The following is a 55023-nucleotide window of genomic DNA, read 5'->3' on the forward strand; positions in this document are numbered from 1 at the left end:
TCCCTGCAATTTGTAATGCGGAACTTGATTACTAGCGCTCAATGTTAACGCTGCAACCGAATGAAAGGGTTTGCGGCTTGTGCGCTTTGCTACAAAAGTTTGTGACAAATTACGCTATCCGGTGGCACGAATTGCATATCGGAAGGCTGGCGCAGAGGAGGGCTGGCGAACAGAATGAGTGTGTTCAGAAGCAAGGTCGCGGCCCCGGATGAGCGGATGCGCCGCTGGCATTCCACCGAAAGACTGATAGCGTCGGTCGGAGAGCAATCGATCCTGCTGCGGACGTAAAATGCGGGCCCTGATCATGACGAGGCCGACCGCGGAGCCTGATTCAACAGCCGCTCAAGGCCGGTTGCTTGTCGACCCGCGCCAGGGCGATATCGAGGACGATGCCTCCAGTCCCGGACAGAGATCGCTGCTGGCGATCGCCGGCAGCCTGCTGGTTGAAATCAGCCTGCCGAAACTGCTGTTTGCCTGGACCGTCTCGCTGCTGTTGCCGGCGGTGCTGCTCGGGCTCGCGCCGCTGATCGCGACGGCCTGGTTCTCATCCTTGTCCGAACATGTTCTGGAACTGACCGGGATCGGCGCGGCGCTGCTCCTGGTCACGGTCATCGCGCTTGGATGGTTCGGATGGCGACCATTGTTTCGGGCCGCTGAGACAAATTTCTGGTCGCTCAATGCGCTCGCCGTCCAGCCCGGCTACGCGTTTGGCCGCGAGGCGCTGCGGCACCTGGCGGAGCTGGTGTTCGGCAGGAACGCTGACGCGGCAGGGCGGGCACGGCTGCGTGCGATGAGCTCCGCTGGCGCCGGCATTGTGCTCTGCCTGTGTGCGGCGGCAGTCGCGATTCTCGTTTGGCCCTTCTCGCGGTGGATCGGTTCGGTGTCGGACCTCGTGCTTCTGCACCGGCTGATCGTTCCGACATTGGCCAATGCGGTCATACTGGTATCGGGTTATCTCGCGTTCGCGTCGCTGGTCTGGGGCTTTGCGGATGCCAGAATGGATCAGCCGCTCGATCTTCCCGGATTCGACGACGCGCCGTCCGGTTGCCGGACCTGGCGTGTCGCGCATCTGTCGGACCTTCACGTGATCGGCGAGCGATATGGTTTCCGCATCGAGAGCGGACGTGGCGGCCCGCGCGGAAACCAGCGCTTTACGCGCCTCATGGCGCGTCTTGCGGCGATCCACGCCGCTGACCCGCTCGATCTCATCCTTGTGACCGGCGACATGACCGATGCCGGCCGCGCGACGGAATGGGCCGAATTCCTCGACGTCGTGGCGCTGCATCGTGATCTCGCGGCTCTCACGGTCATGTTGCCCGGCAATCACGATCTGAACATCGTCGACCGTGCCAATCCGGCCCGGCTCGATTTGCCGTTCAGCCCCGGCAAGCGGCTGCGGCAGATGCGGACGTTGTCGGCCATCGCAACCGTGCAGGGGGAACGTGTGTATGTCGTCGACGACGCGGGAAAGCCGGCAGCGACGCTCAACGAGGCGCTGGCGCCGTATCGCCAGCGGATCGCGGCATTCGCCGAACGCGGCGGCTTGCGCCGCGCCGCCGGACTGGTCGGGCTGTTCGACGACCTGTTTCCGATGCTGTTGCCACCCGATCGGGAAGACGGATTAGGCGTCCTGATCCTGAATTCCAACGCCGATACGCATTTTTCCTTCACCAACGCGCTCGGATTGGTTTCCGTTGAACAGATGCGACGGCTCGCGGCGGCGCTGGGTCGTTTCCCGAAAGCGCAATGGATCGTCGCGTTGCATCATCATCTGATAGAATATCCAATGCCGGTTGCGAATTTTTCCGAACGGATTGGAACCGCGCTTGTCAACGGCAGCTGGTTTGTCCGCAAACTCAGGCCTTTCGCGAAGCGGGCCGTGGTCATGCACGGCCATCGCCACATCGACTGGATCGGCGCCTGCGGTGCGCTGAAGATCATCTCTGCTCCGTCGCCTGTCATGGGCGGCCCTGACGGCGAACCGACGCATTTTCTGATCCATACGCTGGCCGCCGGTTCGAACGGGCGACTCTGTTTGCTCCCGCCGCAGTGCGTGGAGATCGCCGGCGAGAGCGGTAGCTAGCGTTTGTCACCCCCTATTGCTTCGACCCGCCGAGCAGATCGGCTATCCAGCGGCTCGACGGATGCTGGGCACAGAAGGTGAGGATCGCGAGCGCGATCGGTACGCCGATGAAAGTTCCGAACAAGCCCCATTGAAAAGTCCAGAAAAAGATCGCGAACAACACAACCAGAGGCGATATCGAAAGCATGCTGCCGGCAACGCGCGGCTCGACATAGCTGCCGACCACGAACTGGATGATGTTGAGACACGCGAAGAGGGCAATAACCGCTTGCCAGCTCTCAAATTGCGTCATCGCCAGCAAGGTGGGAAACAGCGTTGCGATGAAGGGCCCGATGAAGGGGATGTAATTGAGCGCAAAGGCGATCACGCCCCACTCGAGCGCGAACGGCAGTCCGGTGATCCAGGCGAACAGACCGACGAGCAGGCCGGTGATGGCGCTCATCTGCGTCCGAACCAGGAGGTATTTCCGGAATTTGGCCGCGGTCGCCGCACTGCCGTCCAGCAGCACGCGCGCAACCTCAGGCTTGCCGAGCGTCTCGATCCTTTGTCTGGCGTCCTCTACCTCCAGAAGTCCCAGCACAACATAGACAAGTGCGATCACCCAGAAGCTGAGTGTGGTGTTGACTCGGCCGGTGACGAACTGCGTTGTGCGCATCAGCCACGTGACGTTGAAATGCTCGGCCCACAAGCCGGCGACGGAGACGCCATGGCCGTCGAGCCACGTCACCATGGCGCCATAAAGCGCCTGATAGCGCACCGTATCGGCCATCAGTGATCGTCCGACCCGCCCGAAGCCCCAGGCCGCGAGCGAGGCGAAAGCGAGACAGACCACGATCGTGACGACGATGGTGACGGCCAATGCCAGCAGTTTCGGCATTCTCGCCTGCAGCCGGCTCTGCAGAGGCCAGACGATTGCGATGATAAAGAGCGCCAGCGCCAGCGGCGCGAACACCGCGCTTGCTTCCTTGGCAGCGGCCGCCAACAGAACCGCTGCGATGATCCCGACCGCGATCTTCATGCGACGCCAGCTACCTTACTCTGGGATAATCACCCGCGTAACGTTGCGCTCGACCGGTGGTAGTTCTATAGAAAAACAAAATCTTTTGGGAGGCCAAAGTGCGCGCCAACCGGTTGTCCGTCAGATGGAAATTCGCTCCCCTGGCACTGCTTTGCATCGCGCTGTGCGCTGCAAGCCCCGCAATCGCCCAGAAGAAGGGCGGCACGCTGCGGCTCTATCACAACGACAATCCGCCCTCGACGTCACTCCTGGAAGAAGCGACCATCGCCTCGGTGCTGCCGTTTGCGGCGGTGTTCAATAATCTCGTGGTGTTCGATCCGGCCAAACCGCATGAGAGCATGGAGACCGTGATCCCTGATCTGGCCGAAAGCTGGTCCTGGGACGCGACCAACACCAAGCTGACGTTCAAGCTGCGGCAGGGCGTGAAGTGGCACGACGGCCAACCCTTCACGGCGAAAGACGTGCAGTGCACCTGGCGAATGCTGATCGGCAAGACCGAAACGCAGGATTTCAGGCGCAACCCGCGCAAGGTCTGGTACACCAAGCTGCAGGACGTTGGCGTCAATGGCGACCATGAGGCGACGTTCGAACTGAGCGAGCCGCAGCCGAGCCTGCCGGTGCTGCTGGCGAGCGCGTTTTCAGCCGTCTATCCCTGTCACGTGCCGCAGGCTGTGATGCGGAGCAAGCCGATCGGCACCGGGCCATTCAAGTTCGTCGAATTCAAGCGCGGCGAATCCATGCACGTTGTGCGCAATCCGGATTACTTCAAGAAGGACCGGCCCTATCTCGACGAGATCACGGTGCGCACGATCGACAACCGCGCCACGCGGATGCTGGCATTCTCGACCGGCGACTACGACATCACCTTTCCCTCCGATGTCAGCGTTCCCCTGCTGAAGGACATCAAGGCGCGGGCACCGAACGCGATCTGCGAGATGACCGGCACCGGAACCCAGATCAATTTGCTGGTCAATCGCGTCAACCCGCCGTTCGACAATCCCGACATCCGCAAGGCGATGTCGCTGGCGCTCGATCGCAAGGCCTTCAACACCATCCTGATGGAAGGCAACGCGCGGCTGGGCGGGGCGATGCTGGCAAAGCCCGAGGGCGAATGGGGCATGTCTCCGGAAATGGTGTCATCGCTCATGGGCTATGGCCCTGACATCGCCAGGAACGTCGCGGAAGCGCAGGCGATCATGCAGAAGCTCGGCTACAGCGACGCCAAACCGCTGCCGATCAAGATCCAGACCCGGAACCTGCCAACCTACCGCGATCCCGCGGTGATCCTGGCCGACCAGCTCAAGAAGATTTACATCGTCGGCGAACTCGACATCCTCGATACGCCGCGATGGTATGCGCGGCTGGCGAAGAAGGATTTTACGATCGGATTGAACGTCACCGGCGTCAGCGTCGACGATCCCGACGGCAACATCGTCGAGAACTATTCATGCAAGTCCGAGCGCAACTATACCCAATACTGCAATGCCGAGGTCGACAAGCTGCTGGCGGCACAGTCGCGCGAACTCGACAAGGAAAAGCGCAGGAAGATCGTCTGGGATATCGAGCGCATCCTGGTCGACGACGCCGCGCGCCCGATCATCCTGCACTCATCGGCCGGCAATTGCTGGCAGCCCCATGTGAAGAACTTCAAGCCGCACGACAATAGTCAGTATAATAATCTGCGGTTCGAGGATGTGTGGCTGGACAGATAAATATCCGAGGCGGGGACTATCCACGTCATTGCGAGCGAAGCGAAGCAATCCATCGTGCGGCAAAGCAAGTATGGATTGCTTCGTCGCAAGCGCTCCTCGCAATGACGGTGAGGGCGTTGTTCCCTACGACTGGCTCTGCCACTGCCCCGACCGGCCGCCGGCCTGTTCTACCTTGACCGCAACCGTCAGCGTCTCGTTGCCGCCGCCATAGCGGGTGCCGCGGACAGGGGCCGCGCCGAGATAATCCAGCCCGATGGCGATGCGGGCGTGGGCGTCCGTCGTGCAGATGCCGTTGGCGGCGTCGAAACCGACCCAGCCGAGATCAGGCACGAAGGCTTCGGCCCAGGCGTGGCCGGCCTGCTGGTTGACGGTGCCGTCGGAGCGCAGGAAATGCCCGGAGACGAAGCGCGCCGGCACGCCGCCCGAGCGCGCGCAGGCGATGAAGATATGCGCGTAGTCCTGGCACACGCCGCGCTTCAAAGCGAAGGCTTCCGCCGCCGAGGTGCCGCTGTTGGTCGGATCCTCGTCGAACGTCATGTGCTCGTTGATCTGCACCATCAGCGCATGCAGGAAGCCGAGCACGTCGTCGCCCGATTCGGAGCGCATCTCGCGGGCAAAGGTCGCCATCGCCGGATTGACTTCGGTGAGCGCGGTGGAGCGCAGGAACAGGCTCGGCGGGAAACGCTCGTCGGTGCCGCGCAGCACGCCGCCGGTGTCGTGGGTCTCGATCAGGCCCTCGACATTGATGGTGAGGTCGGCGAGCGGCCCGTGAGTCAGCACATGCGTGACATTGCCGAACGCGTCCTGGTGCATGTCGAGCCGGGAATCGGTAGAGACGTCGATCTGCCACTCGGCGACATACTGCCCGTCATGGCTGCCGGGCGTCATCCGCAGGATCTGGATCACGCCAGAGGCGGGCGGCTCGTAGCGATAGCTGGTGGTATGGGCAATTCGCAGGCGCATGGCAGACCGTTACTTTTCTGCGTTGTCATCCCGGGGCGATGCGCAGCATCGAACCCGGAATCTCGAGATTCCGGGTCTGGTCCTTCGGACCATCCCGGAATGACGTACATCATATCAGATATTGCTTGGTGATGATCTCACCCAGCCGTGCGTTGTCCGCAATGAATTCCTGGATGAACTCATGGACGCCATGCTGGAAGATATCGTCCATATGGCTGTGTTCAAGTCGGTTGCGGACGCCGCGGGCGTGGCGCTGGGAGGCGCCCTGGCGGCCATAGGCGACGCCGATCTGGTCGAGGTTCCGCACCAGATTGCTGTAGCAGCTCGCCAGCGAGCGCGGCAGCGTATCGTTGAGGATCAGCAAATCAGCGATCAGCCAGGGTTTCAGCGTCTCGCGGTAGACCCAGTGATAGGCCGTCAGCGCCGACACCGAGCGCAGGATCGAGGTCCACTGGTAATAATCCAGCGGCCCGCCGACATGTTCCTCCTCGGGCAGCAGCACGTGATATTTCACGTCGAGAATGCGGGCGGTGTTGTCGGCGCGCTCCAGATGCAGCCCGAGGCGGGAGAACCAGTAGGCGTCGTTGCGCAGCATGGTCCGGTAAGCGGAACCGTCGAAGCGCAGCGAGGTCTCCTGCACGAAGCGCAGGAATCTCGCCAGCTCTTCTCGGCTCGACGTGCCTTTACCCCAGACCTCCTGCAGCTCGATCCAGGCCGAGTTGATGGTGTCCCACATCTCACTCGTCAGTGCCGTGCGCACGGAGCGGGAATTGAGCCGGGCGGCCTCGATGCAATTCTTGATCGAGGAGGGGTTGGACGGCGAGAACGCCAGGTACTCGACGACGTTCTGTTCGTTGGCTTCCTGATAGGCCTCATAGAAGCTGGCGCTCACGCCGGCGGTCAACAGCGCGGAATCCCATTCATTGGTCTTGCCGATATAGGCGGCGGGAAGGGCGGTCACGCGCAAGGTCGCGTCGATGGTGCGCGCGAGATATTCCGCGCGCTCGACATAGCGGGCCAGCCAGTACAGGTTTTCGGCGGTGCGCGACAGCATCTCTATTCGTCCAGAATCCAGGTGTCCTTGGTGCCGCCGCCCTGGCTCGAATTGACCACCAGGGAGCCTTCCTTCAGCGCCACGCGGGTCAGCCCGCCCGGCACGATGGTGACGTGATCGCGCCCGGTCAGCACAAACGGCCGGAGGTCGACATGGCGCGGCGCGAGGCCCGATGCGGTGCAGGTCGGGCAGGTCGACAGCGCCAGCGTCGGCTGCGCGATAAACCCTTCGGGCTCGCGCTTGAGCTTGTCGCGGAACGCTTCAATGGTCGCCTTGGTGGCGGCGGGGCCGATCAGCATGCCGTAGCCGCCCGAGCCGTGCACTTCCTTGACCACGAGATCGCCGAGGTTGTCGAGCACGTAGGCGAGGTCCTTCGACTCGCGGCAGCGCCAGGTTGGCACGTTCTTCAGGATCGGCTCTTCGCCGAGATAGAATTTCACGATGTCCGGCATGTAGGAATAGACCGCCTTGTCGTCGGCGATGCCGGTGCCGACGGCGTTGGCCAGCGTGACGTTGCCGGCCGCATAGGCCGACATCAGCCCGGGCACGCCGAGCGCGGAATCGGGGCGGAAGGTCAGGGGATCCAGGAAGTCGTCGTCGACGCGGCGGTAGATCACATCGACGCGTTTGAGGCCCTCGGTGGTGCGCATGAACACCTCGTCGTTCTTGACGATGAGGTCGCGGCCCTCGACCAGCTCGATGCCGAGCTTGTCGGCCAGGAACGAGTGCTCGTAATAGGCTGAATTGTAGACGCCCGGCGTCATCAGCGCGACCGTCGGCTCGGCGGAAGCGGAGAGCGGCGCCACCGAGCGCAGCGCCGACAGCAGTTCGTCGGGGTATTTCTCCACCGGTGCGACGCGGTGGCGGGCGAACAGGTCCGGAAACAGCCGCATCATGATTTCGCGGTTTTCCAGCATGTAGGACACGCCGGACGGGGTCCGCGCATTATCCTCCAGCACGATGAAATTGTCGGCGTCGACCCGGACGATATCGATCCCGGCGATATGGACGTAGACGTCGTGGGGGACGTCCTGGCCGTTCATCTCGGGGCGGAATACCGGATTCTGGAAGATCAGATCGTCGGGGATGATATTGGCGCGCAGGATGTCGCGGCCGTGATAGATGTCGCGCAGGAACATGTTGAGGGCGCGGACCCGCTGCTTCAGGCCCTTTTCCAGCAGCGTCCATTCCTTGGCCGACATGATCCGGGGGATCACGTCAAAGGGGATCAGCCGTTCCTGCGCTTCGGCGTCGCCATAGACGGCGAAGGTGATACCGATCCTGCGGAACAACAGCTCCGCTTCCTGGCGGCGATATTCAAGGGCGTCCGGAGGCGTCTCCTTCAACCAGCGGGAGAGTTCCTGGTAGGCGGGCCGGAGGTCCCCGCCGGGGCCATTCATTTCATCAAACGCGACTGCCATAAATCCTGACTATCTTTCGAAGCCATGCGACACAGTGCATGACTTCACGGGATGGTAGCAAGGGCCGGGCCAGCGCGATATGCATGGGCTGGGGCATTTGGTATGGGGTTGTTTCCCCGTGCTGCCTCAAAAACCGGCTGCCGGGTGCTTATTTCGGCAGCAAAGCCCCGTGACTTCAATGCGTTGGATGCGCAAGGTCAGGGGATAAGACGAGGATTGGAAATGAGTGAGATCGTCACAGCGGGTATTCTGGTCATTGGTGACGAGATCCTGTCCGGCCGGACCAAGGACAAGAACATCGGCTTCATCGCCGAGTACCTGACCAATATCGGGATCGACCTCAAGGAAGTCCGCGTCGTTGCCGACGAGGAGGCCGACATCATCGCCGCCCTTGATGCACTGCGAAAGCGCTACGATTACGTCTTTACCACCGGTGGCATCGGGCCGACACATGACGACATCACCGCCGACAGCGTCGCCAAGGCGTTCGGCGTCGGCATTGATCATCACCCCGAGGTGGTGGCCCGATTCCGCGAACGCTGGACCGAGCAGGATCTGAACGAGGCGCGCTTGCGCATGGCCCGCGTCCCTGACGGTGCCGAACTGATCCAGAGCGCGACTATCCTGGCGCCCGGGTTCAAGCTCGGCAACGTTATCGTGATGGCCGGCATTCCCACGATCATGCAGGCGATGATGGACATCGTCGCGCCGAAGCTGAAATCGGGCGTGCGGATGCTGTCGGATTCAGTCCGGGCGAATGCGCGGGAAGGCGACATCGGTGGCCCCTTGCGCGCGATCGCGAGCGCCCATCCCGACACCATCATCGGCAGCTATCCGTTCCAGGACGAAGACAAGAAGCCGAACACCAATCTCGTGGTCCGCTCGCGCGATCCCGACAAGCTCGCCGCCGCGATGGCTGCGGTGAAGGAGATGCTGGCGGGTTTGAACACGCCGCGATAGCACCGATGATTTCGACCAGGCCAATCCGCGCCGACGATCTCGAACTGGTGTGCCGGCACCGCGAACAGATGTTCCGCGAATCCGACGCGCCGGGCAGAACCGAAGAGATCCTGGAGACTCAGACCGCGCATTTTCGACCCTGGCTGGCCAAACACCTCGGTGACGGATCGTATTTCGGCTATATCGTCGAGGAACACGGCAGGCCCATCGCGGGAATCGGGCTGATGACCATCGAGTGGCCGCCGGGCCCCTCCCATCCGACGCAGGACAGGCGCGGCTACGTGCTCAACGTGTTTGTCGAGCCGTCGCATCGCAAACGGGGAATTGCCAAAGCGCTGATGGACCGGGCGGACCAGGAATTCGCCAGGCGAGGCGTGGCTTTCGCGATACTGCATGCCACCAAGGTGGGACGGCCGCTGTACGCGCAACTGGGCTGGTCGGCGACCAGCGAGATGGCAAAGTCGCTATAGTTGAGGAGATCAAAGGTGGCCAATCGTTTTGGAGCGAAGTCATGACGAGTGAAAAAGTCACTCCGCCGGAGAAGGCCTTTCCCGTGTCGTGGGATCAATTTCACCGGGATTGCCGGGCGCTGACCTGGCGACTCAACGAGGTCGGGCCGTTTCATGCCATCATTGCGATTACCCGTGGTGGGCTGGTGCCGGCCGCCATCGTTGCGCGCGAACTCGGCATTCGCATCATCGATACCGTCTGCATTGCGAGCTATGACCACACCAGACAGGGCGACCTGAAGGCTCTGAAGGGCGTTTCGGCGGACGTGGCAAAACTCGGCGGCGGTACCGGCAAGGGGCTGTTGATCGTCGACGACCTCGTCGATACCGGCAAGACCGGGCGGCTGGTGCGATCGATGATGCCGGAGGCGCATTTCGCAGCTGTTTACGCCAAGCCGCAGGGCAAGCCGCTGGTCGATACTTTCATTACCGAAGTGTCGCAGGACACCTGGATTCACTTTCCCTGGGACACCGCCCTGTCGTTCCAGCCGCCGATCCGGGATGGTGCGGGGTAGGTCTTGCCGTCATTCCGGGATGGTCCGAAGGACCAGACCCGGAATCTCGAGATTCCGGGTTCGATGCTTCGCATCGCCCCGGAATGACGATTGGACTTTCCATGCCGCTGCAAAACCGCGTCACGCCCTCAGGCGACATCGTCGCCGACCCGCACCGCGGCCTGTACACCGGCAATCGCGGCATCATCCATGATCCCCTCACGAAAACGCTGCTGAAAAAGCACTGGGCGAGCCCGGCGTGGATCACCTGTGTCTGCGAGTTCAGGGGATGGCGGCGCCAGGTGATGGGCACGCGCAGCTGGACCGAACTGTTCTTCCTCGATGAAGCGACCGCGTTCGCGGCTGGCCATCGCCCCTGTTTCTTCTGCCGCCGCGACGACGCCAACCGTTTTCGCGCGGCGTGGGAAGAGGGCAATGGCGTCGCCGATGTCCTCGCGCGAGATATTGACGCTGTGCTGCATCGGGAGCGGCTGGATAAGGGCAAGAAGCGGCTGCATTCGCTGCCGCTGCCGGTGGAGAGGCTGCCCGATGGCGCGATGGTGCAGGCGGGAGCGGAAAGTTTTCTGATCGTGGCGGGCAGGCCGCTGCAATGGTCGATGGCGGGTTATCGTGAGGTCAATGAAGCGATCGAGGATGCGATGCTGCTGACGCCGCCGTCGACGCTGCGTGCAATGGGCGCGGGGTATCGGCCGGTGTTGCATCCCAGTGCGGGTGAATTGACGGATTGAGCCGGACTCTATCCTTCGTCATGCCCGGCCTTGTGCCGGGCATCCACGTCTTTCTGTGCTCATCGAAGAAAGACGTGGATGGCCGGGCATAGGCGAGCGGAAGCGGCGCCGTCCTTCAGACGGCTATGCCCGGCCATGACGGTGGTTGGGAGCGCTGCTCACCCCAACTGCTGCCGCGCCAGCTTCGCGCCGGCACCCAGCGCCGCCAGCTTCGCCTCGGCAATATCCCGGCGCATCGGCGCCATGCCGCAATTGGTGGTCGCGACGATGTTGGCCTTCGGCACGAATTTCGACACCGCGTCGATCACCTTGACGACGTCTTCTGCGGTCTCGACCGTGTCGCTGGCGACGTCGATCACGCCGGCCTGGACGATCTTGCCGGTCAACAGCGCCAGCAAGTCCAGCGGCACCTTGGAATTGCGGCACTCGATCGCGACCTGCTGGATCGAGCTCTTGGCGATCGCCGGGAAAATTTCCTCGTACTGCCGCCACTCGCTGCCCAGGGTTTCCTTCCAGTCGGTGTTGGCCTTGATGCCGTAGCCGTAGCAGATGTGCACGGCGGTGGCGCAGGTCAGCCCCTGCGCGGCGCGCTCCAGCGCCTTGATGCCCCAGTCCGAAACCTCGTCCATGAACACGTTGAAGGCGGGCTCGTCGAACTGGATGATATCGACGCCGTCGGCCTGCAGCGCCCGAGCTTCCTCGTTCAACAGTTCGGCAAAGGCGAACGCCATCTTGACGCGGTCGCCATAATGGCCGTCCGCCACGGTGTCGATGATGGTCATCGGGCCGGGCAAAGTGAATTTGAGCTTGCGTCCGGTATGGGCTCGGGCAACGCGGGCCTCATCGGCATGGACGCGGCCTTTCAGCGTCAACGGCGCCACCACCTGCGGCACCATCGCCTTGTAGCGATCCTTGCGGATACCCATCTCGACCTTGTGGGCGAAGTCGATGCCGTCGACCTTTTCCAGAAAGCCGTGGACGAAATGCTGGCGGGCCTGCTCGCCCTCGGTGAGGATATCGATGCCGGAATCCTCCTGCAGTTTTACGGCCAGCATGGTGGCGTCGCGCTTGGCGCGGGCGAGTTCATCGCCCTTGGATTTCCAGGGCGCCCATAGCGTGTTCGGCTCGGCCAGCCATTCCGGCTTCGGAAGTGAGCCTGCGATCGTCGTTGGAAACAGCATGGGAGCCTCCCGGGTGGTTCTGATTGAGCGCCTGTCTGCCATGTCTTATGATCGCCGTACAGAACAACAAAAGTCGCCATTACCGGGAATAATTCGAAAATCCCGGACGCTGGGGGAGCCATGATCGACCTGCATTACGCGCCGACGCCCAATGGCTGGAAAATCTCGATCATGCTGGAGGAACTCGGGCTTCCCTATACCGTGATCCCGGTCAACATCCGCGCCGGCGAGCAATTCAAGCCGGAATTCCTTAGCCTCAGTCCCAACAACCGCATTCCGGCCATCGTCGACCATGCGCCGGCCGACGGCGGCGCGCCGTTCTCGGTGTTCGAGACCGGTGCGATCCTGATTTATCTCGCGGAGAAGACCGGCCGCTTTTTGCCCACAGACATGCGCGGCCGTTCCCATGCGGTGCAATGGGTGATGTGGCAGATGAGTGGGCTCGGGCCCATGCTCGGCCAGCACGGCCATTTCGCGCTCTATGCGCAGGAAAAGATCCCATACGCGATCGAGCGCTACCGCGACGAGGCCGCGCGGCTCTACCGGGTGCTCGACACGCAGCTCGGCAAGACCGGGGCCTATATCGCGGGCGAGTATTCGATCGCCGACATCGCCTGCTTCCCCTGGACCATGACCCACAAGGCACAGGGCTTTACGCTCGACGATTATCCCAACATCAAGCGCTGGTACGCCGTCGTGCGCGCCCGGCCGCAGGTGCAGGCGGGATTGGCGATCGGCAAGTTCGTGAAAGAACCGTTCGACGAGGAAGCGCGCAGGAACATGTTTGGCGCGAAGGCGAAGGAAATGGCCGGACGGAAGTAAATGTCACCACAGCGTCATTGCGAGGAGCGAAGCGACGAAGCAATCCATTCTTGCTTTTTGCGGTGACATGGATTGCTTCGCTTCGCTCGCAATGACGAACTAGAAACACAAAAGGAGTCCCCATGATCGAATTCTTCTTCGACTGTTCCAGTCCCTGGACCTATCTCGCCTTCCACAACATCCAGCCGCTTGCAAAAGAGCTCGGCGTCGAGATTTCGTGGCGGCCGATCCTGGTCGGCGGCATCTTCAACACGGTCAATCCCAGCGTTTACGCCCAGCGCGAAACGCCGGTGCCGCTGAAGGCGCGCTACATGAAAAAGGACCTTGCCGACTGGGCGCGCTCCGCGGGGCTTGCGATCAAGATGCCGCCGACGGTGTTTCCGGTGAACAGCGTCAAGGCGATGCGCGGCTGCATCTGGCTGGGCAGAGAATCTGAAAAGCACATGGTGCCGTTCGCGCGCGCCGTGTTCGAGACCTATTGGGGCGGCGACAAGGACATTTCGCAGGACTCGGTATTGACGGAAGTCTGCAAGAGCGTCGGCGTCGATCACGTCAAGTTCTTTGCCGGCATTGGCGAGCAGGCGATCAAGGACCAGCTCAAGGCCAACACCGATGAGGTGATGGCGCGGGGCGGCTTTGGATCGCCGACCATCTTCGTCGGCAAGACCGACATGTACTTTGGCAACGACCGGATGCCGCTGATCCGCGAAGCCGTGCTGCGTCTCCAAGAGAAAGCCGCCTGATGCCGAAAGCCGTCGTCTGCCGCGAGTTGGGTCCGCCCGAGAGCCTGCGTCTCGAAACGTTCGACTCGGCGCCGCTGGTGCCGGGGCAGGTGCGTGTTGCGATCCGCGCCGCCGGGATCAATTTCCCCGACGTTCTGATGGCGGCCGGTCAGTATCAACTCAAACCGCCATTGCCGTTCACGCCGGGCGTTGAAGCCGCAGGCGATGTCGTCGAGGTGAACGACGCAACGGGTGTCATGGTGGGTGACAAGGTGATCGTCAAGATGCGCCATGGCGCTTATTGCGACGAGGCCGTGGCCACGCCGTCGCAACTCGTGCGGCTGCCCTCGACCTTCGACTATGCGGAGGGCGCGACGTTCCTGGCCGGTCACGGTACTGCCTATCATGCGCTGATCGATCGCGGGCAGGTGCAGCCGGGCGAAGTGTTGCTGGTGCATGGCGCCGGTGGCGGGGTCGGGCTTGCCGCTGTCGAGATCGGCAAGTTGCTTGGCGCCACCGTGATTGCGACCGCATCGAGCGACGAAAAGCTTGCGATCGCCAAGGCGAGGGGCGCCGATCATCTGGTGCGCTATGACCAGGAGCCGTTTCGCGACGCGGTCAAACGCATCACCGACGGGCGCGGCGCGGATGTCGTGTTTGACCCCGTCGGCGGCGAGGTGTTCGAGAACTCTATGCGCTGCATCAACTGGGGCGCGCGGCTCTTGATCATCGGATTCACCGGCGGCATCGGGCTCGCCAAAACCAATCTCCTGATGATCAAGGGCGCCAGCGTACTCGGCGTGCGCGCCGGCGAAGCGGTGCGGAAAAATCCCGCGCTCGGCGAGGTCAGGATCAAGGCGCTGACGGAGTGGGCGGAAGCCGGAAAAATCCGTCCCAACATCTCGCACCGCCTGCCGCTGCAAGACTACGCCCGCGCGATGCGGCTGTTGATCGACCGCAAGGCAATCGGCCGTGTGGCGCTGATGATGGGGTAACTGCCACATCCGTCATTGCGAGCGAAGCGAAGCAATCCATCTCACGGCGACTTCGGTGATGAGAGATGGATTGCTTCGTCGCTGCGCTCCTCGCAATGACGGATTTTACATTCGGCTAAACCTTCCATCCCTCAGAAACGCAATCGTCTGCGCAATCGCCACACGATTCCCCGGCAGCCAGGGATGCGCCGTGCCGATCACAACATGATCCGCCATCCCGTCGAGTTTGGTATTCTCCACCGATACCCTGCCGTCATGCGGCTTCGGCAGGAACAATGAGGATGTCGGATCGATCGACTTGTTTCCCGCGATGATGCCGACGGGATAATCGACCGGTGGAAACAGCGCGCCGGTTGCCGCATCGCGCCGGGTCACGAGCTGCTCGCCGGCGGGGCCGAACCAGGCGCGGTAGAGCGAAACCTTCTTCAGGCGATCGGCGATCTCGCTGCCGATGCCATGCAGCAGGACGACGCCGTCGTTACTTTCGGGTACTTCCATTGTCGGTCATTCCGGGGCGATGCGGAGCATCGAACCCGGAATCTCGAGATCCCGGGTTCGCTTCGCGCCCCGGGATGACCGCTGCGCGGTCACTTGTACTCCCGCTCGTCCCACCACGGGTAATAGTCGGGCATATCTGACGAAACCTTGTTCTTGAATTGCGCCGGGCGCTTTTCCAGGAACGACACCACGCCTTCCTTGACGTCGTCGGAGCGTCCGCGCGCATAGATGCCGCGGCTGTCGACCTTGTGGGCTTCCATCGGATCGTCGGCGCCCATCATGCGCCACATCATCTGGCGGATCAGCGCGACAGAAACCGGCGCGGTCTTGGCGGCGATTTCCTTGGCGAGTGCGCGGGCGGTCGGCAGCAAATCATCCGGCGGCACCACCTTGCTGACGAGGCGGCCGGCCAAAGCTTCCTGCGCCGGGAATACACGGCCGGTGTAGCACCACTCCAGCGCCTGGGCGATGCCGACGAGGCGCGGCAGGAACCAGCTCGAGGCGGCCTCGGGCACGATGCCGCGCTGGGAGAACACAAAACCGAAGCGCGCGGCTTCGCTCGCGATGCGTATGTCCATCGCGAGCTGCATGGTGACGCCGATGCCGACCGCCGGGCCGTTCACCGCCGCGATCACGGGTTTTAAGCATTTGAAGATGCGCAGCGTCACCTGTCCGCCGCCGTCGCGCACCTGCGGATCGCTGTAGTCGACAGTGCCATCCGCAAGCCGCTTCACCGGCCCACGCCGCGCGTCGCGATCGAACGTGTTGGCGCCGGAGGAGAGGTCGGCGCCGGCGCAAAAGCCGCGGCCGGCGCCGGTGACGATGATGGCCCTGACATTGTCGTCCTTGTCGGCCGCGTCGAAGGCGTCGATCAATTCCTGCTGCATGGTGCCGTTGAAGGCGTTGAGCTTGTCGGGCCGGTTCAGGGTGATGGTGAGAATCTGCTCGGCGACCTCGTACTTGATGGTCTCATACGCCATGGGGTTTCCTCTGCTGTATCTTTGTTTGGTGATTTGTACCCGTCATTCCGGGGCGTCGCAAAGCGGCGAAGCCGGAATCTCGAGATTCCGGGCTCGTTGCTGCGCAACGCCCCGGAATGACGGAGAAAACTACTTCTTCGGCGGGGCCGGCCACGGCTTTTGCGGGCCGCGCAGGCCCTCGAACGCCTTGGCCATGCCTAGCACGCCGAGATCGTCGAAACGCCGTCCGACGATCTGCACTCCGATCGGAAAGCCCTTCTTGTCGTAGCCGCCATTGATCGAGACCGCCGGGTTCTCCGACATATTCCACGGCACGGTATAGGCGATGTGCTCGAACGGTTTCGTGGGATCGTTGACCGGGGAGGCGAACTCGGCCGGGAAGTTCACCACCGGCGACACCGGAGAAACTACGTAATCGAGATCGCAGAACAGCTTTGCCGCGGCGGTGCGGATCGCCATGGTGGCGTTGAAGCCCCTGATGACATCAAGGCCTGAGAGCTTCGCGCCGGCCTCTGCCCATTGAAGGATGTAAGGCAACGTCTTGGCGCGCTCCTCCGGCGTCAGCCTGGAAATATCGTCCCAGCTTCGCGCGCGAAAGAAATTATCGATCCCGTCGAGCATCTCACGCGTCAATATGCCGTCGATTTCGGTAACGACCGCGCCGGCGGATTCGAACGCCTTGGCGGCTTTGACTGCGACCTCGCGCACTTCCTTCTCCAGCGGCTGGCCGGTGCCGGCATCGAGCATCAACCCGATCCGCACTTTGCGCGGCGATTTGTCGAGCCCCTTCCAGTTGATCTCATGCGCGGGCAGGCTCATGCCGTCGCGCCGGTCCGGCCGCGACAGCACGCTCATCATCAGCGCTGCATCGTCGACGGTGCGGGTCATCGGCCCCGCGACGCGGCCGACATAGAACGGCTCCATCGGAACGCGCCCGAGGCTGGGCTTCAGCCCGACCAGGCCGCACCAGCAGGCCGGCAGCCGCACAGAGCCGCCGATATCCGTTCCGAGATGCAGCGGACCGTAACCGGCCGCGCCGGTGGCGCCGGCGCCGGAAGAGGATCCGCCGGGGTTCTTGCTGAGGTCCCAGGGATTGCGGGTGAGGGGATGGAAGCTCGAAAGGCCCGACGACAGCATGCCGTAATCCGGCATCGTCGTTTTGGAGAAGATGATGGAGCCGGCTTCGCGCAGCCGGGCGGCCGGCGGCGCGTCCTTCGGTGAGGGCACCAGCTTGACGCTGGCAGCGCCGAGCGGCACCGGCTGGTCCTTGGTGGCGATATTGTCCTTGATCGTCACCGGCACGCCGTCGAGCGTGCCGACCGGCTCGCCCTTCTGCCAGCGGTCGGTCGAGGCTTTGGCGACGGCGCGCGCGCCTTCGGGATCGAGCAGATAGAGCGCCTTGATGTGCGGCTCCCACGCCGCGACATGCGCCAGGACTTCCTCCAGCACTTCCGACGGCGAGAACTGCTTGGCGCGATAGCCGGCGAGAAGGTCGACGGCGCTGAGATCGTGCAGCGACGTGACCTCTTCTTCTTTTTTGGTTTTATGCATGGGCACCTAACCTACTGGCATACGGGTCTCGATGATGCGCGCGAACATGCTGGCGCCGATCGGCAGTATCTTGTCGTCGAGGACGTAACCGGGATTGTGCACCGGCACCGAGCCTTCATGGCCGACCCAGAAATAGGCGCCGGGCACCGCCTGCATCATGTCGGCGAAATCCTCGCTGCCCATTTTCGGCTCGGTGCGGGTGATCACCTTGTCCGGATCGACCACCGTACGCGCCACCGCCTCAACGATCCGCGACTGCTCTTCCTGGTTCACCAGCACGCTGAAGGTGTCGCGGATGTCGGCGGTGATCTCGCACTGAAACGCCGCGGCAATGCCGGCGCAGATCGCGCGCATGCGCTCGCGGATCAGCGCGCGCACGCCGTCATCGAAGGCGCGGACCGTGCCGCACAGCTTGGCCTGGCCGGGAATGACGTTGTAGGCCGAGCCGGCATGGATCTGCGTGATCGACAGCACCGCCGGGTGATGTGGAGGGACGTTGCGGCTGACGACGGTCTGCAGCGCCTGCGCCAGCGTGGTCGCGATGATCACGGCATCCTTGGAGCGTTCCGGCATCGCGCCATGGGCGCCGTAGCCGTCGATCGTGATGTCGAAGAAGTCGGCGCCGGCCATCGCCGGGCCCGGCAGGATCGCGATCTCGCCGTGGTTCAGGTCAGGGGCGTTGTGCAGGCCGTAGACCTCGTCGCAGGGAAATTTCTGGAACAGGCCGTCCTTGATCATCGCGCGAGCGCCGCCGAGACCTTCTTCGGCGGGCTGGAAGATGAAATGCACGGTGCCGTCGAAATTTTTGGTCTCGGCGAGATAGCGCGCGGTGCCGAGCAGCATGGTGGTGTGGCCGTCATGGCCGCAGCCATGGAAGCGGCCGGGAATGGTCGAGCGCCAGCGCAGATTGGTGTTCTCTTCCATCGGCAGCGCATCCATGTCGGCGCGCAGGCCGATTTTCATGCCGCTGTTGCCCTTGCCCTTGAGCACGCCGACGACGCCGGTGCCGCCAAGGCCGCGATGCACCTCGATGCCCCATTGCGTCAGCTTGTCGGCGACGATGCCTGAGGTGCGGACCTCCTCGAAGCCGATCTCGGGATGCGCATGAAGATCGCGCCTGATAGCGGTGAGTTCTTCGGCAAAGCCGTCGATGCGTTCGATGGTGGGCATGTCTGTTTATCCGGTTACGGTTGAACGAGATTTGGCTGGAGTCGCAAAGGCAGGGCCGTTCGGCTTGATGCGGATACCCGGACGCAGCCGCGTCCAGGGCAGGGTGGCGGTGTCGGCCGGCATCGCGCCGGGCGCGGCGCAGATCAGCAGTTTTTCGGCGATCGGCTCAAAGTCGGCGCGGAAGTGCACCGAACTCTTGTTGACCAGGATCGCCTGTTCGGTCGGTTCGATCCCGACATAGCGGTACATCGCCTGGTCGGCGAGTTGCGCCTTGTAGGAACTCACGACCACACGGACATCGCCGATGCGCAGGCACGCCGACGGTCCCATCTCCATGTCGCGGCCGCCATAATAGGGGCCGGACGCCACGAACTTGCCGTCCGACAGTTTTTCGACGACGAACGTTTCCTGATACGGCGCGTCGCCCGGGATGCCGGACTTGCCGCCGAGCGAAAGCGTCACGGTCGCGCCGACGCCTGCGGCATGCGCGGCCTTGGCTGACTCCGGATCATAGATCACGCCGGTCGCCGCTCGCGTCGCCTTGTTGCGGACCAGCGCCCGCAGCATTCCTGTCGTGTCGGAATCGCCGCCGGCGCCGGGATTGTCCTGGGTGTCGGCGATGACGATAGGCTTGCTGGCATTCTTGGCCAATTCCATGGCGTGGCGCACGCCGTCGTCGGGCGAATAGATACGGCCGTCGAAATCGTCCTCATGGCTCTCGATCAGCGCTACCAGTTTGTCGGCGGCTGCATCCGCATCGGCCTGCGTCGCGCCGTAGGCGAATACGCTGGGGCCACAATCCCTGAAATCGGCGGCCGGAAATCCGGGCGCGAATGACAGCGTCGGAACTGAAGCGCTCTCCAGCGCCGCCAGTTTTTCGTAGATGCCTTTGGTCGGCTGGTCGTTGGTGCATTGCCAGCTGATCGGAATCAGGAACGGCAATTGCCGGAAGGCTTTTGCGTAACGCGCCTTTTTCTTGAGCATCAGCGCCAGATGCTTTGCACAGGCCCGGCCGGTGTCGGCCATGTCGACGTGAGGGTAGGTGCGGTAGGCGATGAGCGCATCCGCATGTTCCATCATCTCGGGCGAGACGTTGGCATGGAGGTCGAGGCTGACGACCAGCGGCAGGTCCTTGCCGATCACCTTGCGCACCCGGGCAAGCGTTTCGCCTTCGCCGTCGTCGTAATGTTCGGTGACCATGGCGCCGTGCAGGTCGAGATAGACGGCATCGATCGGCCCCGCGCCCGCGATGCCGTCGACCATTTCCTTCATGATGCGTTCGAAGGCATCCTTGGTGACATGGGCTGATGGAACAGCGGCCGCCGAGATCGTCGGCACCAGCTCCCAGCCATTGGCCTCGGCGGCTTCGACAAAGCCGGCAAGGCCGATATTGACCTTGCGCATCACCTTGAGCACGTCGGCGCCATGCGCCATCGACGGCCAGCCGCCACCATGAACGAAATCGTCATAGGTCGCCTTGGTCGGCGCGAACGTGTTGGTCTCGTGCAGAAAGGCACCAACGGCAATGCGGGTCATCAAGTTTTCTCACCGGTGCACTCGTTGGGGGACGTTAAGCGTGTCATTGCGCCAAGCGCAAGCCGTGGAGCAATTCCGTTTTGCATGCCGCCCCATGCGTCATTGCGAGCGAAGCGACCTGTCCGCCGTAGCTCAACGAGCGAAGGCGGAAGCAATCCATGCAGCGGCTTGCGCCGTTAGGCATTGCCTGGGAGCGTTGCTCCCATGCGCAAACGCTCTGCGTTTGCCGCAGGCAATGATGGGGAGAGATGCCTGGCACTCACGTCAATGTCGCCAGCAACCCCGCCATCAAGCGGCCGCGCTCGGCGAGACTGTCGACTTCGATATGTTCGTTGAGCGTATGCGCGTCGGCACCGCGAACGCCCAGGCCATCGAGGGTTGGGATACCCATCGCGCCAGTAAAGTTGCCGTCGGAGCCGCCGCCGGCGCTGGCGTGCGGCAGCTCGACGCCCAGGCTGCGGGCCACGTTGCGCGCCTGTTCGTAGAGCGCCATCGTGCCGGCGTCAGGCTCCCACACCGGCCGGGTCACGCCGCGGGTGACTTTGAACGTGACGTCATTGCTGGTCCCGGAAAGCACGAGCATGCGCTCGACGCCGCGATCGAGATCTGCCTGCCGCTTGGCCATGCTGAGCGCCTCGCCGGTGCAGGTGGTGGCGACGCAGTTCACCCACTGGCCGCCATGCACGATGCCGACCGAAAAAGTGCAATCTTCAGTCGTCATGGCATCGATGGCGATAATCTGGCGTGCCATCTCGCGGATCGCGGAACGGCCGGATGAGAGCGTGGCGCCGGCATGGCTCGGCTTGCCGATCGCTTCGAGATTGAACCGGGCAATCGCATATCGTCCGGTGACCACGCCGTTGTTGGCGCGACCCGGCTCCGGCACCAGCACATATTTGTTGCGGGCGGCTTCGGCCTCGATGATGTCGCGGGTCGACGGCGTGCCGACCTCTTCGTCCGGCGTGAACAATACTGTGATCGGCAGCGGCGTCGTGAACGATGCACGCGCCAGTTGCCGGATCGCCTCCAGGCTGAGGTAGTTGCCGCCCTTCATGTCGAAGATGCCCGGGCCGTAGCATTTGTTGCCCTCGCGCCGCCACGCCAGCTTTTCCAGCGTGCCGACGGGATGGACGGTGTCGAGATGGCCCGCGATCAGGATTCCAGGCTCACCCAGCTTCGGGTGAGGGAAGCGCGCGCGAACACAGCCTGCAAAACCCTGCCGCCCGGCGATGCGTTCGATGGTCGCACCCATGATCGCCATCTCCCGCGCTGCAAGATCGAGCATGCGGTCGACCGCGCCGGCGTCCCAGGTGGGGCTTTCGCATTCGACCCAGGTCCGTAGCCCCTGCAGCATGGTCTCGGAATCAAAGGGAAGGTTGGCAGGATTCATATGGGTCCTCCCGGTTGGGCCGGAATGTTTGGGTTCGGTGTGGGCCCTTTACGAGAAGGAGCGGCGGCGAATTTGTAAAGGGAAAACATGGCGCGCTCGGACCTTCCCGGTGCGAGGTAGGGGTAACGGTAATTCTGGCATCATTCTTGATTGTAGGTTTTTGAGAAGGCGTGTTGGCGGAGCTGATCCGGGGTTGCAATCCATCCGGTGGCGGGCGTAAGCCGGCCGCGAATGGACCTGTCCGGAGGGCTGTCCTGATTTCTGCCTGAGCGCCGGCGTCACCACTGTCGTCGGGTCAAAAGGGTGTTGTGAAGCTGAATATCGACCCTATAGTCCGCTTAGAAACCGGGCGGGGGCCCGAACATTAGGCGTTCGGGCGTCGAGACGACAACGGAGGTGAAGGAATGAACGCGTTCAGAAAAGCAATTCTTGCTGCGACTTGTGTCGGCAGCCTGGTGACTGTGGCAGCGCCCGCGCTTGCCCAGACCACGTTGCGCGCCGTCATGCACTCGGATCTGAAGATCCTGGATCCAATCTGGACCACGGCCTACATCGTCCGCAACCACGGCTACATGATCTATGACACGCTGCTCGCGCAGGATGAAAAGGGCGAGATCAAGCCGCAGATGGTCGAGAAGTACGACACCTCGGCCGACAAGAAGACCTACACTTTCACGTTGCGCGAAGGCCTGTTGTGGCACGATGGCAAGCCAGTGACGTCGGAAGACTGCATTGCCTCCATCAAACGCTGGGCGGTCAAGGACTCGCTCGGTCAGAAGATGATGACCTTCGTCGACTCCATCGACGCGGTCGATGCCAAAACTTTCACCATCAAGCTCAAGGAGCCGACCGGGCTCGTGCTGCTGGGTCTGTCGAAGCCGTCCTCCAACGTGCCGTTCATGATGCCCAAGCGCGTCGCCGACACCGATCCCAACAAGCAGATCGAGGATTTCACTGGTTCCGGCCCCTTCGTCTTCGTCAAGGATGAGTGGAAGCCGGGCGACAAGACCGTCTACATCAAGTTCGACAAGTACAAGCCGCGCGCCGAGCCGGCCTCGGGTCTTGCCGGCGGCAAGGTCGTCAAGGTGGACCGCGTCGAGTGGCGCGCCATTTCGGATGCGCAGCAAGCGGTCAACGCGCTCTCGAAGGGCGAGATCGACTTCATCGAGGCGCCCAGCCACGACCTGCTTCCAACCCTGAAGAAGGATCCGAACGTAGATATTGTCGTGTCGCCGCTGGCGAAGTTGCAATACGTCTTCCGGCCGAACACGCTGCACAAGCCGTTCGACAATCCGAAAGTCCGCCATGCGTTGTGGTACGCCTTCAACCAGGAAGATTTCCTGATGGCGACCATCGGTGACGAGAACTACATCAGGCCGTGCAAGGCGCTGTTCATCTGCGACACGACTTTCGCCAGCACCAAGGGAATGGACGGGCTGCTGACCTCCAACGCCAAAAAGGCCCAGGAGTTGCTGAAGGAGGCGGGCTACGACGGCACGCCGGTGGTGCTGATGCACTCCACCGACCTCAAGACCCTGACCAACCTTGCTCCGGTGGCGAAATCGCTGATGGAGAAGGCGGGCTTCAAGGTCGACATGCAGTCGATGGATTGGCAGACCCTGGTCGCCCGCCGTGCCAAGAAGGACCCGCCGGAAGCGGGCGGCTGGAACGCCTTCCTCACGGCCTGGGTCGCCGCCGACGTGATGAACCCGATCTCGACGGCCTACGTGAACGCGGCTTGCGAGAAGGCCTCGTTCGGCTGGCCCTGTGACGAGAAGCTGGAGAAGCTGCGCGACGACTTTGCCCGCGAGACCGACCCCGCCAAGCAGAAGGCAATTGCCGAAGCGGTACAGCAACGCGTCATCGAGTTTACGCCGGAGATTCCGGTCGGCGAGTACGTCCAGCCGGTTGCCATGCGCAAGAACGTCAAGGGGTACCTGATTTCACCGGTGCCGGTGCTCTGGAACATCGAAATCACCAAGTGATGAAACGACGACGGGCGGCGGTTCGCCGCCGCCCGTTCGGTTTATAGGATCGCGCCACCATGTCGATGTACGGCTACTTCTTCCGGCGTCTGATCGGCACGATCCCCGTGATGCTGGTGGTTGCGGTCTTCATCTTCCTGATGCTGCGGCTGACCCCCTCGGATCCGGCGGCGATCATCGCCGGCGACAATGCCACCACCGAACAGGTGGCGCAGATCCGCAGCCAACTCGGCCTCGACCGGCCGATGATCGAGCAGTTCGTGATCTGGTCGGGCAGAGTGCTGACGGGTAATTTCGGCGAAAGCTTCTTCTTCAAGAAGACGGTGGCCTCGCTGATCGGTGAGCGGATCGAGCCGACCCTGTCGCTCGCCGTGTTCACGATCCTGATTGCGATATTCGTCGCTGTTCCGCTCGGCGTGCTGGCCGCGCACCGGCACGGTTCGTGGATCGACCGCATCGTGATGGGCTTTTCGGTGCTCGGATTTTCCGTGCCCGTGTTCGTGATCGGCTATCTCCTGATCTATTTGTTCGCGGTCTATTTGAACTGGCTGCCGGTGCAGGGTTATCAGCGAATCTCGGAGGGGATTGGCGGCTGGGCGCAGCGGTTGATCCTGCCGTCGGTGACCTTGTCGGTGATTTATGTCGCGCTGATCGCTCGCATGACGCGCACCAGCTTGCTGGAAGTGCTGTCGGAAGATTATATCCGCACCGCGCGGGCCAAGGGACAGTCCGAGCGAAAGGTGCTGTTCCGTCACGCGCTGCGCAATGCCGCCGTTCCGATCGTCACAGTGATCGGACTTGGCGTGGCACTCCTGATTGGCGGCGTCGTCGTCACCGAGAGCGTGTTCACGATCCCAGGCCTTGGCAGGCTCACGGTGGACGCGGTGCTGGCGCGAGACTATCCGACGATCCAGGCCGTGATCCTGCTGTTTTCGTTCGTCTACGTCATGATCAACCTTGCGGTTGACATGATTTACACAATCCTCGATCCCAGGATCCGCTACTGATGGTCGACGCAACGATCCTTGAACCCGCTCTGCCGGCGAGCCCGGCCAAGCCCGCGGCGTATCGCAAATTGCTGCGCAACCCGGGCGTGGTGTTCGGCGCCGCCGTCATCACGATCGTATTGCTGATGGGGCTGTTCGCGCCCTGGCTCGGAACCATCGATCCGACGGCGATTAGCCCGATCGCGCGAAACAAGGTCCCCGGCGCGGAAATCACGATGCGGACGGACACCGGCGAACGCTTCAAGATGATCGCCAAGTTCGGCACCGACGGCCTGGGACGCGACGTCTACAGCCGCGTGGTCTATGGCGCGCGCGTCTCGCTCTTTGTCGGCATCACGGTGGCGCTGATCAGCGTCGCCTGTGGCCTGTTCATCGGTCTGCTCGCCGGCTTCTTCCGCATTCTCGACGCCGTCATTATGCGGATCATGGACGGGTTGATGGCGATTCCAGCCATCCTGCTGGCGATCGCCATGGTGTCGCTGTTCCGCTCCAGCGTGCTGACCGTCATCATCGCGATCACGGTTCCCCAGATTCCCGGCGTGGTCCGGCTCGTGCGCTCCATCGTGCTCAGCGTGCGCGAAGAGCCCTATGTCGAAGCCGCGGTGACGCTTGGCACGTCGACCCCGAAACTGCTGTGGCGGCATGTGTTGCCCAACACCATCGCGCCGATGATCGTGCAGGGCACCTTCATCTGCGCGTCCGCCATCCTGATCGAGGCCATCCTGTCCTTCCTCGGCATCGGCGTGCCGCCGGAAGTGCCGACCTGGGGCAACATCATGGCCGCGGGAAGAGAGGTGTTCAGCCTGTTCCCGCATAACATCATCTATCCCGGTGTCTGCCTTGCGTTCACGATCCTTGCCGTCAACACTCTCGGCGACGGCTTGCGCGATACGCTCGATCCCAAGATGGCGAAGCGGGTGTGATGTGAGCAATACCGTACTCGAAGTCTCCGATCTTTCCGTCTCCATCAGGGGAGGCGACCGGACGCACGCCGTGCAGGGTATCAACCTCACCGTCGGTACCGACGAGATCGTCTGCGTAGTCGGCGAATCCGGTTCCGGCAAGTCGGTGACGGCGCAGGCCGTGATGGGCCTGTTGCCGAAAGCTGCGATGCGGGTCGAGTCCGGCTCGATCCGGCTGCAGGGCGATGAACTGCTCACAAAATCCGATTCCGAGCTGCGCGCGATCCGCGGCACCCGCATGGCCATGGTGTTCCAGGAGCCGATGACGGCGCTCAATCCGGTCGAGCGGGTCGGCGACCAGATTCGTGAAGTGCTGGAAATCCACACCAGTCTTGACCAGAAGCAGCAGCGTGCGCGCGTGCTCGAAATCATGCGCGCGGTGCATCTGCCTGATCCCGAACAGATGATCGACGCCTATCCGCACCAGCTGTCCGGCGGCCAACGCCAGCGGATCATGATCGCGGCTGCGCTGGTGCTCGACCCCGCTCTGCTGATTGCCGACGAGCCGACCACGGCGCTCGACGTCACCACGCAGGCTCAGATCCTCAAGCTCGTACGGGAAATGCAGGGGCGCACGAAAACCGGCGTACTGTTCATCACCCACGATTTCGGCGTCGTTTCCGAGATCGCTGATCGTGTCGTGGTGATGCAGATGGGCCGGATCGTGGAGCAGGGCCCCTGTGAGGAAGTGCTGCGGGCCCCGCGTGAGGACTATACTAGGATGCTGTTGCGCGCGGTGCCGAGCATGACGCCGCCGAAGCGATCTCCGGTGACCGGTCCGGTGGTCCTGCAGACCGAGAATCTCTTCAAGACTTATGGCAAGCGATCGCTGTTCCAGCCGAAAGCGCGCGTCGTGGCCGCGGTCAAGGACGTCTCGCTGACGATCCGTCGCGGTGAAACGCTCGGCATTGTCGGCGAGTCCGGTTCAGGCAAGTCGACAGTGGCGCGTTGCGTCGCGCGGCTGGTCGACACCACAGGCGGCGGCATCAAGATCGACGGCATCGATATCGCGGCAATGCGGGAGGCTAAGTTTCGTCCGATGCGCCGGCGCGTTCAGTTCATCTTCCAGGATCCATATCGATCGCTCAATCCGCGCCGCACGGTCGGTGAGGCGATCATCGAGGGGCCGATGAATTTTGGCGTCAGCCGCAAGGAGGCGCTGCAGCGTGCGCGCGACCTGATGGCGATCGTGCATCTGCCTCCGGCCGCGATCGATCGCTTCCCGCACCAGTTCTCCGGCGGCCAGCGCCAAAGGATCTGCATTGCGCGGGCGCTGGCGATGGAGCCTGAATTGCTGATTGGCGACGAGCCGGTGTCGGCGCTCGACGTCTCCGTGCAGGATCAGGTGCTGAAGCTGCTGGACGAGGTGCGTCGAAAGTTTAATCTGGCGGTGCTGTTCATCACCCACGATTTACGGGTCGCAGCCCAGGTCTGTGACCGGATCGCGGTCATGCAGCGCGGGGTAATTGTCGAACAGGGCACCACGGCGGAGGTCTTCGCCGCGCCCCAGCACGAATATACCAGGGCATTGTTCGACGCCGCGCCTGGCAGGCATCAGGAATTCGCCGCCAGCGCTTGATGGCGCGGGACCGGATCAATCCGGGTGCGCTGCGATATGCGCCAGCAATAATTCGCTGACCCGTTCCGGCGCCTGATCGGCCGCGAAATGTCCGACGCCGGGCAGGACTTCGAATTGATAGGGCGCGGCGACGAAATCGCGGGTGCCTTCGGCGGCGATACGGCCGACGGTGTCGTCGGCGTCGCCCCAGATGTAGAGCGTGGGCACACGGATCGGACCGAGCGGCCCGCGGACCGCGCCGCGCGCGCGGTACCAGGCCAGCGCCGCTTCCATCGCGTCCTTGTTGCCGAGCACGGCCAGATGCCGTTCGATCGCCTCAGTGGGAACGCCGTTGGCAATGAGCCGATCGCGCAGCCATTTGGCGTCGTCGGCGAGCACTATGTCGGCGGCGTCGGGTTCGAGGAACGCCTTGTGGTGTCGCGAGCGACTAGCCTGTTCGCCGTCGGACATGTGCAGCGCGCGATTGAACGCGTTCGGATGGGGCCGCGAAAGAATGGTGAGCGAGGCCAGTCGCTCGTGGCAACGGTCGGCCAATCCCCAGGCGATGCTGCCGCCCCAGTCATGGCCGACCAGGTGAATGCGCGCGTCGCCATAGCCCGAGGCCGCGGCGATGGCCAGCGCATCGTCGATCAGGCGGTCGATCAGGTAGTGCGAGAACTCGCGGGGGTTAGGCCGCGCCTCCGGAGAGTAACCGCGCTGGCTCGGCGCAATCGCGCGGTAGCCCATATCGCCGAGCGCCGTGACCTGGGCGCGCCAGCAATGCATCGATTCGGCAAAGCCATGCAGCAGCAACACCAGCGGCGCGCCTGCCTCGCCCGCGACGAGGGCGTCGAAGGTGAGGCGGGGGGAGATGGTGATCTGTTCCAGGGCGGGCACGCGACAATCCTAAATAGACAATGCCGGCCGGTCCACGGCGAAACGATTTTTCTTTGGGGCAGGATGTCGTCTGAGCCCGTCCGAAATTATGCAAGGGCCGAAAAGTACTGTATTTGGGGCCGGCAAATCGCAGAAGCTGAGGGATATTATCGTTGCATTACCTGAGGTCGGTCGTATTCGATGCCGTTGTGGTGATCTGGACACTCTTCCTGTCGCCGACATTGCCTTTTTTGCGGCTCTTCAACGCCAGCAGCGCGCAGGTTCGCGCAGTTTCGCAATTGTGGGCAAACGGGATCGTGTTTCTCCTGAAGTACGTGGTGGGGCTGGATTACAGGGAGCAGGGGCGCCAAAACATCCCGAATGGTCCATGCATCATCGCCTGCAACCATCAATCGCTGTGGGAGACGGTTGCGCTATCCGCCATCTTTCCCGAGGCCAGTATCGTCGCCAAAAAGGAACTGATCGATCTGCCGATCGTCGGCTGGTATCTCTATAAGTATCCGATGATCCTGCTGGACAGGTCAGCAGGCCGGCAGGCACTCCGGCAGATGATCGACGAAGCCAAGCGCGCAGTCGGCGAAGGCCGCAAGGTGCTGATATTTCCTCAAGGTACGCGCCAGGCGGTCGGTGAGCCGGTGACATTCCATACGGCTGGCATCGCGGCGCTGTACTCCAGTCTCGACATCCCGGTTGTGCCGACGGCGCACAATTCCGGATTGTTCTGGGGCAAGAAGACCCTGATGATTCACAGCGGAAAGATCACAGTCTCCTATCTCCCGCTGATTCCGCCGGGACTCGATCGGAAAGAATTTCAGTCGAAGGTCGAGCAGGCGATTGTGGACGAGGCGGGCAGATTGCTCAAGGCAACCGGCGCCACCTAGAGCATTTTGGAACGAAGCATACCCTCGGACTTGATCGGGGGGTGGATCCGGTTCGCGTAAAGAAAACGGGTCAAAACAAGGGTCTGGAGCTTCGGTTCTGATTCAATCAGAACCAAGCTCTGGTCGGGATCGACAACTCGGCCTTCGGAGGTCGAAACCGGATTCTAATTCACCGCAGCGGGTTTCAGGCGCGGCGAGACAATTGATACTCATCGCGATGATTGCGACAGCCGGCCGGCTCCTCGAAGCAGTTAATATTCAAGAGATCGGCAGCTGCGAACGAAGAGAGAGCAAGCTAGTCGAGGCGTCGTCCGGCGAGCCAGCCTGCGACCGGCGAGAAAAAGGCCAGGCACCAGACGAACTGCGCCACCTTCGGGGAGAATGTGGCGATGGCTGTTCCGATCACGAATACCAAAATCGGAAATAATACCGTCACCCGTAATGGCATATCGCGGCGGCCCCAGAGCGCCAGAATCCACAACAGGCCGTTCAGCGTGGCAATCGTAGCGAGATGAATTCCGTAAATCACGGCGACCACGCCATCGAGCCGATAGCTGCCATAGAGGCCGTTCGTCACCGGCAGGATGATGATCGACAGTAGAAACAGCAGATTGAGGAATACCACGCCGCGGCTGGCTTCCGGCGCAACGGCTAGCCGCCGGTGATGGCTGAACCAGAACAGGCCGGCGACCACAAAGCTGATCGTCAGCGCGATGACCGGTTGCGCATAGACGCGAACGAGGTCGATCCAGGCCGGTGCGCTCGCAAAACTGGCGGCCTTCGGCAGGTCGTAGGCGAGCAGTGTCATGGCAACGCCGAATATCGTGTTGCTCAGCATCTCCAGCCGGCGCATTTCGAAAAGACTAGTCTGCTGCAACGTCGCTCCCCCGCCCACGCTTCGCCCCAATCGACGGGCTGATCCAGTTTTGGCCCGTTAGGCAGTCCGTCTCCGCTTTCGCTGCGCTTCAGCTACGCCGGACACGCTTCGCCCTGACGGCCTCCGCGTGGCCGTGCCACGCGTAGCCCGTCAGGGCGAAGCGTGGTGCGGGCGGTGGGACTCGAACCCACACGACGTTGCCATCGAGGGATTTTAAGTCCCTTGCGTCTACCAATTCCGCCACGTCCGCTTTAGTCAGAAGATCAGGTACTTAGCGCGTTTGCCGGCGAAGGGGAAATGGGATAATCCGCCCCCGAAACCGCGCCTTTCCTTAAGGGAACGCGGGGCCGGACGCAAAGCCTCAATGCGGACATCTGGTCCTGCTTTAGGCAATCTCAACGTTGTTGGCTTATGAAGGTCCGATGTCCGAATCCACGTCCCATCGCCGGCGAATTTCGCGTGCCGCAGGCGTGTTGGCGCTGCTCGCGGCAGGGGCAGGGCTCTCCAGCTGTGCCAGCGTGGGCGACAACATGTCGACGGCTTTCGCCGATCCCGCCAAATACGACCTCTATGAATGCAAGCAACTCGAGACGGAACGCGCCCGGATTGCCGGGCGCAAGGCGGAACTGCAGGGCCTGATGGCGAAGGCTGAAACCGGCGTCGGCGGCTCTGTCGTGTCGGAGCTGGCCTATCGCAACGACCTCATTGCGACGCAGGGACAATCGAAATTCGCCGAGGAGGCCTGGCGGCGCAACAAGTGCCAGGAATCGCCGCCGGAATCCAAACCTGCCGCGAGTGCGGCGGCGGCACCGCCTGCGCCATCTGGAGGCGTCAGGGGATCCCGTCCATCGTCGCGATGACGCGTCCTGCGGAAGTCCTCCCGCGCCATGGGCTCGCGTCGGATGTTCACGCCCGCCAGTCGTAAATCCAGTCCTGCCGCGCCAGCATTCGCCTTGGACCGAGCGACTTGATGGCGAGATCGCGCGCGAGCGCCAACGGTCCGGTCAGATGATAGATTTGTCCCGACCGCCGGGCGGCGCGCTGAACCCTTAACACGCGGGCGCGCCGCAGCCGTCCGTAGCGCTTCAAGGCCGCCGGGATGCCGGCGGTGTTGTCGCCGGCGCATTCGCTCAAGGCTTTCGCCAGTACCGCGGCGTCCTCGATCGCCATTCCCGCGCCTTGCGCGGCGAACGGCAGCATGGCGTGCGCGGCATCGCCGAGCAGCGCGACCGCGCCGTCACTCCATCCGCCAATATCGGGCACCGTGAACAGCGCCCATCGCCGCCATTCATCGACGGCGCCGATCAGCATTCGCGCGGTTGCCGGCCATTGCTGCGAGAACGCCGCCTTGATTTCGTTGGCCTCGCCCGGTGCGCTCCAGCCCGGCCTGTTCCACGTCCCCGGCACGATGGCGACGACATTGATGCGCCGCCCGCCCGAGATCGGATAGGCGACGAGATGCGCTCGTGGTCCCATCCAGAGTTGCACCCGGGGCGAAGTATATTCGCGCGGCAACGCCGTCGCATCGAGCGTGCCGCGCCAGGCGATCAGACCGGAGAATTGCGGCTGGACATCCGGGAATAAATGATGCCGGACTGCCGACCAGATGCCGTCGGCGCCGATCAGCGCCACCGCCAGTTCCTGTTGCCGCGCATTGCCGCGGCGCCCCACGACCGTCAGTCCCTTGGCGTGCGCGGTGACATCCTCGAACTGGCAGCCAAGCCGCAATTCGATGTCGGGATTGTGGTCGACCTGGGCCTGCAGCGCCGCCTGCAGATCGGCGCGATGCACCACCCAATAGGGTGCGCCGGCGCGAAAATTCGCGGCCTCACCGAGCGGCAGGCGGACGATCTCGCCGCCGCCCCGGGCGCTCATGATGTTGATGGATTCGGGCGTGACGGCGCGCGGCGCGAGGCGCGGCTGCAGACCGAGTTCAACCAGGATGCGGCTGGCGTTGGGCGAAAGCTGCAGGCCGGCGCCGGCTTCCTCCAGCCGCTCGACCTTTTCCAGAACGACGACGCGAAAGCCTTGCTTTGCGAGCGCCAGCGCCGCGGTCAGTCCTCCGATCCCGGCACCAGCGACAACGATGGTGCGCGTAACCGCCACGGCGGACCTGTCAGGCGACTTTGTCTTTCAGCACGCATTCCGGGGGGCGCGCTTCGCCGGCTTTGAGATCGGCTGCAAACCGGTACAGCGTCGAACAATACGGGCAGATGATCTCGTTGTCGTTGCCGAGGTCCAGGAAGACATGAGGATGGTCGAACGGCGGATTGGCGCCCACGCACATGAATTCCTGCGAGCCGATCTCGATTACCGAGACGCCGGCGTCGTTGTGAAAGTGCGGGACGACATGATCGGACATCTTGTTTCACCTTGGATAGCAATGACGGGCAGACGCAACCAACGCGATGCGGCGGCCCGAAATGCCGCGCACCATACTGACGGGTTCCGTTGATTCCTAGAGCCCAGATTCTTGAAGGTCGCCGCCGCACATTTGCTCATGCAAATTCGACACAATCTTGTCGTCCCAGAGAAGCCCTTCTTTCGTCGGGGACGTTGTGTCGCAAATGCGGCACATTATGTTGAGGGCAGCGAAAACCCAGGTTTTGCAGGATGAAGCGGGCAGGGCTCAGTTTGGCGGTGGCGGGCATGGCGGCAACTATCGCCGTGGGTGCGGCGCTATGGCCACACGCGCGCGACGCTTTTGCGATCCTGGCAGCGCAGGACGAACCGTCCGAATTGGCCGATCTGAGGATCAATTCTGTCCTGCGGAACAACCCGGCGCTGGTTGCAGAAAATATCGAGGCCGCGCTGGCGGCAGGCGATGCCGATCTTGCCGGCAGCTTTACCGAACTTGCGCGCGACAAGAACATCGCCATTAGCGAAGAGCTGTCGACGCGCGTGAACGACGCCGTCACGGACGCGAACTCAACCTCGCATTTTGCTAAACGTTTCGCGGTCGGTCTCGTCACCGGCAACGCCGAGGATGTCGCGAGCCTGTCGGGCACGGTGGCCGGCGATCTCTTCGTGTTCGGCGATATCCGCGACGTGGTGCGCGAGAGCAAGCATCTGGCGATGGGCGAGGATACCGATCATCTGATCCTGGGACTTGCGACGGTGGGCTTGGCGGTGACGGCGGCGACCTACGTGTCGGTCGGTGGCGCGCTACCGGTGCGTGCCGGGCTGACCATGGTGAAGGATGCCCGCAAGGTCGGGCGCCTGGGCGAGGGGCTGATGCTATGGGCCGGCCGCTCGGCGCGCGAGGTCGTCGATGGGCCGATGCTGCAGAAGGCCGTCGCCTCCGGCTCGGTGCTGCGGCCCGGCGCGACCGTCAGCGCGATCAAGGCGGCGTTCCGCGCCGAGAAGGCCGGTGCGCTGGTTCGGCTGGCCAAGGACGTCGGCCGCATCGGAGAGAAGGCCGGTACGCGCGGTGCGCTCGACACACTGCGCATCGCCGAGGGCCCGAAAGATATCGCGCGCGCCGCCCGGCTCGCGGAATCCAAGGGTGGCCAGACCCGGGCGATCCTGAAACTGTTCGGCCGCGGCGCACTGCTGCTGGCGGCCGGCGCATTCAATCTGTCGCTGTGGGTATTCAGTGCACTGCTGGCGCTGTTCGGCTTCCTGTCGTCGATCAAGGCAATCACCGAGCGCGCCACCATGGCGTATCTGCGCCGCAAGAAGGCGAGACGGCAGCGAGAGCAGGCGGCGGCGTTACTTCCCGGTCCGGCTCTAGCGGGCGCCGCCACCTGCGGCTAGAGTTGCGATCGTTTTTCGATCGCGCAATTTGAACTCCCCAAAAAATGGAATTAGCGATGCCGAGTTTTCACAACGGCGATGTCGAAATTGCCTATCTCGACGAAGGCGAGGGCGATCCGATCGTTCTCGTACACGGCTTTGCCTCGAGCAAGAACGTGAACTGGGTCTATCCGACCTGGGTGTCCGAACTGAAGAAAGCCGGGCGCCGCGTGATCGCGCTCGACAACCGCGGTCATGGCGATTCCGGCAAGCTTTACGACGCCGCGAGTTACGAGATCGCGATCATGGCCGGCGACGTCATCGCGCTGCTGGATCATTTGGCAATCGAGCGGGCCGACGTGATGGGCTATTCACTGGGATCGCGGATGACGGCGGTGATGGCGCTGGGCCAGCCGCAGCGGCTGCGCTCGGCCATCCTGGGCGGCATCGGGATCGGGATGATCACGGGCGGCGGCCCCGGCGAAAATGTAGCCCTCGCACTCGAGGCGCCGTCGCTGGAAGACGTCACCGATCCGGTCGGGCGGACGTTTCGCGCTTTTGCCGACCAGACCCGTTCCGACCGCCGCGCGCTGGCGGCCTGCCTGCGCGGCTCGCGGCGCCTGATGACGCGGGATGAAGCCGCCGCTATCCATGTGCCCGTGCTGATCGCGGTCGGCACGTCAGACGAAATCGCAGGCTCGGCGCAGGCGCTGGGCGAGATCATTCCGGACGCCGAGGTGCTGGATATTCCGAACCGCGATCACATGCGCGCGGTCGGCGACAAGGTCTACAAGGCCGGCGTCATCGATTTCCTGTCACGAAGAGAATGATCTTCTACGTAAGAGAATGATCTTCTACCTAAATCGGACTTTGGACTGCTTGAATTCCCAGAAATCTCGACCAATTGGATGTGACGTCTTTGGGAAGGGCTGGGTTTACTCTGCCGGCGCCCGCCCCGGGACAGCCATCCGTCCGCCGTGCTATAAGGCCGGGCGAAACAAGCCACGAGAACAAGCCGAGAGAAACCCATGGCAGTGCATCAGGTCAGTCCGCAGGGTTCGAAGCTGACCGCGCTCGATCCGATCTGGGATCGCGTGCGGAACGAGGCGGAAGACATCGTTCGCCGCGAGCCGGAACTGGCGTCCTTCATCTACTCGACCGTGCTGCATCACGAGCGGCTGGAAGATGCGGTGATCCACCGCCTGGCCGAGCGGCTCGATCATTCGGCGCTGTCGGGCGATCTGATCCGCCAGACCTATGACGAGGCGCTGCGCGACGAACCCGATCTCGGCAATGCGTTCCGCGCCGATCTGGTCGCGGTCTATGACCGCGATCCTGCGACGTCGCGCTTCATCGATCCCTTGCTTTACTTCAAGGGCTTCCACGCCCTGCAGACCCATCGGCTGGCGCACTGGCTGTACAAGAGAGGGCGCAAGGATTTCGCCTACTACCTGCAGAGCCGGGCGTCCGCGGTGTTCCAGACCGACATCAACCCGGCGGCGACCATCGGCCGCGGAATCTTCCTCGATCATGCGACCGGATTCGTCTGCGGTGAGACGGCTGTCATCGAGGACGACGTTTCGATCCTGCACGGTGTCACGCTCGGCGGCACCGGCAAGGAGAACGAGGATCGCCATCCCAAGATTCGCCACGGCGTGCTGATCGGGGCCGGCGCGAAAATTCTCGGCAATATCGAGATCGGTCACTGCGCGCGCATCGCCGCAGGCTCGGTGGTGGTCAAACCGGTGCCGCATAACGTCACCGTGGCGGGTGTTCCGGCCAAGATCGTTGGCGAAGCCGGCTGCGCCGAGCCATCGCGCACCATGGACCAGATGCTCAACGCGATCGGGATCTGACCCGATCGCTTTCCACCTGTCGATCTCGTGAAGATACGGCTGGCGGTCTGCGCCGTCTCGGCCTAAAACTCCCCGGAAACCCCATAATATCCGATTGGAGACCGCCGTGGACGTTCAGGAAGTCAGGAAGCTCGACGCCTATCTCAAGCGCGTATTCGGCAACCAGAAAATTCGCGTGGTGCCGCGCCCGAAAAAGGATGATTCCGCCGAGGTCTATATCGGTGAGGAGTTCATCGGCGTCCTGTTCGTCGACGACGAAGACGACGATCGTTCCTTTCAGTTCCAGATGGCGATCCTCGAGGAAGACCTGGTCGATCAGGGCTGAGGCGTAACGCGCGTCTGCGCCGCTATTTTTGCGGCCCGTGCAATTGAGCTGTCAAACGGTTCATCGCATTGGCTACGTCGCGCCATTGCGATAGCCAGCTCCGCGGAAATCTGAATGTCAGGTCGGCGCCGTCGACACGGCGCTCGCTCAGGCACATTCCGGGCGTCACCCCGTCGCGCGTGCAGCGCGCGTTGAGGCCCGGCGCGCCGGCGGTGAACAGATCTTCGTTGGCATAGGGCGAGCCGTCGCGAAACGCGCGCATCGCCAGCCCGTCGTCGATCGGCGTTGCGGCCTGCTCCAGATAGCGCGGATAGATGGTGCGGACCCGGGCGTCGGGCGCCAGCGTGTCGTGATGCGCCGAGATCGACAGGAAGATCCGGTCGATCGGCTGCACCTTTTCTTCGACCGTATCGGCGCTCATGTGCCGGGGCAACTCGGGCGCTTCGAGCGAAGGGAATGTGAAGTTGAGATCGACGCGTTCCTGTGGACCGGAATGGCGCTGGATTTTCCTGCGGATCGCCGACGTCGGCACGTTGAAGAGGGTGCCGCCCACGCTGACCGGTAATCGCGACGGCGCGTTGGCTGCACCATTGCCCCAGGTCGGCCACAGGAGATAGGCCACGAGCCCGATTGCGCCGGCGGTGATGGTCGCCGCCACCACGATCAGGACCATGTGCGAGCGCGGGTCTTTTCGCGTGTCGCGGGCGATGTGCTGGGCCGTCGAAAGCAATGTCATGAAAGAAGTATCGGTCGAGTTCGAGGCTGAGGCCGAATCACCCGGCGAATATGCCACGGGCGACGGGATTTCCGTATGATTTCACCGGCATCGGGCAAGCGCGAGTCATGCGCAAACGGGGCCGCGGCCGCCCGCTGTTAACCTTTTCTTAAGGATGCTGTGGCGGCGGGTCCCCGATTTTGCGAAAGCAGGGCGCGGTTTGCTCTGTAGCGGATGTGTTCCATGTCGCCCGATGCGTTGAATTCCCTGTTTTCCCTTTGCATCGGTTTTGCGCTCGCAGGCGCGTTGACCAGCGGCTACCAGGCCATGGCGGCGCGGCCCGCCGGTTTCGGGCTGCTCGGGAATGGCGTGGCGCCGAAGACGTTCGCCGCGGTTCCGTTCCTGGTTTTTGCCGCCCCCTTCATCATCATGCGCAATACGCTGCGCGGCGCCAGGATCGAGCGCCGCCGCTTCGAATTCGTGATGATGGCGACCGTGCTCGCCGGCTTCTGGAGCCTGATGTCGGGCACGTTCTTCCTGATGACGCTGCGGGCCGCAGGTCTGTTCGCTTAGCGCCCTGTTCGCCTAGAGCGTGTTCGCCTGAGACGTATCCGGCCCTTTGCTTGATCATGCGCTGGCGGCTGTGCCAAGGTCTCTACAAACGGAGACCTGATCATCATGGCGATCTACGAACTTGACGGGCAGGGGCCCGATCTTCCCGCGGACGGAAACTATTTCATCGCCGATACCGCCACCGTCATCGGCAAGGTGCGTCTGAAGAATGGGGCCAGCGTGTGGTTCGGCGCGGTGCTCCGCGGCGACAATGAGTGGATCGAGATCGGCGAAGGCTCCAACGTGCAGGACAATTCGACCTGCCACACCGACCCCGGCTTTCCGCTGACGATCGGGAAAAACTGCACCGTCGGCCACAACGTCATCCTGCACGGCTGCACGCTCGAGGACGGCGCCCTGGTCGGGATGGGCTCGATCGTGATGAACGGCGCGAAGATCGGCCGCGGCAGTGTCGTCGGCGCTGGGTCTATCATCACCGAGGGCAAGGAATTTCCCGAGCTCTCACTGATCATCGGCGCGCCGGCGCGCGTGATCCGCACGCTTTCGCCCGAGCAGGCGACGGCGATGGGACGTGCGGCGAAGTCCTACGCCATCAACGGGCCGCGGTTCAAAAACGGTTTGAAGAAAATCGGCTGAACACAGCGTCAGGTATCTTCGGACTCGTTGGCCTCGGCCGCGCCGGCAACCTGCTCGTGCCCGGCGGCCCAGAGCGCATGCTGCTCGCTGCCGTCCTGATAGGGATTGGCTTCAGTCGGGATATTCTCGCGCGCTGCGCGCTGGCCCTGCTCAAACGGATCGGGATCGGTCATGAGGCAGCCTTTCGGGCTTTTGACTTCTTCTGTTTTGCATTCTTTTCTGTCTTGGCGCTGGAAAGTCTTGCGCTCTTGCGAAGTGCGTCCTTGAGATCGATCGGGATGCCGTGCTTCTTCAAAACGTCAGCAAAGGCTTCATCGGCCAGTTCCTGAATCGTCGCCATCCGGTCGCGTCCAAGCTGGGTCAGCTTGTCGAACGTGTCGTCGTCGAAAGCGATCAGTTTGCGCAAGCGTCCTCGGCTCCGGCAACGTGGCGGATACGTTTGCATAATGGTCCGCGCCCGAAATCGTTCCGGCCGGAACAAGCCTGTTTCGCCGTCGTTGAACCAGGAAAGGAGTTCTCGATGACCAAACCAACCGCATTTGCAGCAATGATCGCGCTCACCATCCTGACGGTGCCGGCCATTTCGTTCGCGCAAAGCGCAGGCGGCGGCAGCGGAAGTGCTGGCGGCGGAAGTGCAGGCGGCGGCGCAAGCGGCTCGACATCAGGAAGCAGCAGCTCGGTGGGTACGCCCAATGCGGGATCGGCGGGCGCCGGCCCGACTTCCATCAATGGCGTGCCACCCGGCCCGGCAAACGCGGCCGGTCTGAACAATTCGGGCACCGATCCGAGCGGCACAGGCAACGCGGCCAGGCTTCCCGCTGCGCCCGGCACCAACAGCGCCGGCACCGCCCAATCGTCGGGCCCGCCTGCGAACACCGGGGCCGGGGTCACGACCGGCGCTGCGGGCACAGGGTCGACGGCGCAACCGCACGCGGATGTCGATGCCGCCATCCAACAGGAAAACAGGACCATCGACCGCAAGGTGAAGAGCATCTGCCGGGGCTGCTAGAACATTGCACGTTGCCAGTCGCGCAGAAGTGAGAAAACAGGCCGCGCGATTGCTGAGAACCCGTCCTAGATTTGTGGTGGGAAGCAGAATGTTTTCCACTCGCTTGCGGCGGGTTCTTGGCAGGAGAATGTGTGATGTTACGCAAAACGATGATCGCCTTGGTCGCGGCCGCATCGCTCGCCATGCTGGTGCCGGACACAGCTTCGGCCCGCGGCGGCTTCGGCGGCGGAGGGTTTCGCGGCGGCGGCTTCCATGGCGGTGGATTCCACGGCGGCGGCTTCCGGGGCGGCGGGATTGGCATCGGCGGCGGAGGGTTTCGCGCCGCAGCGATCGGCGGTGGTTTCCGTGCGGCGGCGCTTCCCGTAGCGGCCGGATTGCGCGGCGGCAACTTTGCCGGTTATCGCGGCGGCTACCATCACGGCTTCCGTCATCGTGGATTTCCCCTTGCCGCTGCAGCCGGCGCCGGCCTCGGCTACGGGCTCTACGGACCGTACGGCTATTACAACGGCTATGATGACGGTTACCCGTATTACGCCAATTACGGCTACGATTACGGCGATGGCGGCTGCTACGTCGTTCAGCAGCGCGTGCTGACCCCCTATGGCTGGCGCCTCCAGCCGGTTCAGGTTTGCAACTAATCCCGGCCTGGCGGGTTATCGGGATGATTTCGGCGGCCCCGGTGTTTAATCACCGAGGCCGCGTTTGGTTTGCTGGTACGTCGCTTGCATCACATCAGGGATGCTCAACATGCTCACAGTCCCGGCTTTGACGTTCGTGCTCCTGGGTGTCGTTGTCGGTCTGGGAGCGGCCATCGTCTGGATGCTCTGGGAAATCGAGCAGACGGTATCCAGGCCGCATCGCAACAGCGATCGCGCCGGATAGGCCGTCCCTTGAAATAGCGCGCAGCCGTTGGCTGCGCGCCATTTTTCACGCCTGTGGTTTGCCCGTAGCTATTCTTAGAGCTTTGGTTCAGGACCAAAGCTCTAGATTTTTGTTTTGACGCGTTTTCTTCACGCGAACCGGTGTCCACTTCGCTCGAAAACGCTCTAGCTCAGCACGCCGTATTTCTTGAACCAGGCCTGCATCTGCGCCCAAGCATCGTCGGCCGCTTCCTTGCGATAGCTGGCACGATAGTCGGCGTGGAAGCCATGCGGGGCGCCCGGATAGATCTTGAACTCGGCGGTCTTCTTGTTCGCCGCCAGGGCGGCCTTCAGGGCTTCCACGGCGGCGACGGGAATGCCGCTATCGGCTTCACCATAGAGGCCCAGCACCGGCGCCTTCATCTCGGGCGCGAGCTGCGTCGGGCTCTTCGGCCAGAGCGGGTTCGGCGGATCGACCGGCGGGCCGTAAAACGCGGCGCCTGCCTTCAGCGTGGGACTATGGGCGGCATATTCCCAGACCGTCCGCCCGCCGCGGCAGAACCCGATGATACCGAGCCGCGAAGTATCGCCGCCCTGCGACTTCGCCCACGCCACCGTGCTGTCGAGGTCGGACAGCAATTCGGCGTCCGGTTTCGAATTCACGATCGGCAGCAGTTGCGGGATGTCGGTGACCTTGGTGAGATCGGTGCCCTTGCGGAAATAATAATCCGGCGCCACCGCGAACACGCCGAGCTTGGCGAGGCGCCGCGTCACGTCCTTGATGTATTCATGCAGCCCGAAAATCTCCATCGCTACCAGCACGACCGGCGGATTGGCGGCGCCTTCGGGACGGGCGAAATAGCCGGGCATCTCGCCGTCGGTCACCTTGATCCGGGCATCGCCGGCGTTAAGGCCGTTGGTGTCGGTCTTGATAACGTCGGCCCGCACCGGGCCGGCGGCGAGTGTATAGCCGGCCGTGACGGCGGCCGTCGCGGTCATGAAGCGCGACGGGAAAACGGCGCGACTTTCGTCAGTCCGATGACATCAGCGGTCGGCAGGGGTTCGGCGCTCATTGGGGAGGCTCCTTGGATGGCGTCTTCCGGCGCGAGGGATCCCTCCGCATAGCGATCAAGTTTACGCAGATTGCGTAGACTTATCTGCGCCGAAAACGCATCAAAAACAAACGAGTAGAGTGCGGTCCTCATGTATCAGGATCGCACGGGCTCAAGAGAGCGGCATTCAGCAAACAATGCCGGCCAAAGGCAAATCACCTGCCTGCGAGTTAAATCTGATCGGGATTTCGGAAGCGCCGGGGCGAGGGATGAATGGGGGCCAAAAAACAAGGCCGTCGACGCAGTATACCGTCAACGACCTTGCCAGCCCCGGATATTGAAATCGGCTCACGCCATCCGGTGAACTGCAGCATGCAGGAGATTCCCGCGGCCATATGTGAAGCAGTTCACACTCGGAACACAAAATTGGCAGGAAGGCGGATTTTTAGTGGCATCTGGTGGAGAACTGCCGCCAGCCTGCAGCCCGCGCGGCGGACTGGCGCTGAACGCGTCACGATCAGCCGCGCAAAGGGTACTGATCGTGCGGGGATATCACCAAGGCGCTCAGTCCGTTCCTCTGGCCTTGAGGGACGGTCCCCGGACCGCGTCCGGGGCGGGCGTCAGCCGTTCGACCTGCCGCGCTTGAGTTTGGCGCTCTTGCTCGCGCGCGGCTTTGCCGCGCTGGCTTTCCTGACCGACCGTTTGCGGGCAGAGGGCGGGGCGGCGGGTTCGGCCGCCTGCGCGCTCGCGAACGATTGCCGCAAGCCGTCGATCGATTCGGTCAGGGTGCCGACCTGTTCGGAGAGCTTTCTGGTATCGGCCTGCTGCGCGGCGAGCAGGCGGCGCACCGTCAGTAATTGATCCTGGACCACTTGGAGCTGATCGATCGATTCCTGCTGGGTGGCTTCGATGCCCTTGGTTTTCTCGACCAGCTGTTCGGACGCCTGCGCGGTACGCGCCTGCAATTGCCTGACCGCGACGACGCGGTCGGTTTCGGGCGCGGTGCCGGTATAGGCCCGCCACAGCGTGATTGAACCTATTCCCAGCACGACAATGACGAGGGCCGCAGCGCCGATTGCGATCGGCTGGCCACTGATACGCGCAAGCGCACTGGTATTCCGGGGGGCGGGTTCGATCATGAGACTCTAAATCCGGACGTAATTTCAATGCCCTCGATTACCACAGGCTTGGCTGCGCCGAAACCAGGGATTCACCCAGTCGAGGCGGGATTCCGGGTAAAACATCAATAATCCCGGGCTTTTGCGCTGCAGAATGGCCTTGGGCGGCCTGCACACGCTCTACGACGGTTCTTGCAGATGCGCGCGGATAAATTGCCCCGCCTTCGCAAGGGCGCGGCGACCATCCGCCAATCTCGCATTCCAGACCGGCCAGGCGTGGATCATGTGCGGCCAGATTTCGAGGCTCACCTCGACGTTATCAGATCCGGCGGCGGCCGCCAGCCGTGTGGCGTCCGCCAGCAGCGTTTCGGCCGAGCCGACCTGGATCAGGAGCGGCGGAAAGCCGGCGAGATCCGCAAATAACGGCGAGATCAGCGGATCCCTGCGATCGATCGGCGACGGCGCATAGGCGTCCGCGAGTTCGGCGAGATAGGCCCGGTGGATCAGCGGGTCGGTCGCATCCTTGGTGTCGAGCGTGGTGCCCGACATCGTAAGGTCGGTCCAGGGCGAGACCAGCCAGGCGCAGCCGGGCAGCTGCTCGCCGGCCGTGCGCAACCGGCCGATCAGCCCGAGCGCGAGATTGCCGCCGGCACTGTCGCCGCCGACGGCGATGTTTGCCGCCGGCAGGCCTTGCTTGCGCAGGAAGCGCCACGCCGTCAGCGCGTCCTCATGGGCGGCCGGATAGGGGTGCTCGGGCGCGCGGCGGTAATCGATCGCGAGCGCGCGCGACTGTGCCGCGCGGCCCGCTTCCGTCACCATCCGGCGATGGCTCTGGATCGAACCGGAGCAATAACCACCGCCGTGAAAATACAGCAGCACGCGCGACGGGTCGCTGCCTGGCGCGAGCGACCACTCGCCGGGCACGCCGTCGCAGTCGACGGCGTCACATTTCACATCAGATGCGATCGGCCAGGTCGATCCGACTTCGTCCAAACGCTGGCGCCGTTCCGACCAGCCGACCGGTCGCGGTTTCGAGCCCAGCAATGCGCGGATGGCGTCGATCTCGTTGTGGGGCACGGTTGGTTCCTCCGAAGCGCGCCATCATCTCACAGCTGGCGCAGCACAAAAAGTTGCGGCATGCCTTGGGCGAGGGCGATCGTAGATCACTTGAAAAGCCGTTCCACGACGCGCAATCTTGCCGGCACCTCTCCTGGGTCCGACGTTGCCCGATGGCCGGCATCCATCATGATCAGGAATGGAATCTATCTGGCGACCACAAGGTTTCAGGACGGCGTGGACGCCTACAACCGACACGTGATGGTGCTGCGCGACGGCACGATGCGTGGGGGCGGTGGATTTTATTATACCGTCGGCAACTACACCTGCTCCGACGGAAGGTGGAAGGGTGAAATGACCAGCCGGGAGCATTCGCCGATTGCCGGTACGTTTCCCTGGGCAGGAAAGGAAATCAGCATCGGATTTTCCGGAACCTATTCCGAGGAAGGTGCTGAGTTCGACGCCACGGCATTGGCTGGCAAGCGAAGCTTTCGATTCAAATCGATCTACCGGCTGCTTCATGCCGATTGAACGCGAGCTACTTCCTGAAATCAAATGCGGGCGAAGCGTCCTTAATCCCCCAAAAAGTTGCGGCCAGCCTTTGGGGGAAGGCTGGCCGCGCGCGAACCGGTCTGGGACGGGGAGGGGTGGGGATGTGACCGGGTCGCGGGTTCGTAAATTCCTTTGTCGTTAGCGATCGCGCGAACTGGCGGTAGCGACCGCGGGGCGGTTGTCACCGAGCGACACCCACAGATTCGGATCGCTCTGCGACTGACGCTTGACGAAGCGGTAGCCGGTCTCCGTCCAGGCGAGGACGTTTTCGTTCTGGTTGTCGAGCACGAATTCGCCCTTGTCGGTCTTGACCGTCAGCACCGCGTGGCCTTCGCCCTTCTTGTCGCGCACCACTGTGATCAGCAGCGCCTCGCGCGGCCAGCCGGCGTCGATCAGCATCTTGCGCTTCAGCAGCACGTAGTCCTCGCAGTCGCCGTAGCCGTCCGTCGGCAACGACCATTTCTCGATCACACCCCAATGATCCATGTCGGTGATCGGCTTGATGGTCTCGTTGACCCACTTGTTGACTCTCAGCAAATCTCGCCATGCCGTCTGCGACAGCACGATGTCCCGCGGCTGTGATGCGCCGCCGCGGCAGTCGCCGGGATTCTCGGCGCAGAATTCAACCCAGCCGATCGGCGAACGCGTGGTATCGCCAAGGCTGGCATAGAGCGCGTCGCCGGCTTTCGCCGCGAAACTCGTGGAGACGCTCATCCCCAGCAGGATGGCGGCAACCGCCAATCCTTTCCCCTGTCCCCTGAACAACATTGTGGCCCCCGTTTCTTGTTGGGACCATGTTTCGCACAAAGGTTTTGCGCCGCCGCTAAGTCAGCCAAGTACATTTGACGTGAATACAAGTAAAAACTGCGGCGAATTCGATCTATACTTGAATAAAATTCGCCTAAAATTTGAAACAACTGCAATTGATTCAAATTTTACGCATTAACGCGCCATGCGCTGCCGCAGCGGCACTTGTGGTTGCAAAAGCGCCCGGCGTTAACCTGCTCTGGCCGGCGTCAGAGCGCACAAAGGCGGTATCCGGCAACGCGGATACCGCCTTTTGAAGTCGGGAAATCGAGGATTGGGGCGGCTGGCGCTTTACCGCGCGCTAACCGCGTCTTCGAGCGTCTCGGCAATTTGCTCGTGGACGAACTCGAGCGCGAAGCCTTCTTCGAGATTTCGCACCACCCGGGACTGGACCTTGCCCAGCATGACGAGCGATTTCAGCGGCGGGCGGTTTTCCGCGGCAATCGCCGCACCCGACGCCGAGAGGTCGATGATCCGGCAGGTCATCTTGCTGCCGTCCTCGAGCGTGAGCAGCGCGATCGGGTTGCGCGGCACGATACGGTCGTGGCGGCGGTCTTCCGGCAGATTGAGGATATCGCGGTTGGCGAGCCAGGTGAGCTGGGCGGCGAGCTTGTCGCGTTTGCGCGCGGTCGCGCCCACGGTCATGGCAAAACCATTGTCGATGATGCGGGTGATCTTGCCCTCAACCCGGCCGATATGGTCGAGATAGGCGATCACGCGGTCACCGACATTGCCGATGCCGGGCGCCAGCAGGGCCAATCCGCCCGGCGACATATTGATGATCTGGCAGGGAAATTCACGCCGGTCCGGCAGCATGTAGCGGCCGAGCAGGTGGACTTTCACGCGCTGGAAGCGCCGTCGCTCCTGAGCGACCGGGACAGTGGATTTTTTTTGCGCAAACGACATTCTTCGCCACCCGACGTCCGGTCCTTCGGCGTCAGGAAGAACCCTAAGGCCGACAGGGTTAATGATGTGTTATCGCCGGTTGCATCAAGTATGTGCATCAAGCTGTGTGTGTCCGTGCCGCCGCGATCCGGTTGAACGTCCACAGCAGCAGCGGGCACAGCAAGACCATTGCCGCGCCGAAGTCGAATGCGGTGGCAGCGGTCCCCGTCCATTTGGCGAGGCTGCCGCCGGCAAACGGCCCCAGCATCATCGCCGCATAAAAGACCGTGTAGAACAGGCCCATGCCGATCGCGCGGGTGGAAGGCTGCAATACCTGCGGAGGCAGGCTCATGATCGGCCCCGACGGCGGCGCGGAGGCGAGGCCGAGTGCGACGACCGTCAGCAGCACGGCGCCGGAGCGTGGCAGTATCAGCATCAGCAGCGCGAACACGATGCATCCGCCGACCAGAACAGTCTGCGGCCGCTTGGTGCGGTCCGCCAGAAACCCGCCTGCCGGGCCCGCGAGCGCCGCCAGCCACAGCACGATGCTGATGGTCGATCCTGCAGACGCGATCGACTAGCCGCGTTCGACCAGCAACAGCGGTCCGAAGCTGAAGATCATCGCAAAGCCGATATTGTAGATGCCCCAGAGCAGGCCCGCGACGATCACCGCGATCGTTGCGTTGCGGTCGAGACGTGAGGGAGCGCCGGAGACCGCAGCCGCGTTCGGCGGCGATCGATAGCCTGCGGCAAGAAGAATGATGCCCAAGCCGATCAGGGCAGCGACCGAGAAGTACACCGCGCTCACGCCCCAGGCGGTGCCGATGGCAGGCAAGGTCAGCAACGAAAGCGCAATGCCGGCCGGCCATGAATTGATGAAGATCGCCATCGCCGTTGCGATCTCGCGACCGGCGAACCAGTCGGCGACCATCTTGGTCATCTGGACGTTGAGCAGCACGCCGCCGGCGCCCGCGATCAGCCGTCCGGCCATCTGCACGGTCCAGGAATCCGACAGCGCCATCGCAAGGTTGCCGATCAGCATCAGCGCGAGCGCGGCGAACACTGTTCTCTTGTCGCCGAACCGTTGCCCGATTGCGCCGCCCGGCAACGCAATCGCCACGCCCGGCGTGAAATAAAGGCCGATCAGCAATCCGATATCGGCAAGGCTGACGCCGAATTTGGTGCCGAGCAGCGGCGCGACCGCGGCCACGCTCTGAAACTGGAAGGCCATCGTGAGGCGAACCACGAACAGGATCGCAAGAATGCCCCAGCGATTGCGCAATGCCGCACTCCCGGAAAAAACGCCTCACCTGCAAGAGTTGTCGTGCAAGCTCGGCCCGCGCCCGGCCTATGTCAATGCGCGCACGGTTTTCAGTTTGGGACCGCCGCCCGATGCGGTGCAGCTACTTCTGGACCAGCTGATTGAGATCCCGCTTGATCGAGTTCAGCAGCGACTCCAGCCGTTCCTGTCTGAAGGCAGGTTGCTCCGGCAAGACAGCTCGAACGGCCGGCTTCGCGATTGCGTTTTGAACGCGCTTCTCGGTGATGTCGGGCTTCTCGGTGATGACGGGTTTTTCGGGGAAGACCGGCTTTTCGGGGAAGGCTTGCCGAACCGCTCGAACTTTACGGGCAGGCCGCTCCGGAAACACCGATCGAGCGGGCTCCTCGGCCTGCGCACCGGCTTCGACGAATTCGCCGTGCAAAACATCCTCGCGCCGTCCCATCAGCCACAGGACCGCCCAATAGGAAACCGCCAGTAAAATGACGCAGAAAATAATGATCTCAAACATCGCTCACGTCCAATCCGGTCAGTATCCCGGCAAAGGTCGTTTTCGGTCAAGACCGCTGAAAGCGATTGTTTGTCAGTGCGTTGTTTCGGTACCATCATGCTTAATGTCGGGCCCGGCAGGGCCGGCCAAATTTCGGGGAGGGATGCGATGCCGGGAGTGAAGCGGGACCGCGACGATGCCGTCGGCGTGCTGACGCTGGACGAGCCTGCGACGCTGAATGCGATGACGCCCGACCTGTTGGGCGATCTTGCCCTCGCGATCCGCGAGATGACCGAGGATCCCGGGGTACGGGCGCTGGTCCTGACCGGCGCCGGCCGCGGCTTTTGCTCCGGCCAGAACCTCAAGGCCGCGGCCATCCTCGGCGACGACATCGTCGACGGCGTGATGCGGTATTACTGGCCGGCCTTCAGGGCGCTGCGCGAATGCCGCGTGCCGGTCGTGGTGGCGGTCAATGGCGTCGCCGCCGGCGGCGGCTTCAGTCTCGCGATGGCGGGAGACGTGATTGTCGCGGCGCGCTCGGCGAGCTTCATTCAGGTCTTCAGCCGGATCGCGCTGGTGCCTGATCTCGGCTCGACCTGGCTGTTGCCGCGCCTGGTCGGCCGGCAGCGCGCGCTCGAACTGATGTTGATGAACGAGCCGCTATCGGCCGAGACGGCCAGGGAATGGGGACTGGTCCGGGAAGTGTTCGATGATGCCGCGCTTCAGGGCGGCGCGCTGGCGCTGGCGCGCAAGCTTGCAAGCGGTCCGACGCGGGCGCTGGTTGCGACGCGCCGCCTGCTCGAGGAGAGCGAACACGCCAGCTATGCCGATCAGTTCCGGCGCGAAATCGAGACGCAGGCCGAGATCCGCAAGAGCGCGGATGCGCTGGAGGGACGCAACGCGTTTCTTGAAAAGCGCGCCGCGCGGTTCAGCGGCCGGTAATTCCTTCGTACACCATGAAGCCGCGCGCGATGGCGAGCTTGCGCAAGGCGCGGGGAACGAGTTTTTCCGGCCGGTGCAGATAGCGCCACGACGTCAGCTTGAAATCCTTCAGCGTGCCGAGATCGTCCTCGAACGGCGCCAACAGGCCGGTGACGCTGATCGGCGCGTGCGCGCGGTTGTTGAACGGCAGCAGCAGCAATTCCAGATGCGCCGTCCGGCCGTCTTCCGACGTCGCTGTGATGCCGGCGACGGCGGCCAGCATTTCTTCGGCGACGTAAGTCACGACGTCTTCGATTTCGCGGCGGCTCTCTGGTGCGAACAGCGCCGAGAAGCTGCTGTCCTTTGCGTCGCGGCCGAGCAGGGCGCAGACCCGTGTTCCGGCGACGCGGAAGGGGAAGCCGGCCTCGTTTTCGTAACCCAGCACGAAGATGTCGCCGAGCAGTTCGCGTACCGCTGATGGTTCGATCTCGCTGCGGTCAGGTGCCCGCGCGTGGCCGCGTTTTGCGTCCCAATAGGCAAAAAACTGACGGCTCGATGGATGTTTCATACGTTGGCCTCGCCCCCGCCCGTGGCAGGGCGGCACATATCTGTCCCGATTTTGCTCACGTGCTGTCCCTTCTGTGTTGTGCAGGACAGGCTGTGCAGCGTCCATGCCGTGGACGCGGTTTGGCCGCTTTGGCGGCGGCTTTGCGTTGTTAACGTTAAATTAACTATGAGATTGGCGATCCCGGTGCGGCCTGCGTAGAGTGGAACGCATCGGACCCGGCCGGCTTATCTCCGGCTGACCGGCTCGGTTGGTACACAGGTGGCGTCAAACAGTTTGGTCGTCGCGCGGGGAGGGGTGGGGATGTTCCCCCAAGCTCCAGGGGCGCGAAAAGATCGGCACGACGAGGGAGGACGTTCTCAGCGTCCTCCCTTTTTCTTTGCTCTTTTTGGCATAGCGACCCTGTCTCGTGTCCCGGACGCAGTGCAGCGCCTTTGATGGTTCGAACGTTTGTGCACTTGCACAGCGCGGGCAAAGCCGCCTATCTGGGCCGATTATTCCCCAAAGCCGCCTCTAAAGGTCTCTAAAGGTCCCTGGCCCCTTGGAATCCCAGCCTGAAACCCAGCTTGAAGCCCCGGACGGTCCGCGAGAGCCGATCCTGACCCTGCCGGGTGCGCTGACGGCCTATATCGCGCTGATCGCGGTCATTCATCTGCGGGTGCTGCTGCCGCCGGAACTCGAGAACTGGACCATCGACGTCTTCGGTTTCATTCCGAAACGCTACGATTCGACGCTGCTCAACATCGATTTTCCCGGCGGAGCGGGCGCCAAGGTCTGGACCTTCGTCACCTATTCGCTGCTGCACGCCAATCTCACCCATATCGGCTTCAACGTGCTGTGGCTGTTGCCGTTCGGCAGCGCGCTGGCGCGCCGGTTCGGCGCGGTCAGGTTTTACGTTTTCATGGCCGTGACGGCCGCGGCCGGCGCGATTGCACATCTGCTCACGCATGAACACGCGATCGCGCCGATGATCGGCGCGTCGGCGTCGGTCTCCGGCACCATGGCGGCCGCCATTCGCTTTGCCTTTGTGAAGGGAAGCTTTCTGTCGTTCAGCCGCGGCGACGCGGATGAAGCGGCGAAGGTGCCGGCGCTGTCGCTCGGACAGGCCTTTCGCGACACGCGCGTGCTGGGATTTCTGGCGGTGTGGTTCGGCGTCAACATCATCTTTGGCGTCGGATCGATTGCGATCGGCGCCGACGGCGGCACCGTGGCGTGGCAGGCGCATATCGGCGGATTTCTCGCCGGCCTGATGCTGTTTTCGCTGTTCGATCCGGTGCCACGGGCGGCAGCGCATGCTGCAGATGCGTCATCGCCTGACGAGGCCGACCGCGTCTGATCGTCGCTTGCGGCGCACCGCGATTTCATCCATCATCTTGACATGTGTGACACAAGACAAAGCCCGCTGCCATGCAGGACAGCCGAGCTTGTAGACCGCGCCTGAAACGAACGCTCTTGAAACGAGTTCGGCGTGGAACTGTTGATTGAAGACTCGCGAACAAGTCGAACCCCCAAAAGGGGTGCGCACCGATTCAGGAGGCGGCAATGACGGTACGTGCAATTCTCGATTCCAAAGGCCATGACATCCTGAACGTCGAGCCGGACGCCAAGCTCTCGGCCGCGGTCAAGCTCCTGGGCGAGCGCAAGATCGGCGCCGTGCTGGTCATGAACCAGGGACGCCTCGAAGGCATCTTGTCGGAACGCGACATCGTCCGTGTGCTCGGCGAGCGCGGCGCCAAGGTGCTGGATGAGCCGGTCAGCGCCGTGATGACGCGCAAGGTCGTCAGTTGCCGGGAGTCGGACACGGTCAGCGGCATCATGGAAATGATGACGCTGGGCAAGTTCAGGCATTTGCCTGTCGTCGAGGAGGGCAAGGTGGTCGGCCTGATCTCGATCGGCGACATCGTCAAGCGCCGTGTCCACGAATATGAAGCCGAGCAGGAAGCGCTGCGCGACTACATCAAGACCGCCTGAGCTCTATTCTTTCTCTGGTCCGGCCTTTTCGGCAGCGGCGGCACCGGCCGCTGCCGGCGCCAGAATGTGGATCGCTTCCTGGATGGAATCGATGGCGCGCTCGGCGGCGCGCACGCCATGGGCGATCAGATCGTCGGCGCGGTGAAAATCGAACAAGCCGATCTTGCCGACCCGGGGCGAGATCAGGAGATCGGGCGGATCGCCGGCCAGCCGCGCGCGGGTGATGCGGTCCTGCATGATGTTGAAGGCGTCGACCATGACCGTGGAAATTCCCGGCCGGCCGGGCGCGCCGAAGAATTCGCGCTTTACGGTGCGTTCGGCGGAGAAGAATTTTCCGAGGCCGCGCTTCGGAGTTGCAGGTTCAGGCGCTGCTTCCGGCACAACCGCAAGCTCGGCGGAAGGGCCATGCGCATAGATCGTCGTCGAGTGGGTAAAGACGTCGCTGGAGAGATTGGCGGCGATGACGATCTCCGCGCCGAGGGCGCGGGCCGCCGACACCGGAACCGGGTTGACCAGCGCGCCATCGACCAGCCAGCGGTCGCCGATCAGGACCGGCGAGAATATTCCCGGCAGCGCGTATGAGGCCTGCATCGCGTCGATCATGCGGCCATGGGTCAGCCAGATCTCGTGGCCGGTGCGCACTTCGGTCGCAACAGTGGCGAATTTCACCGGCAGGTCCTCGATCAGGCCCTGGCCCATCGTCGTCTCGAGTTGGGCGGCAAGCCTGCTGCCGCCGATCAGGCCGGAGCCGTTGAGACGGATATCGAGATAGCTGAAAATATTGCGCGGCTGCAGGCCGCGCGCCCATTCTTCCACCTTTTCGAGATTTCCGGAGGCGAAGCCGCCGCCGATCACCGCGCCCATCGACGTTCCCACCACGACATTGGGATGGATACCGTGGGCGACCAGGGTCTTGATGATGCCAATATGGGCGAACCCGCGCGCGGCGCCGCCGCCCAGCGCCAGCCCGATCACCGGCCGGCGGATGCTGCCGAGCCCTACCTCGTCACGGCCGTCGGAGCCCTTTTGGCCGCGGCCCATCCAGTTATCCAACACGAAAAACTCTCCTGCGGCTCAAGCATATTCGCCGCGGCATGGCCGTACCAGAATCATGTCAATCAATTCTAGATGCATGGTTTATGCCCGGCCAAAGCGGCCTAGGCGGAGATTATGACTGGACTGCGACCGCGGGATCAACTGCCGGTTCCTTGGTCCAGGAGGCTTCGGGCTGCTCTTTCGGGCTACTCTGCAGGCTTGAATTTGCCGCGTTTTCAGTGAAAAGCATGGCGATGACTTGGCGAGGCAATGGCATCGGCGGGGACGGGGGCGCATGGCGGCTTTTCCCGCGGCTTTTGCTTGCCCCAATGCTTGCCTTAACACTTGCCTTCACGTTGCTGGGATCTGGCCCGGCTTCGGCCCAGATGTTCTCCGATCGCCCGCCGCCGGTGCCGCCGGGTTCGATTCCGGATGCGCCGTCGGGTCCTGCGATGAACCTGGCGCCGCCGGGCTCTATACCCACCCTGCCGCCGACCCTGACGCAGCCGACCCTGGTGCCGCCGTCGATCGCCACCGTTCCGCCGGCGGCGCCGCCGCCGGGCGCCGCGACGCCTGGCCAGGCCGTGCTGTCGTTGACGGCGCGCTACGGCAAGGATTTGCCGGTCATCAACAGCGGGTTGGTGTGGCGGGTGTTCGCGGACAAGCCGGACGATAACGGCACGTTCCGCCTGATCCGCGAGGACCGCGGTGCGACCCCGAACATCGTGCTGCCGCCGGGCAATTACGTCGTGCACGTCGCGCTCGGCCTCGTCAGCGCGGTGCGGGCGGTGAGCCTGAAGTCGGAGACCGATCGGGAATCCTTCGTGCTTCCGGCCGGCGGCCTGCGTATCGAAGGCCGCGTCGGCACCTCCAAGATCCCGCCGAACCAGATTTCGTTCGCGATTTATAAAGGCAGCCAGTTCGACGGCGCGGAGCGGACCTCGCTGTTGCCCAACGTCGCCGGCGGCGACGTCGCGCTGCTGCCGGAGGGCACCTACTACATCATCTCCAACTACGGCGATGCCAATTCCGTTGTCCGTTCCGACATCCGCGTGCAGGCCGGCAAGTTGACCGACGTGATCGTCACCCATCGCGCCGCCGTCATCATGCTGAAGCTCGTCAGCGACAAGGGCGGCGAGGCGCTCGCCAACACCGCCTGGTCCGTCATCACGCCGGGCGGCGACGTCATCAAGGAATCGATCGGCGCATTTCCCCGCGTCGTCCTGTCCGAAGGCGAATACCGCGCCATCGCCAAGAACGAAGGCAAGGTGTTCGAGCGCCCCTTCAACGTCGTCAACGGCGTTGATGGCGAGGTCGAGGTCGTGGCGCGGTAGCGCCCTCGTGGTGAGCAGCGCGTCTACGCGCGTCTTCGGACGATGCTTCGCCGGGCGAACCGTGAGGCCCGTGGCCCGTCCCTCGAGACGGCCGCGTTAGATCTAACAAGCGAGGAAACCAATCGTGAGCGGGGTCGCTGCTTTGCAGCCCTCGCTCCATGCTTATCAAGACCCTTGTCAGGACACCTGTTCTTCTATCCATCGAAGATAGTCGACCGAGCCGTTCTTGATGTCGAGCATGATGATCTGCGGAATATCGTAGGTGTGCTCGCGCTTGATCAGTTCTTCAATCTTGGAAAAGTGGGCAGCGATAGTCTTGATTGTGAGTGCGTATTCATTGTGGTTGTGAATTGTTGCCTGCCAACGATAGAAACTGTCGACTTCTCTTATCTGCACGGCGGCGGCAAGACGCAAATCGACAAGCTGCTTGGCGATCTTGCGCGCAAGGAAATCTTGCTTTGTCGATGTGAGAATAAGGACGGGCAATTCCGTAGCTCTACAGTAGTGGGTGCGGTATTTACGTCGCAATGGGCATTGCTCGTCAAGCACGAAAGCTACACCACAAGCGTGGCGAGCCTGTCCGCCCCTTGCAAGGTGTCATAATTCGTACGCTAGCGAGTAGGTAGTTCTCACCATAAGCGCGCAAGCATTAATCCCTACGCGGAACTGGGCCCATTTCGCGCCGCGGCGTGTTACGTACTATCCCCAGCAGGCAAGGCGGAACATCAAGATGCGCCGCTGAAAGCCCAAACGAATTGGTCGTCCCGAACGACAGGGGTAGAGCGGTGTGAATGCGCCAAGTCGGATGTGCGGCAAGAAGATTCTCTTGGCGACGGACCTCAGCGCCCGCTGTGACCGCGCGCTTTGCCGAGCGGCCATGCTTGCAACGCAGTGGCAATCGTCGCTGATCGTCCTGCATGTCATTGAAGGTCGCGAGTTGAGCATCCCGAATGTAGCAGGACTGCCGTCGTGGAGACGCCCGCCCGATCCGTTTGATATTGCCACAAAACGCCTCCTGGCCGATGTCGACGCGCTTCCGGCCCGGCCAACGGTGCGCATCACCGAAGGAAATCCGGTAGAAGCCATTCTGTGCAATGCCAACGCTGAGAATTGCGACCTGATCGCGATCGGCATCGGAAGAGAAGAGTCGTTCGGCCATTTCATATTGGGCAGGACCGCGGATCGACTATTTCGTCGCTCTCGGGTGCCGCTCCTTGTTGTCAAGGAGCGTCCTCGCAGGCCGTACAAAAATATTGTGTTCGCTACCGACCTCTCCGAGTCCTCACGTTATGCCCTGGAAACAACCGGACGCCTTTTCTCTGGACAAAGGCTAACAGTTTTTCACGCATACACCCCACCGTCCGAATTGATAACCGAAGCGGCATTGCATGGACAATATCGTATGGGAGTCGAGCACGAGGTGCGGGCGTTTTTGGCAGGAGTGGAAAAAACAGCGCCCGGTTGGCGACAGCCGAATGTGCTGATTGAGGATGGCTCACCAAATTTTCTGCTGCGTGATTATGTACGAGACAAAGATGTCGACCTGTTAGTGCTTGGTACGCACGGGCGGAGTCCCTTCTTCGAGATATTTCTAGGGAGCACCGCAAAGGCGATCATGGATGACGTAGCCTGTGATGCTCTCGTTATCCGAGAACCACGCGCCGCGGTCGAGACCTAACAGAGTATGCTGTCTGCGCGGAGTTGCATTCATCGCCTTCCCCGGAAATGGCGAAGATTACCTACGGTCTTGGAAGCGCACTCCGCCCCTGCAGGCTTATGCTCATGCGCGCCAGATGCGACAGCGTCCGCGCGCCCATCTTCTGCAGCACAGCTGCGCGATGATGCTCGGCTGTCCGCGTGCTGATCCCGAGTTTTGTAGCGAGCACCTTCGTCGGCATGCCTTCAGCCAGTAGTACCATTACTTCCTGTTCGCGGGCCGTGAGCGATCGGTGCCTGGCTTCAATAGCTGCATACGCTTCTTCCTGGGCAGCGATTTCGCTGACGCGCTGGTGTGCTTCCTCCAGAGTCTGAAGGAGTTCCGCCGGCTCGAACGGCTTCTCAAGAAAGTGCAATGCGCCCGCTCGCATGGCTTTGACGGCGAGCGGCACGTCGCCATGGCCAGTGATCATCACCACCACCGGGCACATCGGCCCCTGTTGCAAGTGACTCACGAGATCCAGCCCGCTCATTCCGGGCAAGCGCAGATCAACCAGCAAGCATAACGGCCTGCTCAGCTTGACTTCCGAGAGGAACTCTTCGGCCGAGGCATAGGTG

Annotated in this window: 59 protein-coding genes, 1 tRNA gene and 1 pseudogene (1 of these 61 cut by a window edge); 30 read left to right on the forward strand and 31 right to left on the reverse strand. The window is 62.8% G+C overall.

The window, feature by feature from the left end; translation table 11 throughout:
- Window positions 1–304: 304 nt before the first annotated feature.
- Window positions 305–2083: a metallophosphoesterase family protein gene (locus JQ629_RS20680; RefSeq protein ID WP_212414233.1), complete on the forward strand. Its 1779-nt coding sequence runs from the start codon at window positions 305–307 to the stop codon at window positions 2081–2083.
- Window positions 2084–2096: 13 nt separating this feature from the next.
- Here the strand turns inward: JQ629_RS20680 and JQ629_RS20685 are convergent, their stop codons facing one another.
- Window positions 2097–3101 carry an AI-2E family transporter gene (locus tag JQ629_RS20685; RefSeq protein WP_212414234.1) on the reverse strand — a complete coding sequence of 335 codons (1005 nt, stop codon included), beginning with the start codon at window positions 3099–3101 and terminating at the stop codon, window positions 2097–2099.
- A gap of 98 nt (window positions 3102–3199) precedes the next feature.
- Here JQ629_RS20685 and JQ629_RS20690 point away from each other — a divergent pair, with 98 nt between their 5' ends.
- Window positions 3200–4813: an ABC transporter substrate-binding protein gene (locus tag JQ629_RS20690; RefSeq protein ID WP_349631291.1), complete on the forward strand. Its 1614-nt coding sequence runs from the start codon at window positions 3200–3202 to the stop codon at window positions 4811–4813.
- 123 nt (window positions 4814–4936) lie between these two features.
- On the opposite strand, the gene JQ629_RS20695 is transcribed toward JQ629_RS20690, so the two are convergent.
- The 3 genes from JQ629_RS20695 to JQ629_RS20705 all read right to left on the reverse strand — a co-directional run bounded on the left by JQ629_RS20695 (window position 4937) and on the right by JQ629_RS20705 (window position 8251).
- Window positions 4937–5776, reverse strand: a complete 840-nt coding sequence (locus JQ629_RS20695) for a transglutaminase family protein (protein ID WP_212386905.1) — start codon at window positions 5774–5776, stop codon at window positions 4937–4939.
- 109 nt (window positions 5777–5885) lie between these two features.
- The gene (locus JQ629_RS20700; RefSeq protein ID WP_212265874.1) at window positions 5886–6830 is read right to left on the reverse strand and encodes an alpha-E domain-containing protein; all 945 of its coding nucleotides are present in this window, start codon (window positions 6828–6830) and stop codon (window positions 5886–5888) included.
- Between the two features lie 2 nt (window positions 6831–6832).
- Entirely contained in the window at window positions 6833–8251 is a 1419-nt protein-coding gene (locus JQ629_RS20705; protein WP_212414235.1) for a circularly permuted type 2 ATP-grasp protein, read from the reverse strand.
- A gap of 222 nt (window positions 8252–8473) precedes the next feature.
- On the opposite strand from JQ629_RS20705, the gene JQ629_RS20710 reads away from it, so the two are divergent.
- The 4 genes from JQ629_RS20710 to JQ629_RS20725 all read left to right on the forward strand — a co-directional run bounded on the left by JQ629_RS20710 (window position 8474) and on the right by JQ629_RS20725 (window position 10963).
- The gene (locus JQ629_RS20710) at window positions 8474–9211 is read left to right on the forward strand and encodes a competence/damage-inducible protein A (protein ID WP_211996254.1); all 738 of its coding nucleotides are present in this window, start codon (window positions 8474–8476) and stop codon (window positions 9209–9211) included.
- 5 nt (window positions 9212–9216) lie between these two features.
- A complete protein-coding gene (locus tag JQ629_RS20715; protein ID WP_212414236.1) occupies window positions 9217–9681 on the forward strand; it encodes a GNAT family N-acetyltransferase in 465 nt (154 codons plus the stop codon).
- Between the two features lie 41 nt (window positions 9682–9722).
- On the forward strand, window positions 9723–10235 hold the full coding sequence (gene gpt, locus JQ629_RS20720; RefSeq protein WP_212265872.1) for a xanthine phosphoribosyltransferase: 513 nt from the start codon (window positions 9723–9725) through the stop codon (window positions 10233–10235).
- 101 nt (window positions 10236–10336) lie between these two features.
- A complete protein-coding gene (locus tag JQ629_RS20725; RefSeq protein ID WP_212414237.1) occupies window positions 10337–10963 on the forward strand; it encodes a hypothetical protein in 627 nt (208 codons plus the stop codon).
- 158 nt (window positions 10964–11121) lie between these two features.
- Here JQ629_RS20725 and JQ629_RS20730 read toward each other — a convergent pair whose 3' ends face one another.
- The gene (locus JQ629_RS20730; protein ID WP_212414238.1) at window positions 11122–12144 is read right to left on the reverse strand and encodes a methionine synthase; all 1023 of its coding nucleotides are present in this window, start codon (window positions 12142–12144) and stop codon (window positions 11122–11124) included.
- A 120-nt stretch (window positions 12145–12264) separates the two neighbouring features.
- Here JQ629_RS20730 and JQ629_RS20735 point away from each other — a divergent pair, with 120 nt between their 5' ends.
- The 3 genes from JQ629_RS20735 to JQ629_RS20745 all read left to right on the forward strand — a co-directional run bounded on the left by JQ629_RS20735 (window position 12265) and on the right by JQ629_RS20745 (window position 14683).
- Window positions 12265–12966: a glutathione S-transferase N-terminal domain-containing protein gene (locus JQ629_RS20735; RefSeq protein WP_212414239.1), complete on the forward strand. Its 702-nt coding sequence runs from the start codon at window positions 12265–12267 to the stop codon at window positions 12964–12966.
- A 122-nt stretch (window positions 12967–13088) separates the two neighbouring features.
- Window positions 13089–13709, forward strand: a complete 621-nt coding sequence (locus JQ629_RS20740; protein ID WP_212414240.1) for a 2-hydroxychromene-2-carboxylate isomerase — start codon at window positions 13089–13091, stop codon at window positions 13707–13709.
- Window positions 13709–14683: an NADPH:quinone oxidoreductase family protein gene (locus JQ629_RS20745; protein ID WP_212414241.1), complete on the forward strand. Its 975-nt coding sequence runs from the start codon at window positions 13709–13711 to the stop codon at window positions 14681–14683. The genes JQ629_RS20740 and JQ629_RS20745 overlap by 1 nt, the downstream gene beginning before the upstream one ends.
- A gap of 105 nt (window positions 14684–14788) precedes the next feature.
- Here JQ629_RS20745 and JQ629_RS20750 read toward each other — a convergent pair whose 3' ends face one another.
- The 6 genes from JQ629_RS20750 to JQ629_RS20775 all read right to left on the reverse strand — a co-directional run bounded on the left by JQ629_RS20750 (window position 14789) and on the right by JQ629_RS20775 (window position 21808).
- The gene (locus tag JQ629_RS20750) at window positions 14789–15181 is read right to left on the reverse strand and encodes a hypothetical protein (RefSeq protein ID WP_212414242.1); all 393 of its coding nucleotides are present in this window, start codon (window positions 15179–15181) and stop codon (window positions 14789–14791) included.
- An 89-nt stretch (window positions 15182–15270) separates the two neighbouring features.
- A complete protein-coding gene (locus tag JQ629_RS20755; RefSeq protein WP_212414243.1) occupies window positions 15271–16161 on the reverse strand; it encodes a crotonase/enoyl-CoA hydratase family protein in 891 nt (296 codons plus the stop codon).
- A gap of 129 nt (window positions 16162–16290) precedes the next feature.
- Window positions 16291–17712, reverse strand: coding sequence for an amidase (locus JQ629_RS20760; protein WP_212414244.1), 1422 nt, complete (start codon window positions 17710–17712; stop codon window positions 16291–16293).
- A 6-nt stretch (window positions 17713–17718) separates the two neighbouring features.
- Window positions 17719–18882, reverse strand: coding sequence for a M20 aminoacylase family protein (locus JQ629_RS20765; RefSeq protein WP_212414245.1), 1164 nt, complete (start codon window positions 18880–18882; stop codon window positions 17719–17721).
- Between the two features lie 6 nt (window positions 18883–18888).
- Window positions 18889–20418: a M81 family metallopeptidase gene (locus JQ629_RS20770; RefSeq protein ID WP_212414246.1), complete on the reverse strand. Its 1530-nt coding sequence runs from the start codon at window positions 20416–20418 to the stop codon at window positions 18889–18891.
- Window positions 20419–20677: 259 nt separating this feature from the next.
- A complete protein-coding gene (locus JQ629_RS20775; RefSeq protein ID WP_212414247.1) occupies window positions 20678–21808 on the reverse strand; it encodes a M20/M25/M40 family metallo-hydrolase in 1131 nt (376 codons plus the stop codon).
- A gap of 404 nt (window positions 21809–22212) precedes the next feature.
- On the opposite strand from JQ629_RS20775, the gene JQ629_RS20780 reads away from it, so the two are divergent.
- The 4 genes from JQ629_RS20780 (at window position 22213) to JQ629_RS20795 (ending at window position 27341) form a co-directional block, all read left to right on the forward strand.
- The gene (locus JQ629_RS20780) at window positions 22213–23793 is read left to right on the forward strand and encodes an ABC transporter substrate-binding protein (RefSeq protein WP_249135177.1); all 1581 of its coding nucleotides are present in this window, start codon (window positions 22213–22215) and stop codon (window positions 23791–23793) included.
- A gap of 65 nt (window positions 23794–23858) precedes the next feature.
- Window positions 23859–24800 carry an ABC transporter permease gene (locus JQ629_RS20785; RefSeq protein WP_212414280.1) on the forward strand — a complete coding sequence of 314 codons (942 nt, stop codon included), beginning with the start codon at window positions 23859–23861 and terminating at the stop codon, window positions 24798–24800.
- Window positions 24800–25723: an ABC transporter permease gene (locus JQ629_RS20790; protein WP_212414248.1), complete on the forward strand. Its 924-nt coding sequence runs from the start codon at window positions 24800–24802 to the stop codon at window positions 25721–25723. Before JQ629_RS20785 ends, JQ629_RS20790 begins: the two co-directional genes overlap by 1 nt.
- 1 nt (window position 25724) lies before the next feature.
- Complete coding sequence (locus JQ629_RS20795; RefSeq protein ID WP_212414249.1) at window positions 25725–27341, forward strand: ABC transporter ATP-binding protein; 1617 nt, start codon at window positions 25725–25727, stop codon at window positions 27339–27341.
- Between the two features lie 15 nt (window positions 27342–27356).
- Here JQ629_RS20795 and JQ629_RS20800 read toward each other — a convergent pair whose 3' ends face one another.
- Entirely contained in the window at window positions 27357–28217 is an 861-nt protein-coding gene (locus JQ629_RS20800) for an alpha/beta fold hydrolase (RefSeq protein WP_349631292.1), read from the reverse strand.
- Between the two features lie 152 nt (window positions 28218–28369).
- Between JQ629_RS20800 and JQ629_RS20805 the strand changes: the two genes are divergently transcribed.
- On the forward strand, window positions 28370–29098 hold the full coding sequence (locus JQ629_RS20805; protein ID WP_212414250.1) for a lysophospholipid acyltransferase family protein: 729 nt from the start codon (window positions 28370–28372) through the stop codon (window positions 29096–29098).
- A 295-nt stretch (window positions 29099–29393) separates the two neighbouring features.
- Here JQ629_RS20805 and JQ629_RS20810 read toward each other — a convergent pair whose 3' ends face one another.
- Window positions 29394–29951 carry a TMEM175 family protein gene (locus JQ629_RS20810; protein ID WP_212414282.1) on the reverse strand — a complete coding sequence of 186 codons (558 nt, stop codon included), beginning with the start codon at window positions 29949–29951 and terminating at the stop codon, window positions 29394–29396.
- A 187-nt stretch (window positions 29952–30138) separates the two neighbouring features.
- Window positions 30139–30225, reverse strand: a tRNA-Leu gene (locus tag JQ629_RS20815).
- Window positions 30226–30397: 172 nt separating this feature from the next.
- On the opposite strand from JQ629_RS20815, the gene JQ629_RS20820 reads away from it, so the two are divergent.
- On the forward strand, window positions 30398–30835 hold the full coding sequence (locus tag JQ629_RS20820; RefSeq protein WP_212414251.1) for a twin-arginine translocation pathway signal: 438 nt from the start codon (window positions 30398–30400) through the stop codon (window positions 30833–30835).
- A 46-nt stretch (window positions 30836–30881) separates the two neighbouring features.
- Here JQ629_RS20820 and JQ629_RS20825 read toward each other — a convergent pair whose 3' ends face one another.
- Both JQ629_RS20825 and JQ629_RS20830 read right to left on the reverse strand, forming a co-directional pair.
- Entirely contained in the window at window positions 30882–32081 is a 1200-nt protein-coding gene (locus JQ629_RS20825; protein WP_212414252.1) for an FAD-dependent monooxygenase, read from the reverse strand.
- 10 nt (window positions 32082–32091) lie between these two features.
- Entirely contained in the window at window positions 32092–32337 is a 246-nt protein-coding gene (locus JQ629_RS20830) for a zinc-finger domain-containing protein (protein ID WP_192734038.1), read from the reverse strand.
- Between the two features lie 251 nt (window positions 32338–32588).
- Between JQ629_RS20830 and JQ629_RS20835 the strand changes: the two genes are divergently transcribed.
- The 4 genes from JQ629_RS20835 to JQ629_RS20850 all read left to right on the forward strand — a co-directional run bounded on the left by JQ629_RS20835 (window position 32589) and on the right by JQ629_RS20850 (window position 35891).
- Window positions 32589–33731, forward strand: coding sequence for a hypothetical protein (locus tag JQ629_RS20835; protein ID WP_212414253.1), 1143 nt, complete (start codon window positions 32589–32591; stop codon window positions 33729–33731).
- Window positions 33732–33787: 56 nt separating this feature from the next.
- The gene (locus JQ629_RS20840; protein WP_212414254.1) at window positions 33788–34540 is read left to right on the forward strand and encodes an alpha/beta fold hydrolase; all 753 of its coding nucleotides are present in this window, start codon (window positions 33788–33790) and stop codon (window positions 34538–34540) included.
- 198 nt (window positions 34541–34738) lie between these two features.
- On the forward strand, window positions 34739–35566 hold the full coding sequence (gene cysE, locus JQ629_RS20845; protein WP_212265851.1) for a serine O-acetyltransferase: 828 nt from the start codon (window positions 34739–34741) through the stop codon (window positions 35564–35566).
- A 106-nt stretch (window positions 35567–35672) separates the two neighbouring features.
- Window positions 35673–35891, forward strand: a complete 219-nt coding sequence (locus JQ629_RS20850) for a DUF3126 family protein (RefSeq protein WP_192734033.1) — start codon at window positions 35673–35675, stop codon at window positions 35889–35891.
- 22 nt (window positions 35892–35913) lie between these two features.
- On the opposite strand, the gene JQ629_RS20855 is transcribed toward JQ629_RS20850, so the two are convergent.
- Complete coding sequence (locus tag JQ629_RS20855; protein WP_212414255.1) at window positions 35914–36627, reverse strand: hypothetical protein; 714 nt, start codon at window positions 36625–36627, stop codon at window positions 35914–35916.
- A 222-nt stretch (window positions 36628–36849) separates the two neighbouring features.
- On the opposite strand from JQ629_RS20855, the gene JQ629_RS20860 reads away from it, so the two are divergent.
- Together JQ629_RS20860 and JQ629_RS20865 are read left to right on the forward strand one after the other, a co-directional pair.
- Window positions 36850–37179 (forward strand): DUF6949 family protein, encoded by a 330-nt coding sequence (locus tag JQ629_RS20860; protein ID WP_211996228.1) that lies wholly within the window; start codon window positions 36850–36852, stop codon window positions 37177–37179.
- 105 nt (window positions 37180–37284) lie between these two features.
- The gene (locus tag JQ629_RS20865) at window positions 37285–37815 is read left to right on the forward strand and encodes a gamma carbonic anhydrase family protein (RefSeq protein ID WP_212414256.1); all 531 of its coding nucleotides are present in this window, start codon (window positions 37285–37287) and stop codon (window positions 37813–37815) included.
- A gap of 8 nt (window positions 37816–37823) precedes the next feature.
- Here JQ629_RS20865 and JQ629_RS20870 read toward each other — a convergent pair whose 3' ends face one another.
- Together JQ629_RS20870 and JQ629_RS20875 are read right to left on the reverse strand one after the other, a co-directional pair.
- Window positions 37824–37988, reverse strand: a complete 165-nt coding sequence (locus JQ629_RS20870) for a hypothetical protein (protein ID WP_212414257.1) — start codon at window positions 37986–37988, stop codon at window positions 37824–37826.
- Window positions 37985–38296: a hypothetical protein gene (locus JQ629_RS20875; RefSeq protein WP_502753208.1), complete on the reverse strand. Its 312-nt coding sequence runs from the start codon at window positions 38294–38296 to the stop codon at window positions 37985–37987. The genes JQ629_RS20870 and JQ629_RS20875 overlap by 4 nt, the downstream gene beginning before the upstream one ends.
- Window positions 38297–38335: 39 nt before the next feature.
- Here JQ629_RS20875 and JQ629_RS37160 point away from each other — a divergent pair, with 39 nt between their 5' ends.
- The 3 genes from JQ629_RS37160 (at window position 38336) to JQ629_RS37560 (ending at window position 39706) form a co-directional block, all read left to right on the forward strand.
- Entirely contained in the window at window positions 38336–38824 is a 489-nt protein-coding gene (locus tag JQ629_RS37160) for a hypothetical protein (protein WP_249135178.1), read from the forward strand.
- Between the two features lie 134 nt (window positions 38825–38958).
- Window positions 38959–39462 (forward strand): hypothetical protein, encoded by a 504-nt coding sequence (locus JQ629_RS20885; RefSeq protein WP_212414258.1) that lies wholly within the window; start codon window positions 38959–38961, stop codon window positions 39460–39462.
- 109 nt (window positions 39463–39571) lie between these two features.
- Window positions 39572–39706, forward strand: a complete 135-nt coding sequence (locus JQ629_RS37560) for a hypothetical protein (RefSeq protein WP_283815945.1) — start codon at window positions 39572–39574, stop codon at window positions 39704–39706.
- 164 nt (window positions 39707–39870) lie between these two features.
- On the opposite strand, the pseudogene JQ629_RS20890 reads toward JQ629_RS37560, so the two are convergent.
- From JQ629_RS20890 to JQ629_RS20905, 3 genes and pseudogenes are all read right to left on the reverse strand, one after another.
- Window positions 39871–40757, reverse strand: a pseudogene (locus JQ629_RS20890) (dienelactone hydrolase family protein).
- A 599-nt stretch (window positions 40758–41356) separates the two neighbouring features.
- Entirely contained in the window at window positions 41357–41875 is a 519-nt protein-coding gene (locus JQ629_RS20900; RefSeq protein WP_212414261.1) for a hypothetical protein, read from the reverse strand.
- Between the two features lie 159 nt (window positions 41876–42034).
- Window positions 42035–42931, reverse strand: a complete 897-nt coding sequence (locus JQ629_RS20905) for an alpha/beta hydrolase (RefSeq protein ID WP_212414262.1) — start codon at window positions 42929–42931, stop codon at window positions 42035–42037.
- 168 nt (window positions 42932–43099) lie between these two features.
- Between JQ629_RS20905 and JQ629_RS20910 the strand changes: the two genes are divergently transcribed.
- Entirely contained in the window at window positions 43100–43441 is a 342-nt protein-coding gene (locus JQ629_RS20910) for a hypothetical protein (protein WP_212036164.1), read from the forward strand.
- A gap of 159 nt (window positions 43442–43600) precedes the next feature.
- Here the strand turns inward: JQ629_RS20910 and JQ629_RS20915 are convergent, their stop codons facing one another.
- The 5 genes from JQ629_RS20915 to JQ629_RS20930 form a co-directional block, all read right to left on the reverse strand.
- The gene (locus JQ629_RS20915; RefSeq protein ID WP_212414263.1) at window positions 43601–44230 is read right to left on the reverse strand and encodes a transglutaminase-like cysteine peptidase; all 630 of its coding nucleotides are present in this window, start codon (window positions 44228–44230) and stop codon (window positions 43601–43603) included.
- 330 nt (window positions 44231–44560) lie between these two features.
- Window positions 44561–45175: a PilZ domain-containing protein gene (locus JQ629_RS20920; protein ID WP_212204845.1), complete on the reverse strand. Its 615-nt coding sequence runs from the start codon at window positions 45173–45175 to the stop codon at window positions 44561–44563.
- 97 nt (window positions 45176–45272) lie between these two features.
- Complete coding sequence (locus JQ629_RS37165) at window positions 45273–45728, reverse strand: MFS transporter (RefSeq protein WP_502753213.1); 456 nt, start codon at window positions 45726–45728, stop codon at window positions 45273–45275.
- 3 nt (window positions 45729–45731) lie between these two features.
- On the reverse strand, window positions 45732–46436 hold the full coding sequence (locus JQ629_RS37170; protein ID WP_249135179.1) for an MFS transporter: 705 nt from the start codon (window positions 46434–46436) through the stop codon (window positions 45732–45734).
- A 121-nt stretch (window positions 46437–46557) separates the two neighbouring features.
- Window positions 46558–46944 (reverse strand): hypothetical protein, encoded by a 387-nt coding sequence (locus JQ629_RS20930; protein WP_212414264.1) that lies wholly within the window; start codon window positions 46942–46944, stop codon window positions 46558–46560.
- Between the two features lie 147 nt (window positions 46945–47091).
- Between JQ629_RS20930 and JQ629_RS20935 the strand changes: the two genes are divergently transcribed.
- Window positions 47092–47865, forward strand: coding sequence for an enoyl-CoA hydratase-related protein (locus JQ629_RS20935; RefSeq protein ID WP_212414265.1), 774 nt, complete (start codon window positions 47092–47094; stop codon window positions 47863–47865).
- Here JQ629_RS20935 and JQ629_RS20940 read toward each other — a convergent pair.
- The gene (locus JQ629_RS20940) at window positions 47852–48412 is read right to left on the reverse strand and encodes a PAS domain-containing protein (protein ID WP_212414266.1); all 561 of its coding nucleotides are present in this window, start codon (window positions 48410–48412) and stop codon (window positions 47852–47854) included. The two genes, JQ629_RS20935 and JQ629_RS20940, sit on opposite strands and share 14 nt — an antisense overlap.
- A gap of 538 nt (window positions 48413–48950) precedes the next feature.
- Between JQ629_RS20940 and JQ629_RS20945 the strand changes: the two genes are divergently transcribed.
- Both JQ629_RS20945 and JQ629_RS20950 read left to right on the forward strand, forming a co-directional pair.
- On the forward strand, window positions 48951–49745 hold the full coding sequence (locus JQ629_RS20945; RefSeq protein ID WP_212414267.1) for a rhomboid family intramembrane serine protease: 795 nt from the start codon (window positions 48951–48953) through the stop codon (window positions 49743–49745).
- Window positions 49746–49951: 206 nt separating this feature from the next.
- On the forward strand, window positions 49952–50380 hold the full coding sequence (locus tag JQ629_RS20950) for a CBS domain-containing protein (RefSeq protein ID WP_212265835.1): 429 nt from the start codon (window positions 49952–49954) through the stop codon (window positions 50378–50380).
- Between the two features lie 3 nt (window positions 50381–50383).
- On the opposite strand, the gene JQ629_RS20955 is transcribed toward JQ629_RS20950, so the two are convergent.
- Entirely contained in the window at window positions 50384–51436 is a 1053-nt protein-coding gene (locus tag JQ629_RS20955; RefSeq protein WP_349631294.1) for a patatin-like phospholipase family protein, read from the reverse strand.
- 233 nt (window positions 51437–51669) lie between these two features.
- On the opposite strand from JQ629_RS20955, the gene JQ629_RS20960 reads away from it, so the two are divergent.
- Window positions 51670–52749, forward strand: a complete 1080-nt coding sequence (locus JQ629_RS20960; RefSeq protein WP_212414286.1) for an RgsD C-terminal domain-containing protein — start codon at window positions 51670–51672, stop codon at window positions 52747–52749.
- 177 nt (window positions 52750–52926) lie between these two features.
- Here the strand turns inward: JQ629_RS20960 and cutA are convergent, their stop codons facing one another.
- Window positions 52927–53235 (reverse strand): divalent-cation tolerance protein CutA, encoded by a 309-nt coding sequence (gene cutA, locus JQ629_RS20965; RefSeq protein ID WP_212414268.1) that lies wholly within the window; start codon window positions 53233–53235, stop codon window positions 52927–52929.
- A 340-nt stretch (window positions 53236–53575) separates the two neighbouring features.
- Here cutA and JQ629_RS20970 point away from each other — a divergent pair, with 340 nt between their 5' ends.
- Window positions 53576–54427 (forward strand): universal stress protein, encoded by an 852-nt coding sequence (locus JQ629_RS20970; protein ID WP_212414269.1) that lies wholly within the window; start codon window positions 53576–53578, stop codon window positions 54425–54427.
- A gap of 61 nt (window positions 54428–54488) precedes the next feature.
- Here JQ629_RS20970 and JQ629_RS20975 read toward each other — a convergent pair whose 3' ends face one another.
- Window positions 54489–55023, reverse strand: the 3' portion of a protein-coding gene (locus tag JQ629_RS20975) for a response regulator transcription factor (RefSeq protein WP_212414270.1). The gene runs 95 nt beyond the window's last position; the window shows 535 of its 630 coding nt (coding positions 96–630); its start codon lies beyond the right edge, outside the window — the gene reads right to left on this strand; the stop codon is at window positions 54489–54491.

Source organism: Bradyrhizobium sp. AUGA SZCCT0222, from assembly GCF_018130205.1.
Lineage (GTDB): Bacteria > Pseudomonadota > Alphaproteobacteria > Rhizobiales > Xanthobacteraceae > Bradyrhizobium.

Excerpts from the sequence above, each read along its gene's own strand:
- JQ629_RS20680 (WP_212414233.1), top strand. The coding sequence starts at position 305 with ATGACGAGGCCGACCGCGGAGCCTGATTCAACAGCCGCTCAAGGCCGG.
- JQ629_RS20685 (WP_212414234.1), bottom strand. The coding sequence starts at position 3,101 with ATGAAGATCGCGGTCGGGATCATCGCAGCGGTTCTGTTGGCGGCCGCT.
- JQ629_RS20695 (WP_212386905.1), bottom strand. The coding sequence starts at position 5,776 with ATGCGCCTGCGAATTGCCCATACCACCAGCTATCGCTACGAGCCGCCC.
- JQ629_RS20700 (WP_212265874.1), bottom strand. The coding sequence starts at position 6,830 with ATGCTGTCGCGCACCGCCGAAAACCTGTACTGGCTGGCCCGCTATGTC.
- JQ629_RS20705 (WP_212414235.1), bottom strand. The coding sequence starts at position 8,251 with ATGGCAGTCGCGTTTGATGAAATGAATGGCCCCGGCGGGGACCTCCGG.
- JQ629_RS20710 (WP_211996254.1), top strand. The coding sequence starts at position 8,474 with ATGAGTGAGATCGTCACAGCGGGTATTCTGGTCATTGGTGACGAGATC.
- JQ629_RS20715 (WP_212414236.1), top strand. The coding sequence starts at position 9,217 with ATGATTTCGACCAGGCCAATCCGCGCCGACGATCTCGAACTGGTGTGC.
- gpt (WP_212265872.1), top strand. The coding sequence starts at position 9,723 with ATGACGAGTGAAAAAGTCACTCCGCCGGAGAAGGCCTTTCCCGTGTCG.
- JQ629_RS20725 (WP_212414237.1), top strand. The coding sequence starts at position 10,337 with ATGCCGCTGCAAAACCGCGTCACGCCCTCAGGCGACATCGTCGCCGAC.
- JQ629_RS20730 (WP_212414238.1), bottom strand. The coding sequence starts at position 12,144 with ATGCTGTTTCCAACGACGATCGCAGGCTCACTTCCGAAGCCGGAATGG.
- JQ629_RS20735 (WP_212414239.1), top strand. The coding sequence starts at position 12,265 with ATGATCGACCTGCATTACGCGCCGACGCCCAATGGCTGGAAAATCTCG.
- JQ629_RS20740 (WP_212414240.1), top strand. The coding sequence starts at position 13,089 with ATGATCGAATTCTTCTTCGACTGTTCCAGTCCCTGGACCTATCTCGCC.
- JQ629_RS20745 (WP_212414241.1), top strand. The coding sequence starts at position 13,709 with ATGCCGAAAGCCGTCGTCTGCCGCGAGTTGGGTCCGCCCGAGAGCCTG.
- JQ629_RS20750 (WP_212414242.1), bottom strand. The coding sequence starts at position 15,181 with ATGGAAGTACCCGAAAGTAACGACGGCGTCGTCCTGCTGCATGGCATC.
- JQ629_RS20755 (WP_212414243.1), bottom strand. The coding sequence starts at position 16,161 with ATGGCGTATGAGACCATCAAGTACGAGGTCGCCGAGCAGATTCTCACC.
- JQ629_RS20760 (WP_212414244.1), bottom strand. The coding sequence starts at position 17,712 with ATGCATAAAACCAAAAAAGAAGAAGAGGTCACGTCGCTGCACGATCTC.
- JQ629_RS20765 (WP_212414245.1), bottom strand. The coding sequence starts at position 18,882 with ATGCCCACCATCGAACGCATCGACGGCTTTGCCGAAGAACTCACCGCT.
- JQ629_RS20770 (WP_212414246.1), bottom strand. The coding sequence starts at position 20,418 with ATGACCCGCATTGCCGTTGGTGCCTTTCTGCACGAGACCAACACGTTC.
- JQ629_RS20775 (WP_212414247.1), bottom strand. The coding sequence starts at position 21,808 with ATGAATCCTGCCAACCTTCCCTTTGATTCCGAGACCATGCTGCAGGGG.
- JQ629_RS20780 (WP_249135177.1), top strand. The coding sequence starts at position 22,213 with ATGAACGCGTTCAGAAAAGCAATTCTTGCTGCGACTTGTGTCGGCAGC.
- JQ629_RS20785 (WP_212414280.1), top strand. The coding sequence starts at position 23,859 with ATGTACGGCTACTTCTTCCGGCGTCTGATCGGCACGATCCCCGTGATG.
- JQ629_RS20790 (WP_212414248.1), top strand. The coding sequence starts at position 24,800 with ATGGTCGACGCAACGATCCTTGAACCCGCTCTGCCGGCGAGCCCGGCC.
- JQ629_RS20810 (WP_212414282.1), bottom strand. The coding sequence starts at position 29,951 with ATGCGCCGGCTGGAGATGCTGAGCAACACGATATTCGGCGTTGCCATG.
- JQ629_RS20820 (WP_212414251.1), top strand. The coding sequence starts at position 30,398 with ATGTCCGAATCCACGTCCCATCGCCGGCGAATTTCGCGTGCCGCAGGC.
- JQ629_RS20830 (WP_192734038.1), bottom strand. The coding sequence starts at position 32,337 with ATGTCCGATCATGTCGTCCCGCACTTTCACAACGACGCCGGCGTCTCG.
- JQ629_RS20835 (WP_212414253.1), top strand. The coding sequence starts at position 32,589 with ATGAAGCGGGCAGGGCTCAGTTTGGCGGTGGCGGGCATGGCGGCAACT.
- JQ629_RS20840 (WP_212414254.1), top strand. The coding sequence starts at position 33,788 with ATGCCGAGTTTTCACAACGGCGATGTCGAAATTGCCTATCTCGACGAA.
- cysE (WP_212265851.1), top strand. The coding sequence starts at position 34,739 with ATGGCAGTGCATCAGGTCAGTCCGCAGGGTTCGAAGCTGACCGCGCTC.
- JQ629_RS20855 (WP_212414255.1), bottom strand. The coding sequence starts at position 36,627 with ATGACATTGCTTTCGACGGCCCAGCACATCGCCCGCGACACGCGAAAA.
- JQ629_RS20860 (WP_211996228.1), top strand. The coding sequence starts at position 36,850 with ATGTCGCCCGATGCGTTGAATTCCCTGTTTTCCCTTTGCATCGGTTTT.
- JQ629_RS20865 (WP_212414256.1), top strand. The coding sequence starts at position 37,285 with ATGGCGATCTACGAACTTGACGGGCAGGGGCCCGATCTTCCCGCGGAC.
- JQ629_RS20870 (WP_212414257.1), bottom strand. The coding sequence starts at position 37,988 with ATGACCGATCCCGATCCGTTTGAGCAGGGCCAGCGCGCAGCGCGCGAG.
- JQ629_RS37160 (WP_249135178.1), top strand. The coding sequence starts at position 38,336 with ATGACCAAACCAACCGCATTTGCAGCAATGATCGCGCTCACCATCCTG.
- JQ629_RS20885 (WP_212414258.1), top strand. The coding sequence starts at position 38,959 with ATGTTACGCAAAACGATGATCGCCTTGGTCGCGGCCGCATCGCTCGCC.
- JQ629_RS37560 (WP_283815945.1), top strand. The coding sequence starts at position 39,572 with ATGCTCACAGTCCCGGCTTTGACGTTCGTGCTCCTGGGTGTCGTTGTC.
- JQ629_RS20900 (WP_212414261.1), bottom strand. The coding sequence starts at position 41,875 with ATGATCGAACCCGCCCCCCGGAATACCAGTGCGCTTGCGCGTATCAGT.
- JQ629_RS20910 (WP_212036164.1), top strand. The coding sequence starts at position 43,100 with ATGATCAGGAATGGAATCTATCTGGCGACCACAAGGTTTCAGGACGGC.
- JQ629_RS20915 (WP_212414263.1), bottom strand. The coding sequence starts at position 44,230 with ATGTTGTTCAGGGGACAGGGGAAAGGATTGGCGGTTGCCGCCATCCTG.
- JQ629_RS20920 (WP_212204845.1), bottom strand. The coding sequence starts at position 45,175 with ATGTCGTTTGCGCAAAAAAAATCCACTGTCCCGGTCGCTCAGGAGCGA.
- JQ629_RS20930 (WP_212414264.1), bottom strand. The coding sequence starts at position 46,944 with ATGTTTGAGATCATTATTTTCTGCGTCATTTTACTGGCGGTTTCCTAT.
- JQ629_RS20935 (WP_212414265.1), top strand. The coding sequence starts at position 47,092 with ATGCCGGGAGTGAAGCGGGACCGCGACGATGCCGTCGGCGTGCTGACG.
- JQ629_RS20940 (WP_212414266.1), bottom strand. The coding sequence starts at position 48,412 with ATGAAACATCCATCGAGCCGTCAGTTTTTTGCCTATTGGGACGCAAAA.
- JQ629_RS20950 (WP_212265835.1), top strand. The coding sequence starts at position 49,952 with ATGACGGTACGTGCAATTCTCGATTCCAAAGGCCATGACATCCTGAAC.
- JQ629_RS20960 (WP_212414286.1), top strand. The coding sequence starts at position 51,670 with ATGACTTGGCGAGGCAATGGCATCGGCGGGGACGGGGGCGCATGGCGG.